The organism is Neisseria sp. P0019.S002 (genome assembly GCF_051957155.1).
GTDB lineage: Bacteria > Pseudomonadota > Gammaproteobacteria > Burkholderiales > Neisseriaceae > Neisseria > Neisseria perflava.
In genome coordinates, this window is sequence record NZ_JBQCWS010000002.1 from 175,394 (window position 1) to 230,355 (window position 54,962).

Here is a 54,962-nt window from a genome sequence, read left to right on the forward strand (position 1 = left end):
GCAAATTCCGGGTCTGATTGCGCGTGAAAAGAGCTTGCGTAAAGAAATCTCGCAACAAATGAAAGCGATTTCCGGCGGTGGCGAGGGTTCGTTGTCCAATCAGGCGGCGGAATATCAGCGCGTGTATTTGGAAAACGAATTGGCTGAGAAACAATTGGCTGCGGCGATGACTTCTTTGGAAAGTGCAAAAGCGGAAGCAGATCGTCAGCAATTGTATTTGGAAGTGATTTCCCAGCCGAACAAACCTGACTTGGCGCATGAGCCAAACCGTCTGTACAACATTGTGGCAACGTTTGTCATCGGTTTGATTGTCTATGGCATTGCTGTGTTGCTGTCTGCAAGTATCCGTGAGCATAAAAACTGATGAAAGAGCTACATAAAACATCGTTTTTGGAGTCGCTGCTTATCCAAAAAAGGGTAATCGGCGCACTCTTAATGCGTGAAATTATTACTCGCTACGGTCGTAATAACATTGGTTTTTTGTGGTTATTTGTCGAACCTTTGCTGCTGACTTTGGTTATGGTGTTGATGTGGAAGTTTTTCCGCATGCACAACGTGTCGGCTTTGAATATCGTGGCTTTCACGCTGACAGGCTATCCGATGATGATGATGTGGCGTAATGCCTCCAATCGCGCCATCGGTTCTATTGCGGCCAACACAAGCCTGCTGTATCACCGAAATGTACGTGTTTTAGATACCATTTTTGCGCGTATGTTGTTGGAGATTGCCGGTGCTACGATTGCGCAGGTCGTGATTATGTTCGCATTGGTCGTCATCGGTTGGATTGATGTACCGGCAGATATTTTCTATATGTTGTTGGCTTGGCTTTTGATGGCTATGTTTGCCGTTGGATTGGGGCTGGTCATCTGTTCGGTGGCATTTCACTTTGAGCCGTTTGGCAAGGTTTGGAGTACCATCAGTTTTGTGATGATGCCTTTGTCCGGCGTGTTTTTCTTCGTACACAACCTACCTCAGCAGTTGCAACACTATGTGCTGATGCTTCCGATGGTGCATGGTACAGAAATGTTCCGTGCCGGATATTTTGGTAACAGCGTTACGACTTACGAAAATCCTTGGTATATTTTGTTGTGTAACTTGGTTTTGCTGCTGCTTGGTTTGGCGATGGTGGCGAGATTCAGCAAAGGGGTTGAGCCGCAATGATTTCAGTTGAACACGTTTCCAAGCGCTATCTGACCCGCCAAGGTTGGCGGACAGTCTTGCACGATATCAACTTCAAAATGGAGAAGGGCGAGAAAATCGGTATTCTCGGCCGCAACGGTGCAGGTAAATCGACGCTTATCCGTTTGATCAGCGGCGTTGAGCCGCCGACCACGGGCGAAATCAAGCGGACGATGAGTATTTCTTGGCCTTTGGCATTCTCCGGAGCGTTTCAAGGCAGTCTGACCGGTATGGACAATTTGCGTTTCATCTGTCGGATTTACAATGTCGATATAGATTATGTGAAGAACTTTACCGAAGAGTTTTCCGAGCTGGGTCAATATCTTTACGAGCCAGTTAAGCGTTATTCTTCAGGTATGAAGGCGCGTTTGGCATTTGCTTTGTCGTTGGCGGTAGAGTTTGACTGCTATCTGATTGACGAAGTGATTGCGGTTGGCGACTCGCGCTTTGCCGATAAATGTAAGTACGAGTTGTTTGAAAAGCGCAAAGACCGTTCCATCATTTTGGTGTCGCACAGCCACAGTGCCATGAAGCAATATTGCGATAATGCGATGGTGCTGGAAAAAGGGCATATGCACCAGTTTGAAGACATGGACAAAGCCTACGAATATTATAATTCGCTGCCTTAAAGCGATTGTTTTTTAAATCAGGCCGTCTGAAATTTCAGACGGCCTGTCCGTTGGAATTCTATTGATGAACATTACTCAAATTCTTTCCCAAGAGCTTTCCGCTACCACCGCGCAAATCAATGCCGCCGTCGAACTGCTAGATGGCGGTGCAACCGTGCCGTTTATCGCGCGTTACCGTAAAGAAGCCACAGGCGGGCTGGATGATACTCAGCTACGCCAGCTTGCCGAGCGGCTGCAATACCTGCGCGAGTTGGAAGAGCGCAAAGCCGTTGTTTTAAAAAGCATTGAAGAGCAAGGCAAGCTTTCAGACGAACTCAAAGCGCAAATCGAAGCCGCCGACAACAAAACCGCGCTGGAAGACCTGTATCTACCCTACAAACCCAAACGCCGCACCAAAGCGCAAATCGCGCGCGAACACGGTTTGCAGCCGCTGGCGGACGTATTGCTTGCCGAGCAGCCGCAGGACGTGGAAGCCGCCGCACAGGGCTACCTGAACGAAAACGTCCCCGACGCCAAAGCCGCGCTGGACGGCGCGCGCGCGATTCTGATGGAGCAGTTTGCCGAAGACGCGGAACTCATCGGCACGCTGCGCGACAAGCTGTGGAACGAAGCCGAAATCCACGCGCAAGTCGTTGAAGGCAAAGAAACCGAAGGCGAAAAATTCAGCGATTATTTCGACCACCGCGAACCCGTGCGCGCCATGCCCAGCCACCGCGCGCTGGCGGTTTTGCGCGGCCGCAACGAAGGCATTTTGAACATTGCGCTCAAATACCAGCCCGACGACACGCCGATTACGCAGCAAAGTGAATACGAACAAATCATCGCCCGCCGCTTCAAGGTTTCAGACGGCCACAAATGGCTGCGCGACACTGTGCGCCTGACTTGGCGCGCAAAAATCTTTTTGTCGTTAGAACTTGAAGCCCTAAATCGTTTGAAAGAAGCCGCCGATACCGATGCGATTACCGTGTTTGCCCGCAATCTCAAAGACTTGCTGCTCGCCGCGCCCGCCGGACGGCTGACCACGCTGGGTCTCGACCCCGGCTACCGCAACGGCGTGAAATGCGCCGTGGTGGATGATACGGGCAAGCTGCTGGATACGGTCATCGTCTATTTGCATCAAGAAAACAATATGTTGGCAACGCTGTCGCGCCTGATTAAACAACACGGTGTGAAGCTCATCGCCATCGGCAACGGCACCGCCAGCCGCGAAACCGACAAAATCGCGGGCGAACTGGTGCGCGGAATGCCGGAAATGGGGCTGCACAAAATCGTCGTTTCCGAAGCCGGCGCGTCGATTTATTCCGCGTCCGAACTGGCGGCGCGCGAGTTCCCCGACTTGGACGTTTCCCTGCGCGGCGCGGTGTCCATCGCCCGCAGGCTGCAAGACCCGCTCGCCGAATTGGTCAAAATCGACCCCAAATCCATCGGCGTGGGCCAGTATCAGCATGATGTCAACCAAAGCCAGCTCGCCAAATCGCTGGACGCGGTGGTCGAAGACTGCGTGAACGCCGTCGGCGTGGACGTAAACACCGCCTCTGCCCCGCTCTTGGCGCGGATTTCCGGTTTGAATCAAACCCTTGCCCAAAACATTGTTACCTACCGCGATGAAAACGGCGCGTTCGACAGCCGCAAAAAATTGCTGAAAGTACCGCGGTTGGGCGAAAAAACCTTCGAGCAGGCGGCGGGCTTTTTGCGGATTAACGGCGGTAAAGAGCCGCTGGACGCGAGCGCCGTCCACCCCGAAGCCTATCCCGTCGTCGCTAAAATGCTGGCGCAACAAGGCATTAGCGCCGCCGAACTTATCGGCAACCGCGAGCGCGTGAAGCAAATCAAAGCGTCCGACTTCATCGACGAACGCTTTGGCCTGCCGACTATTCTGGATATTTTGTCCGAGCTGGAAAAACCTGGCCGCGACCCGCGCGGCGAGTTTCAAACGGCCTCATTCGCCGAAGGCATCCACGAAATTAGCGACTTGCAAGTCGGCATGATACTCGAAGGCGTGGTTTCTAATGTCGCCAACTTCGGCGCGTTCGTGGACATCGGCGTCCATCAGGACGGCTTGGTGCACATCTCCGCCCTGTCCAATAAGTTCGTCCAAGACCCGCGCGAAGTGGTGAAAGCCGGCGACGTAGTGAAAGTGAAAGTGCTGGAAGTCGATGCTGCGCGTAAACGCATCGCGCTGACCATGCGTTTGGATGACGGACCGGGCGGCACAGCCAAAGGTAACAGGCCGTCTGAAACCCGACATCAAGAACGCCGCGACCGCAAACCCCAACGCAACGAGCGAGCCCCGACCAATTCGGCAATGGCAGATGCGTTTGCGAAGCTGAAGCGGTAAGGTAGAAAATCAATTAAAGGCCGTCTGAAAAATGATGTTCAGACGGCCTTTATCGTATGGGGCGAATGAGATAATTAGTGGAGTGGATATAGTGATGCATCTATTGAATCTTACCGATACATTTTGTAGTAGGCACATGCAAACAAGCGTATAGTTCCAAATATTACAAACCCATCATCACAACTTTAGGAGTTCAAACCATGAAACCTGTTTTGTTTGCTGCGCTGATTTCCTGTTTCTCCGTTGCTGCGTATGCGGCCTGTACCGACAGCCAGCAGCAGTGCGTGATTTATAAAAACGGCAACGTCGCGACAGAAGGCGGCTGTACGGTCAGCAAATGCCAGAATGCCGATGCGCAAGTGTTGAAATGGAAGCTGAAAAACGGCAAAGGCGTAACCGTTGAAATCGGAAAAAACGGTAAGGTTTTGGTGAACAAGAAACCGGGTGCGAAAGCGAACAACAGCAATGCGTCAGGCATGGGTTTGACATGCTATGCCGCCGATGCGGACAAACGCGAACAGTTCTGCTCGACCAATTATTGATTGGATTGTTGCTTTGATTAAAGGCCGTCTGAAAAGTGTTTCAGACGGCCTTGATGTTTATCCTTCCGATATTTTTTCATTGAGAAAGTCGATAAAGCTGCGCACTTTCGCGCTGAGAAATGCCCTGTCGACATAGGTGGCGTTCAGTTGGTCTGTCCAGATGGTGTAATCGGGCAGGAGTTGGACCAATGTGCCGTCCTTCAATTCCTGCTGAACTGCCCAAAGGGGCTGATAGCCTATGCCTGCTCCTGCTTTAATCAGCTCGCGGATCATCAGTGTGTTGTCGCTGCGGATAACCGGGGAGAGGTGGAGAATGGCTTTTTCTCCGGTGTGGCAGTGGGTAATTTCCCAGTTTTGTTGACTGGTATAGGAAGGCAGGATGGCTTGGTGCTGCATGACGGCTTCAGGTGTATCGGGTATGCCGTGTCGGGCCAGATAGTCGGGAGCGGCAAGCAGGACGAACTCGATTTTGGCCAGCGGTTTGACGATCAGCGAAGGGGAGGGGGTTTTGGAAACGCGCAAGGCGAGGTCGAAACCTTCGGCGATGAGGTCGATATGGCGGTTGTCGAGGACGAGGTCAAGCGTGACTTTGGGATAACGCTGGCGGTATTCGGCCAACCATGTGCTCATATTACCGCCTGCAAACCACAGGGGCATGGTAACGCGCAACATACCTTGCGGCGTGTCGGCGCCGCCTGCCGCTTTTTGGGCAGCGGTGTCCAAGGTATCCAGCGCGTAGCTGCATTGACGGTAGTATTCTTCGCCTGCTTCGGTCAGGTGGAGGTTGCGGCTGTTGCGGTGTAAGAGCTTGGCTTGAATGGTGTTTTCCAGATGGCTGACGTGTTTGCTGGCCATTGCGGTGGAGATGTCGAGTTGATCGGCAGCACGGGTAAAACTGCCGCTTTGAACAACTTGGCGGAAAACTTTTAGGCTGAATAGGGTATCCATAATTTCTTATTAGGAAACGTTGTATCAATAATTCGAGTATATATCTCTTACTGTGAATTATCTATACTGCACTTATTGAAATTGCTCCCTACCTCTTTCAGGTAGCCATTAAAATAAGGATTATTAAGATGTCAGCCCTCAAATCATTTCAACCTGTTGTATTGTCTGTCTTGCGTATTGTTACGGCGTATTTGTTTTTGCTGCATGGTACGGCCAAGTTTTTCAGTTTTCCGATGTCTATGGGCGGTGCGCCCGAAGGCTTGATGCTGGTGGCCGGTGTTTTGGAAATTGTCGGTGGTATCTTATTGATATTGGGCCTGTTTACGCGTCCGGCCGCGTTTGTTTTGTCCGGTCAGATGGCAGCCGCCTACTTTATGGCCCACGCGTCTTCTGGTAATGTTTTGTTCCCATTGGCCAACCATGGCGAATCTGCCGTTTTGTTCTGCTTCGTGTTCCTGTATCTGGCAGTAGTCGGTGGCGGAGCGTGGGCTTTGGATAACGCTTTTGGTAAAGATAAAGATTAATTTAAGGAAAAGATCATGACTTATTCTGTTTTGCAACAAGCTGCTGAAACCCGTCGTTCTATCTATGCATTGAGCAACACCCTGCCTCTGTCCAATGAGGAAGTAACCAAAATCATCGAACACGCCGTTTTACATACGCCGTCTTCTTTTAATTCGCAATCTGCCCGAGTGGTCGTATTGTTTGGCGAAGAACATGCCAAAGTGTGGCATTTTGTCGAAGAAGCTTTGCGTGCAATTGTTCCTGCCGAGCAGTTTGAAGCCACTGCACAAAAACTGAACTTGTTTAAAGCAGGCGCAGCGACCGTTTTGTTCTTTGAAGATCAAGATGTTGTCAAAGGCTTGCAAGAGCAGTTCCCATCTTATGCGGCCAACTTCCCTATCTGGGCAGATCAGGCAAATGCCATGGTTCAATATGCTGTTTGGACAACATTGGCGGCTGCCGGTATCGGCGCCAATCTGCAACACTACAATCCGCTGCCTGATGCGGCCATTGCCAAAGAATGGAACTTGCCGGAAAGCTGGTTGTTGCGTGCGCAAATGGTGATCGGCGGTATCGCGGCTCCAGCCGGAGAAAAAGCCTTCCAACCAATAGAAGGCCGTCTGAAAGTATTCGGCGCATAAATGAAATGATGTTTTAAACAAAGGGCGTGATGTTTGCGCCCTTTTTGAAATAGCAAAATTAAAAAGGCCGTCTGAAAACAGTTTCAGACGGCCTTTTATCTATGCCATGAAATCAACCGCGGCGCCAAGTCGTACCGCCGGCGTTGTCTTCCAGAATGATTTTGTGTTCGTTCAGAAGGTCGCGGATACGGTCGGATTCCGCCCAGTTTTTATCCGCGCGTGCCTGTTTGCGGCGGGCGATTAAGTCTTCGATTTCTTCGTTGGAGAGGCCGTCTGAAACAGCACCGCCTTGCAGGAACTCAATCGGATCGCGTTGCAACAGGCCGATGATACCGCCCAAAGCTTTCAGGCAGCCGGCAAGGTGTGCATCATTGGTTTTGTTCACTTCGCCTGCCAGTTCAAACAACACGGCAACCGCTTCGACCGTACCGAAATCGTCGTTCATGGCGGCGTAGAAACGGCGGGTGTAGTCGTTGGCGTTTTCAGATAAGTCAAACTCAGCCGCTGGTGTGTTTTTCAACGTGGTGTACAGACGGGTCAGCGCACCTTTTGCGTCGTCCAAATGCGCGTCGGAGTAGTTCAACGGGCTGCGGTAGTGGGCGCGCAGGATGAAGAAACGTACGACTTCAGGGTCGTATCGTTTCAACACTTCGCGGATGGTGAAGAAGTTACCCAACGATTTGGACATTTTTTCGCCGTCCACACGGATGAAGCCGTTGTGCAGCCAGTATTTGACGTGGCTGGCGATGCTTTGGCCGTGGTGAGTTTGCGCGTGGTCATGGCCGCAGGTATGTCCTGTCGCGCCGACGCTTTGGGCAATTTCGTTTTCATGGTGCGGGAACTGCAAATCCGCGCCGCCGCCATGAATGTCGAAAGTATCGCCGAACAGGTTTTCACTCATAGCGGAGCATTCGATGTGCCAACCCGGACGGCCGTTGCCCCAAGGGCTTTCCCATGCCGGCTCGCCTGCTTTGGCCGCTTTCCACAACACAAAATCAAGCGGATCGCGTTTGAAACCGTCCACTTCCACACGCTCGCCTGCGCGCAGGTCATCCAGCGATTTGCCCGACAATTGACCGTAAGCGGAAAATTCGCGCACGGCGTAATAAACGTCGCCGTTTGCGGCAGGATAGGCTTTGCCGTTTTGAATTAGGGTTTCAATCATGGCAATCATTTGCGGAATGTTTTCCGTCGCCTTTGGCTCAATATCCGGACGAAACACACCCAAAGCATCGGCATCTTCGTGCATAGCCTGAATGAAACGCGCGGTCAGTTCGCCGATGGTTTCGCCGTTTTCAGCTGCGCGGGCAATGATTTTGTCGTCAATGTCGGTAATGTTGCGCACATAAGTGAGCGGATAGCCGCACTCGCGCAACCAACGGGCAATCATATCGAACACAACCATCACGCGTGCATGGCCTAAGTGGCAATAGTCGTAAACAGTCATACCGCAAACGTACATACGCACGTTTTTAGGATCGATGGGGGAGAAGGGTTCTTTTTGGCGGGTAAGGGTGTTGTAGATGGTGGTCATGAGGTTTCGCTAAAGGTTGTCGTTTTGGTGTAGAGGCCGTCTTAATCATGCTTTAACGGCGTTTATAAATTGAATACGGTTATAGAATTCTAAAACAAATTTATGGCTGTGTCCGTTGTTACTTTATCGTTTGATTTTTGAAAAAAGGAGAATACTGCTTACCGAAAGGGCAGGTATAAAACCCGCCCTATGTTTTGTATTTTCAGACGGCCTGTGGATAAAAAAGGTCGTCTGAAATTTTTTACTCCGGCTTAAATACGCCAGTATCTGTTTTAGGCTGCTGCTCGGCAATTTCGGCTTTTGCCTCAGCCTGCTCCGCTTCGGCTTTTTCAGCTTCGATGCGTTTTTTCTCGGTCAGGTATTGGTTGATTTGGTGTACCAATTCCTGTGTGCCTTGGTGGGTCAGGGCGCTGATTTGGAAGAGGCGCGGGGTTTCCATGTCAAATTGGAAGCGGTCGTCTGGTTTCGGATAGTCCCAGCCGATGGCTTCGAGGAAGGCGGTGGTGCGTTCTTGGGCTTCTTCTTCATCGAGCATGTCGAGTTTGTTCAGCACCAGCCAGCGCGGTTTGTCGTAGAGCTCTTCGTCGTATTTGCGTAATTCGTTGATGATGGCGAGTGCTTCTTCGGCGGGGTTGACGGCTTCGTCAAAGGGTGCCAAATCGACGACGTGCAACAGCAGGCCGGTGCGCGATAGGTGTTTGAGGAAGCGGTGGCCGAGGCCTGCGCCTTCTGCTGCGCCTTCAATCAGTCCGGGGATGTCTGCCATGACGAAGCTGTGGTTTTCGTCGATGCGCACAACGCCTAAATTCGGATGCAGGGTGGTGAAGGGGTAGTTGGCGATTTTGGGGCGTGCGGCGGATACGGCGGTAATCAGGGTGGATTTACCGGCGTTGGGCATACCTAACAAGCCGACGTCGGCGAGGACTTTAAGCTCGAGTTGCAGGGAACGGGTTTCGCCTTCTTCGCCGGGCGTGGATTGTTTGGGCGCGCGGTTGACGGAAGATTTGAAGTGGATGTTGCCCAAGCCACCTTTGCCACCTTTGGCAAGGCAGACGCGCTGGCCGTGGTAAGTCAGGTCGGCGACGATTTCGTCAGTGTCGAGGTCGCGGATAAGGGTGCCGACGGGCATTTTGAGGACGATGTCGTCTGCACCTGCGCCGTAGCGGTCGGAGCCGTGGCCTTTTTCGCCGTTTTTGGCTTGGTAGCGTTTGACGAAGCGGTATTCGACGAGGGTGTTGGTGTTTTCGTCGGCTTCTGCCCAAACGCTGCCGCCTTTGCCACCGTCGCCGCCGTCAGGGCCGCCGCGGGGCACGAATTTTTCGCGGCGGAAACTGGTTGCGCCATTACCGCCTTTGCCTGCGGCGACTTCGATTTTTGCTTCGTCGATAAATTTCATGATGTTCTCTTATGGGTATTCTGTTGTTTCAGACGGCCTTTGTTAATAGAGGAGCTTGGTGTCTGAACGGATAAAATGTTGCTTATTATAAAGGATATTTCGGTTTTAGGCCGTCTGAAATGTGGTCTCAGACGGCCTTGGATTTATTGGGTGAGGGCTTGGTCGATTTCTTGGTAGAGTTGGGTGAAATTGGGTTCGCCAACGTAGGTTTTGAGGATGTTACCGTTTTTGTCGATCAGGACAGAAGTCGGGTAAACCTGTGTACCAAAGGCTTTTGCGGCAGTTTTGTCGGCATCGTACATGACGGTGAAAGGAAGGCCATATTCTTTGACGTACTGATGGACGCTTTCGATAGGGTCGATGGGTTGGGCAATGCCGAGGACTTGGAAATTTTTGCCTTGGTAATCTTGGGCGGTTTTGATGATTTTAGGCATCTCGCTCACGCAGCCGGGGCAGGAGGGAAACCAGAAGTTGATGAGGGTAACTTTGTCTTTCAAATCGGCGTTGGTAATGGTTTTGCCTTGCAGGTCGGGCAGGGCGAAATTAGGGGCGGCTTTGTTGCTGGGGATAAGGACAAAGGCAAGAAGCGCGCCAATCGTGGCAACGACAAGGAGTGTGAGTATTTTTTTCATGATGTAAGGTTTTGGATTGCGTGTGCTAAGGTTTGGGGAACGCTGATGCTGCGGCCGCTTTCGCTGCTGACGGGCATAAGAGTCACTTCGGCTTCGATGGCGGCTTTGCCGTTGGGTAGAGTCGCGGTTTGGCTAAGGATGATGTGGCGTGTGCCGATATCTTTCAGACGGCCTGTAAAGGTTAAAACATCGCCTTCAAGCGATGGGCGGCGATAGCGGATATCAACGCGTGCAACAACGAGCATGATGCCTTTGAGTTCGGACAGAAGGTCATGCTCTTGAAAAAACGTCCAGCGCGCTTCTTCGAGAAATTCAAGATAGCGCGCATTGTTGACATGGCCGTAGCCGTCGAGATGGTAGTTGCGGATGGTCAGTTTCATCAGTTGAGATTGATGGGTTGGAACTCTTCGCGTGCGATTGGTTCGTGTTCGAGGTCAGTAATCACGGTGGAGAGTTGGATGTCGAACCATTCGTTGAAAATGTCGGCGTCCAAATCAGGCCATTCGCTTTCGTCTTCGCACCAGTCGGCCAATTCGGCAGCAAAAATGTCTTCGAAACGCGCTTCGATTTCATCCCATACTTCGTCGGCGGTTTCGCACGGGCGAACGAGGTAGGAATTGGCATCGGCTTGGATATCTTCAAGCGTCAGGCCGTCTAGGTGATTGCCAGGCAGGGATTTCAGCCAGTTCCAAAAAGGATCGAGGGGGATAAGCAGGAAGACGCTGCGGTTGACTTCGTACATGGTGTTTTCCTTGGTTTCTGTATAGTTGAATGATATAGCAAAGGTGGTGGACTGGCTATCTTTTGGGGGATAAAGGCCGTCTGAATTTCAGACGGCCTTTATTTTTGGGAACAATCAGGGGTTTTCTGATGGTGTTTGATACAGGATTTTGGGATTGGCTGTATCGGGGATTTCTGCCGGAGCGGTTTGGGGTGCTGCTACCGGCTCGGAAGTGGCGTTGCTGTCCACTAAGTCATCAATGTCGATGTTGTCGTCTTCGCTTTGAGGGAGCGTGCCGCCGGTTTGTTGGGTGCGGACTTTCATGTAAAGGTCGCGTGTGTAGCTGTATTTGTCGATGGCTGCGCCTTCGAGGCTGTCGGTCAGGTCGAGCAGTTCTTCACGGGTGTTGATGGCCTGCAGGCCGATTGTGCCCCAGCGTCCTGCTCTGGTGTGGAAGACGGCGTTTTTAACTGGGTAGACGGTGGTAACGGCGTTGCCAATGGTATCGCGTACGGTAGATGGGCCGAACAGGGGGACAACGAAGTAGTTGCTGTTTTTCCAGCCCCATGAGGCGAAGGTGTCGCCGAGGGTGTTTTTATTGCTGGGTACGCCGCCTGCACCGGCTACGTCGATTAAACCGCCAAGGCCGAAGGTGGTGTTGATGCCGACGCGGACGAGGTCTTCGCTGGCGCGTTTGACGTCAAGGCGCAGAACATTGCTGCCGAAGCTGACGACATCGCGCAGGTTGTTGAAGAAGTTGATCACGCCGGTACGCACTGGTTTGGGCGTTACTTTGCGATAACCGCGTGCGACAGGGGAAAGGACGTATTTGTCTGCTTTGTCGTTGAACTTGGAAACGGTGCGGTTGTAGCCTTCATAAGGGTCGGCCGGATTGCGTTCGGCCAGTGCGGGCGCGGAGGCAAGGCTGATGAGAAGGCAGAGGGAAGCGGTGGTTTTTTTCATGATTGCAACCAGTCTTTGATTTCGTAAAGTTCGGCCAGTGCGCGGACGGAATCGGGAATATTTTGAATGGTCGGTTTTTTGTCTGTCCGGCGCAGAGCGTTGAGCAGTAGGGAAACGCAGGCTGAATCTGCTTTGCCTACTTGGCTGAAGTCTATGCTGTCTGTTTCTTTCAGACGGCATTGTTGTTCGTAGCGCGCAAAGGCGGAGGCAGTCAGGGTTTTGACGGTAACGTCGCCGCTGATGTAGAGCGTGCCGTTGCGGATTTCTGTTTGCATGGTGTCTTTATGATGTAAGGCACCATGCCGTCTGAACATCAGGTGGCATGGTGCGGGGGTGGATTATTTACCGCCGTTTTTGGCTTTCAAGTCGGCAATCAGGCCGTCGATGCCTTTGGCTTTGATGGTTTCGCCGAATTGGTTGCGGTATACGGTAACCAAGCTTGCGCCTTCTACTGCGACATTGTATGCGCGGTATTTGCTGCCGCTTTGGTAGGTGGTGAAGTCCATGTTGACCGGTTTTTGGCCGGAAACGTTGATTTCGGCGCGGACAACGATTTCTTTACCGCCTTTGTTTACGACCGGGTTGTCTTTGATGTTGACCTTGGCGTTTTTGAATTTCAGCATGGTGCCGGAGTAGGTGCGGATCAGCAGGGTTTGGAACTCTTTGGTCAACGCTTGTTTTTGTGCGTCAGTCGCAGTGCGCCATGGGTTGCCGACGGCTAAAGCGGTCATGCGTTGGAAGTCGAAGTAAGGGATGGCGTAGGCTTCAGCTTTTTGGCGTGCAGTGTTGGCATCGCCGCTGTTGAGGATTTTCAGCACTTGAACGGAGTTTTCACGGACTTGGTTGACTGCGTCGGCAGGAGAGGCAAATGCCATGCTGATGCTCAATACGCCGATGCTCAATGCGCTGATGAAGGAAGTTTTTTTCATGGGAGTGTCCTGAATATTGGGTTGATATGTTTTTATTGTTTGTTTTGACCGGCAGATTCACCATCTGCGTTTTTCTCGGCAAAGCTGGTCATGAATTTGCCGATAAGGTTTTCCAAAACCATGGCGGAGCTGGTGACGGTAATGGTGTCGCCTGCCGCCAAAGAATCGGTATCGCCGCCTTGTTGCAGGCCGATGTATTGTTCGCCCAACAGGCCTGAAGTCAGGATTTGTGCAGAAACGTCGCTGCTGAACTGATATTGGCTGTCCAGATTGAGGGCGACTTTTGCCTGATAGGATTTAGGGTCGAGCTGAATAGAGGCAACGCGACCCACCAGTACGCCTGCGGATTTGACCGGAGCGTTGGTTTTCAAGCCGCCGATGTCGCTGAAATCGGCATAGACGGTGTAGGTTTGAGAGGATTTGCCGAACGATTGTCCGCCGGCGGCGCGGAAGGCGAGAAAGCCGATAGCGGCTGCGCCCAGTAAGACAAACAGTCCTACCCAAAATTCCAAAGCATTTTTTTTCATGTGCTATTGTCCTTGTTTCATTCTTTTTAAGTGTCGTTTCAGACGGCCTTTAGTCGGTAAACATCCACGCGGTCAAAATGAAGTCGACGGCGAGGATGGTCAGGGCGGAAGACACTACGGTGCGTGTACTGGCGCGCAAAATACCTTCGGAGGTCGGTACGCAGTGGAAACCCTGATGTACGGCGATCAGCGTAACAGCTACGCCGAAAGCGGCGGATTTGATTAAACCGTTGAGTACGTCGTAATGGAAGGTAATGTTGTTTTGCATTTGCGACCAGAAAATACCGCCGTCCAAACCCAGCCATTCGACGCCGACCAAATACGCGCCGTAAATACCGGCAACGTTGAAAATCGAAGCCAGCAAAGGCATGGAAAACACGCCCGCCCAAAAGCGCGGCGCAACCACGCGTGCCACGGGGTCTACCGCCATCACGTTCATTGCTTCAAGCTGCTCGGTGGTTTTCATCAAGCCGATTTCGCTGGTCATGGCACCGCCCGCGCTGCTGGCAAACAGAATGGCAGCTAATACAGGACCCAATTCGCGCAACAGGGAAGCGGCAACCATATAACCCAAAATATCGGCGGATTTGAATTTTGCCAGCTGCGTATAGCCTTGCAAGCCCAATACCATGCCGACAAACAGGCCGGACACGGCAACAATCAGGACAGACAACACGCCTGCAAAGTAAACCTGGCGGATGCTCAGGCGCGGACGGGCAAATGCCGTACCTGATTTAGCCAGGATGTGCAGGAAAAACAGCGTAATGCTGCCCAGCGATTGGATGAAGCTGAGGGTTTTTGCCCCGACGGAACGGATAAAATTCATAGGTTTCAGTTGATTGGTTAAATGGTTTTCAGACGGCCTTGTTTAAGTTTCGGGCCGTCTGAACATCAGCCCAGCAAGTCTTGTTTTAAAGTCGTTTGCGCCGGATAGCGGTAGGCGACAGGGCCGTCTGCCAAACCGCCGACAAACTGGCGTACCCAAGGCGAGTCGAGTTCGCGCATTTCTTCGGGCGAGCCGGAGAACATGATTTCGCCGTGTGCCAGGAAAATGACTTGATCGACGATTTCCAGCGATTTTTCGATGTCGTGCGTTACCATCACGCTGGTTGAGCGCAGGGCTTTGTTGGCACGGCTGATGAGGTGGGCGATGACGCCCAGCGAAATCGGGTCGAGGCCGGTAAAAGGCTCGTCGTACAACATGATTTCAGGGTCGAGCGCAATCGTACGCGCGAGGGCAACGCGGCGCGACATACCGCCGGAAAGCTCGGAAGGCATCAGGTTTTCAATGCCGCGTAAACCGACTGCATTCAGTTTCAGCAATACTAAATCGCGAATGACCGCCTCGGGCAAATCCGTCAGCTCGCGCATGGGGAAGGCGATGTTGTCGAAGACGGATAAGTCGGTGAACAATGCGCCGTGTTGGAACAAAACGCCCATGCGGCGGCGGTGTTCATACAGCTCCTGCGCCGAAAATGCGGCCAAATCTCGCCCTTCAATCAGCACTTTGCCCGATTGCGGGCGGATTTGACCCGTAATCAGGCGCATCAGCGTGGTTTTACCGCTGCCCGAACCACCCATTACGGCGGCGAAATTGCCTTGTGGAATGCTGAAGTTGATGTTGTTCAGAATAGGACGGTCGCCATATGCGAAGGCAACGTCTTTCATTTCGATGAAGGGTGTGGAACTCATGCAGGAGGGGAGTGTCGAAAAATGTATTTTAATTACGGGTATTGTAAAGGGTATTGGATATTCGGGCAATTTTCAGACGGCCTGAGCTTAGGAATAACGGGTAAAAACGTGTGAAAGAATGCAGAAGCGTTGATGGTACGGTCGTTTTGTCGCGTGTTGTGTCAAACATACAGACAGCTGTGTAGGTATATAAAGAGGCGGGCAAACATACCCGCCTTGTTTTTAATATTTCTGCAAACCTTCTACCTTGATTTCTTTTGCATTGGCATTGATGAAGGCTTGAGTTGCTTTCATCGTGGCTTGAATGCGCGGATCGTTCCAACGCACGATTTGGTTGTTTTCATCGCGCTTGTCCGACCAGATAATTACGCCGTCGGTGTATTTTTTGCTGATTTCGAGCATTTTGCGCCAGCGGACGGGGTCGATGAACTGCTTGAAATAAGGGCTGTTGGTGGCCGAATAATATTGCGGCCAGATGTAGCCGATGATTTTTTTGTTGGGAAAGCGTTGATGAATGTCGTCAACGGCGGTTTTCACGTCTTTTTCCCATTGCACCAAATCGGGGGAAGTGATGTAGAACACAGGATTGGCATAGTCGCTGATGGCGGCGGTGGGCGCACGGCGTTTGCTGACTTGCCGCCATTTGGCCAAGATGGCTTCGTTGTCAACGTTGGGGCGGTAGTGGCGGATGCCGTGCAGGTGTTCGGAAGGCATGCCGTAGTTGCTGATGAAGGCGCGCGGGTTTTCTTCTCTGAAGATTTGGTACATCCGCGCGAAGTCGGTTCTCAATTCGTCGGGGGTCAGCAGCTGGCCGTCTTTTTCGGCAAACCAGCTTTCGATGTCGGTGGAAATGGTGCGGTAGCCTTCGCGGCGCGATTGTTTGGCCAATTCACGGATGCGCGCTTCGTTGAGTACGCCGTGTTTGCGTTTGCCCGTCGGATCGGGTTTGACCAGCTCGCTTTCGTAAACCAAGAACACTTTGGAGAGTTTGTCGGCAGTAAGGTCGGGTTTGCCGACGTAGTCCATGCGGTCGTAGATGATGAAATCTTTGGCATGGGCGGAGAGGGCGGTCAATAAGAGGACGAGGGGCAAAAGGCGGTTGGGTTTCATATTTTTAGGTAGATTAAGGGAAAAGGGCCATTGTACGGGAAGCAGCGTTAAAGTAAGTCAAAGGCCGTCTGAGAGGATAAAAGTTCTTTCAGACGGCCTTTAAGATGAGAGGAAGAAGGGGTTTTGATTGAAACCAATACCTAAATCGTTACGTAGGGTAGGAAAAGATAGGTTTGGTTATATTTTATTAGAAACCCTTAGCAAGTAAAAAACTATTTTCATCTTCAGCATTCAGCAGTAGCGGTCGCTCCCAAATAATATTTTCTCTGATTACTTTTGCTGGAACGCCTGCAGCAATACAATTATTAGGAATTGGTTTTTTCAGCAATGAGAAAGCGCCAATAACCGAACCATCACCAATACAGCTTCCTCCTAATATAGTTGCTCCATATGCAACCCAAACATGGTTACCAATTACAATATCTTTAGAAAAATTAATACGTTTACCAGTATTGGCGTTATAAATCGCATGGGCATCATCTGTCCGAATCTGGTTATTAGTAGCGAACATGCAGTCATCGCCAATAGTTATACTTGTACTTTCGGCACAGGTTACATAAACACTATTGGTACTTGTTGTTCCATTTCCTATTTCAATTTTACAACCAAATCCTAACCGAAACGTACCAAAAATACCTGCTCTTTCTCCTATTACGATAATAGCATTACTTCCTTTAAATTCAATAAAAGTATTTTTGAGGTCTGAGTTTTCATGCAGGATTACACGATTGTTTTTGCCAAAAAAACGAACATGTACATTATTTAAGTTAGACGGAGCTTGAATAAAATTGTTATATTCGTCTTGATAACATCCCATAATTTTTAATTTATCATCACTATATTGGCAATAGACAATATCACCTTTTAAATTTTCTTTTATAATAAATTCATTACCAGTATTGTTGGCTTTAAAAGAAAATAGGGAGTTATCAATATTTATTTCAGTTTCTGTTTGTAAGTTAATAATTTTTTCTATGCTATTTACTATTATTTTTAGGAAAAGTTCATAATTACCTACAGGAATGTCGGAAATGTCAACACCTTCATAATTTAACGTAGCAAACCAACACGTATCATAAGAAATATTTGGATCTTTAGAATATTGTACTGTGAGTTCCTCATGAAGAGCTTTAGCTAATGGCTTTACATAGCTGTTAGTTGCATTTTTAATGATTAATTGGTAGTTAATGTCACTATATTCTTTAGCACTTTGACCTAAGACTATCCCAATGCCTTCTATATAAAGAACACTTCCAAGTAACTTAAACTTTTTTAAGTCTACGATAAATTCTTTGTATTGATTCATTTTATTGTTTCCATAGTTACATAATGTGAATAAATTAAGTATAAGATTATCTGCATAATTATATAGTTATTCTGTTTAATCAGGATAGAGAAATAAAAATATTAAGATAATCCCTATGTTTTTACTGGTGATAATTACTGTTTCTTTAGAAATAATATTAACTTAAAGTTTCGCGATTGTCTATAATAGTTTATTGAGTTTTTCAATTAATTCAACGAATTGTAAATATTCAGCTTGTAGTGGGTGTGATTTACTGCGCTGCAGTTTTTTCCAGCAATAGGAAAGTCTCGGCTTTGTTGCGCGGTCTTGCGCCTTGCCACAAGGTTTGCCAGCCCGAAGGTGCGCCGATGTTGGCAGCTTGGCGGATGAGGCGGTAGCGGCAGGAAGGGTTGTCGGTCGTGGTTTTAATATGGCTGTATTGTGTCCACGCGATTCGTGTGCGCTGGTCTTGGCTGTCGATGCTAATACATTCGAGGCCGTCTGAAAGCTGCTGTTTCAATTCGGAAGAAAGCGCGGCTTCCATTTGGTGTACTACCGGCGCATGGCTTTTGGCGGCGTTGAGCCACGGTAAAAACAGGGTCATCAGCAAAGCCCAGGCCAAGGTAACGCCGGCCGCCCAGTTGGTCACGGCTTGGCGGCCGCGGATGTTTTTACGCGTAATCGCCCAGAGCCATAACGGGGTAAACAGCAGGGCGACGGCCATCGGAATCGGGTCGATGTCGGGGACGTAGTACGGGCTGAAATAGGCGGCGCGTTCGGCCAGTTTGGCAGGCCAGCCGTAGTTCATGGCGAAGAAGCCCAGCCATAGGAATACGGCAATCAGACCGAATGCCATGATGCCGAACCAGTTGATAAATGCCGCTGCGCCGCGACGCAGGCCGTCCAGTTGTGCCGCGCCGAGCAGGGCGAGCGGGGTTAACAGCCAAACGAGGTTGTCTTGAAGGCGTTGTGGGTTGATGGCAAGTAGGGCTGTCATGATAACCAGCCACGACAGGCTCAGAATACCCCAGTTTTTATCGTGGATACGCGTGCGGCTGAGCGTCCATGCCGCCAGCGGCCAAGCAGGCAGGGCAAACCACAGCAGGTTTTTCAGATAATAGGGCAGGTTGAAGGCCGTCTGAATTTGATGGAAACCGCCGAATACGCCTAAGGAATAATGGTTGAACCAAATATCAAACCATTCGGGATGGGTTCTGGATAAAACCAGCGGATACAGAATCAGCAGGGGCAGGGAAACGACGATGGCGCCAATCAGGGTCAGCAAATAGCGTTTGCTTTGCCAAGTGGAATGGAACGACAGGGCAAGTGCCAAAAACATCATGGCCGCGGTCAGCAGATAGCCTGAGGTAAGGGAGAGTAAAACCCAGCCGCCGCACAACAACAAAATGGCGATAATGACGCGGCGGCGTGCCAGTGAAAAGCCACACAGAATCAATCCAAATGCGGCAAAAGCGGCCGACATGGGATTGAGGAAGTGGGCGATGGGCAGCAAACCGATGCTGCCGATAAGGATTAAGACAACGCTGCGGCCGTGGTGTCTGCCGAGGAAGTTGAAACCGGCAAATCCGCAGGCCGTCAGTCCGATGGCGGTGAATACCACGCCGGCAAAGCGCGCAGCATCATAGGTATCGGCCGCCCAAGGTGAAAACAGGGTTTGGAATGCGGTTGCCGCCCACAAAAAAGCAGGGGAGATGGTGAAGTCGGGTTGGCCGAAGATTTGTGCAACCAACAGGCTGCCGCCGTTTTTCATGGATTCGGAGGCGGTAAAGAGGGAGGGTTCGGCAGGGTTCCACAAGTCATGCGAGAACACGCCCGGCCACAGCCAGGCAAAGGCCATCAGCAGCAGTAACCATGGTTTTTCATAGGTTTTTTGGGGGCGGCGCGGATCGGGCGGTGTGTAAGTCAGCATGGAAGGTCAAAAAACGGTTGGTTTGAATAGCAATGGTACAGGGTTTGACGGGTTTGCGCGATATGCCGGACCGGAGGGCTTTGTAAAATAATGCTTACGGCTCGTTTTTATCGGGTGTTTGGAATGATATGGCATTCGGTTGACGACAAAAAGCTCAGGCCGTCTGAAAGAAAGGTTTCAGACGGCCTAAATGCAAAAAAGACTGCACGAAGCAGTCTTTTTGACAAAGCGGCAATTAGCGTTTGAACAGGTTGCCGAATTTGTTGTTGAATTTGTCCACGCGACCGGTAGTGTCGACGATTTTTTGAGTACCGGTGTAGAAAGGGTGGCACAGAGAGCAAACCTCAACGTTGAAGCTGTCTTTTTCCATTGCGGATTTGGTCACGAATTTGTTGCCGCAAGAGCAGGTAACGTTGATTTCGTGGTAGTTCGGGTGAATACCTTGTTTCATTTGATTTCCTTTCGATTAAGCGGGCACAGGGGTTTTGCCTGTACTTCAGTTAAGCGTGGGATTTTCGCTATTTTTGGCTGTTTCGTCAAGCGGATATTTTGCGTAGCGGGCAGTTTCGCAACAGGCGAGAACAGTTTAGAATAGAGTTTCAAACTAAATGTTGTGTAATCGGGCTGTAATCTAACTGAAAAGAGGATGTAAAACCTCTTCTAGATGTGAAACTTTAAGAAGAATAATAGTCTGAATAATATTTACGCTTGTACGAACAGGAGACGGAATCAATGTGGAAAAGGATATTGACGTGCATTTTGCGTGTTTTGGGAGGAATGTTGCCTCCGTCTTATTGCAAACCATTCGGCAGAATTGCGCAAAAATTCCGCGCCGCTTTGGCTGCATGCATTTCCCCAAACATCGGCAAAAACGTCAATATTGAAAAAGGCGGATATGTTTTTCCGGATACGGTAATCGGCGACAATTCGGGTATCGGCGTAAATTGCGAAATCTGCCGCGGTTTGACCCTCGGCAAGAACGTGATGATGGGGCCGGAATGCCTGTTTTATTCGACCAACCACAAATTCAACCCTGAAACCCGCCGCTTCGAAGGTTATACAGATATCAGCCCGATTGTGATTGAAGATGATGTTTGGATTGGTCGGCGTGCGATTATCATGGGCGGCGTTACCATCGGTAAGGGCGCGGTAATCGGCGCAGGTTCGGTGGTTACCAAAGATGTGCCGCCTTATTGCGTGGCTGCGGGTAATCCTGCGATTGTTCGGAAAAAACTGCTCGATGAGCAAGAGCTTGCAGCCGAATAGCGTGAATAAAATAGCAAAATAAAAGGCCGTCTGAAATTCAGACGGCCTTTTTTCATTAGTGCTTAAGCGGCAATTTTTTCGCATTCTTTAATGCAAGCCAAGCAAGATTCGTAGCAGGCTTTGCATTCAGCGTGGTGGCTGGCGTGTTCTTTGCAGGCGGCAGCACATTGTTTGCAGGCTTCGATGCACACTTTTGCCAAAGACGGGGTCAGGCGTGAATTTTGGGCGGCGAGGTTTTGCAATGTGCCGCACAGTGCCAACATTTGGTTAACGCCGGCTGCGCAGTCTTTCATGGAGGTATCGCCTTCGCTCAACAGGGCAATGCAGTGTGCCAAACAGATTTGACCGGCTTCAACGCAATGTGCGGCCGCTTTGCGCGCAGCTTCGTAGGCGCGTGGTGCAGAATGCGCGTGACCAGCATGACCGGCGTGGTGTGCATGGTCGTGAGCACGGGCAAAAGAAGCGGCGGCGGTGAGGGAAACAGCAGCAGCGCTGCCGATAAATTGACGACGGTTCATAAGATAGAGTCCTTTTTGCTTTGTAGAAATATTGGACGAATTATTTCATCCGTTATTAAAAGGTTATCATGTTATTCGTTTTTAAACAACAGGCCATCTGAAGGTATCGATAGCACGTTCAGACGGCCTTGAAATGTCAAGGTTTTCGCGTCAGTCGGCAGCCGCTTTCCGTTCATGAATCAGTAAATTCAACAGGGCGGCTGCGCCTGCCAAGACTGCGTCGGCGTACCACATCCAGCCGTAATCGTTGAAGCGTGTGATGACGATGCCGCCGATGTATGAACCTAAAAAGCCGCCGATTTGGTGGCTCAACATGGTCAACCCGAAGAGGGTGGCCAAGTAGCGCGTGCCGAAAAGTTTGCCGGTAATGGCGGCGGTGGGGGCGACGGTTGCCAGCCAAGTGAAACCGAGTCCGGCGGCGAAAAGATAGAAGTTCAAATCGGTTTTAGGTGCGGCCAGATAAATCAATATCATGGCGACACGCGAAGCATATAAACCGAAGAGGACGTATTTGCCCAAAAATCTGCCGGTACACCAGCCTGAAAAAATACAGCCGGCGATGTTTGCCAAACCAATAATGGCAATAGAGGTTGAAGCGACCGTAGCGGGGAGGCCGCAAAGTGAAATTTCGGTTGGCAGGTGGGTAACCAAAAAGGCGATGTGGAAACCGCAGGTAAAGAAACCCAAATGTAGCAAGATATAGCTGCGGTTGGCGAAAGCCTTGCAGACGGCCTGCTTCAGGGTTTGGCCGCCGTCGTCGGTATGGACGGTATGAGAAGCATGTTTGCCGCCGGCCAGCCACCAAGAAATTGGCAAAATCAAGATGGCAATGACTGCCCAAACATAAAATGTCCCCGTCCAGCCGATGCGGTGCAGGGCAATCAAACCTTGAACCAGCGGCGCGAACAAAAATTGCCCTGCGGACCCGCCTGCATTGACCAGGCCGGAAGCCAAGCCGCGCCGATGAGGCGGCGTTTTGGCGGCGACCTGTCCCATAATGATGGAAAATCCGCCCGAACCCGTACCGAATGCCAACAATAAACCGATACCAAGCATCAGCCCCCAATAAGTCGGCATTTGCGGAACCATTAGACAGGCGGCAATCAATAGAACCGTACCGCCGGCTAAAACCTTAAACGCGCCGAAACGGTCGGCCAACGCGCCGGATAAGGGTTGCGATATGCCCCACATCAATTGGAACACGGCAATAATCAGGCTGAACTGGGTCATGTTCAATTCGGTCGAGTTGACGACGGGCAGGACAAAAAGCCCTAAAGTCATCCTCATGCCGATGGTAATCAGCAGGATGGAGGCGGCAGCGGCAATCAGCAGCCACAAATTGGGTAATTTGGCAGAAGAATCGGTCATGATGTTTGTGTGTGTAAGGGGCAGAGAATAAAAGCTATTCCTGCCACTATATTATTTATTTGATTTCTCGGCGAGCCGATATATAAACGCGCGATTCTAGCATTGGGCGAGAAACGGCATAAATAACCGTTGGTTCTTTGGATATGGTAAAAAGTGATATGGTTTTGAGGATGAATTGAGGATGAAGCGGTCAAATATTCTTCGTTTGGTACTGACAGAGCAAGCAAATTGCCGTTGAATTTTCGTTTGAGAAGAAAGGCCGTCTGAAAAGTTTCAGACGGCCTTTGTTTGACTGACTTACATCAGATGATTTCCAGAATGAAATACTGACGCAGTTTTTCGTACACATTATTTTGTACGTTGATACAACCATTGGTTATGATGCGGTCGGCCACATGAGGAGAAGCGATGCGTTCCATGCGTCTTTCCTGCGGCTTGAGCGTCCATACCCTGTGTAACGCAAACAGAAAGTCATTTTCTTCTTTGAAGCCGATAACCTCGCCACCGTAACCCGGTTTGCTGGTCATCATCGGCGTCATATTGAATTTTCCTTTCGGAGTGGTCTTGCCAATCAATACCGGATGGCACTGACCGTCATCGGCAAAGCAAAGCTCCGCCTTAGCTGTATTGACCACAACTTTTTTGCGTTGGATATAGTCGCTGACAGCATCGGCAGCGGCCAAAGAATTCAGACCTGCTGCCAAGGCTATACCCAATAGGATCCGTTTCAAATTTGTCCTTATTGACGGATGCGTTTAGGAGCTTCTTTAATGATCTCGCGGATGATCACTTGAGGCTCTTGTTTAGGTGTAGGTGCTGGAGGAGGACATACAGCATCTTTAGGGAATACTGGATTCCAGAAGAAGCTGCGTGCAAATTTGTCTTTGTCGAAGATCACTTTGTATTGGCAAGTAGTGATGCCTTCAACGCCGGAAGTGTTTTCAGGGTCAACACCTACGCCTGGGGTGTAGAAGTGGAACAAGTAGTCCCATTCACGCACGCCAACCATGCCTTCGTCGTAGTGAGGACGGCCGAGGATTTTGTAGATGTCGTCTTTGGTCAGACCAGGACGCATTTGATCCAACTCGTCAAAAGTCGGGAATGTACCACGGTCTTTGTTGAAGGTCAGGGAGTAAGGTTTAGGGAAGCGTGGCTCGTCGGTAGTGCCTTCAGGAGTGATTTTGCTCTTAGTAGCACAGGCGGCCAGCAGGCCGGTAGCCAGCAGGACGAAGCCCACTTTTGCGATTTTTTTCATGTGATAATCCTTTTATTGATTTTACCAGCCGAACTTTTCAGACGGCCTGTTAGTGCCGGCAGCGAGTTTGCCGGTTTACCCAAATAATGTTGTGCTTCTTAAAGATGTACCCGACGGTTTGACAAACAGAACATCGGCACATTCCGGCAGGGCATTGCGCCTCATCTCCGTTGTATCCGCCTGAATCGGCAGAACCGTTCAGACGGCCTGACTGACATTTATTGTCACTTTGTAACAATTTCACTGCGAGTAAGGCTTGGGGTTTAGAGATGTCCGGTTTTCGATAAATCAGGTTGTATTGCGTAATACCTTGTTATCTTTGTGCTTTAGTTCATTTTGGCATTTGCCGGAGATTAGGTACTTAATCTTTCGGGTGTTATCCCTGCAAATTGTATGCCAGTTTTCCTTTATACGCATAATCTGTGTATGCCAGAATGTTGGCTTTATACAACATTCATATTAACGAACCAGAAACGGATTGTACCTTTTCTCATGCCCAATACTGGTCATGCGGCCGTGTCCGGCTATAACTTGCGTGGTTTCAGGCAGGGTTAATAGTTTAGCGCAGATATTGTTTATGAGGTCATCATGATTGCCGCGCGGAAAATCTGTGCGACCAACGGTCTCATAAAATAAAACATCGCCTGCGACTAAAAGACCGTTTTCAGCGTTGTAAAAAACGACTTGGCCAGGGGTGTGGCCGGGAATGTGAAGGACTTGGAAACTGTGATTGCCGACCTTGAGCGTTTCCCCTTCTTCCAGCCAGCGCGTCGGCGTGAATGACGGAGAAACGGGGAAGCCGTATTGCGCCGTCGTTTGCGGAAGGGCTTGGAGCAGGAATTCGTCGTCTTTGTGTGGGCCGAGAACGGGTACGTCGCAGGTTTTTAAAAGTTCAACCACGCCGCCTGCGTGGTCAAGATGGCCGTGGGTCAGCCAAATGGCGGTCAGCTTGAGGCCTTTGTTTTGGACTTGTTGCAATAAATAGGGTACGTCGCCGCCGACATCGGTCAACACGGCTTCTTTGGTTTCATCGTCCCAAATCAGCGTGCAGTTTTGACGGAAGGGGGTAACGGCGTTGATTTCAAATTGGAGTGCCATGGGTGTTCCTAGGAAAGGCTTATTTAATGTTGTTTACGTTTCAGACGGCCTTTTGTCTATTTAGAATTTAGGCAATGAACAGCCCTCGTTTGCAAAAATAGAGCATTGAGAGCTGCCAGACTCTTGACATTTCCTTAAGGCATCAGCCTCCGCAAGACCAGGGCCTGGTTGTGTACTTGGAAAGGCTTTCCATTTTTTACCAGACTTACCTTGGGCAACAGCAATACAACCATTTCGAACCCAAACGTATACTTTACATGGCGCATTACGCCCTCCTCGTTCACATGTCTTAATAGCTTGTGCTTTAGCAGCTTCAAGCGATTCCATGTCAATTGCACCACCTGAATCACTGGTCTTTGGGTTGGTTGCCCAGGCACCGTATCTTGAAGGTACATCAATATTGATAATTTCCGTAGTCCGTCTCTGTTGGTGATGACCAGACGAACCACAATTGGGATTGTAGCCATACCCACACAATGCCGAATTGTTTTGCAATGCACCTCTGGTTACGTCATATCCATAAGTATTAATGCTTGCTAGTCCTAGCAGTATAAAAAGCATTTTTTTCATTTCAAGTCCAATTTGTTAGTTATCTAAATCTTTGTCAGTTGACGCACGCTGTCATTTATAAGGTTTCCAATACGTCAGGCAATTCGGCCAAGCTGTTGAGCATGGCGACATGGGGCATGGAGGAAAGCTGTTTTGCAGTATGTGCGCCGGTGGTGACTGCGATGGCGCGGATTTTGGCGTTGGCGGCCATTTCTAGGTCATGGGTGGTGTCGCCGATGACGACGGCCTCTTCCGGTTCAACCCCCAGTCGGTCGCAGAGGGCAAGTACCATGTCGGGCGCGGGTTTGGACGGATATTCGCTAGCACAGGCGGTTTCGAGCCAGAAGGCTTGGGTGCCGGTTTGCTCGATGGACCTATTCAGTCCGCTGCGGCCTTTGCCGGTCGCTACGGCAAGCCAATAGCCTTGTTGCTTCAAGCGTTGCAGGCAGGGCAGGGCCTCGGGGAACAGGGTCATGTTGTGATTGTTGGGATTGAGGTAGTGCGCGGCATAGGTCTCAATCAGGGTTTCCTGAACGTGTTCGCTGACGTTGTGGGCAAGGCGGCGAATGATGCCGGAGAGGCTGTATCCGATGAGCGGGCGGATTTGGTCGGCTTCGGGAACGGGTAGGCCGCAATCGGCAAAGCTTTGCTGGAAGGTGTGGATGATGGGGTTGGTGGTGTCGGCAAGCGTGCCGTCCCAGTCGAAAATGATGAGTTTGGGTTTCATGGATTTCCTTTCAGACGGCCTTTTCCTGATTTTCCAACATTAAAACAAATTGCGCCAATTCTTGCGGCAGGGGGGCTTTCAGAATCAGTTTTTCGCCAGTCAGCGGATGGGTGAGGTGCAGCTCGGAAGCATGCAGGAACATTCTTTTCAAACCGAGTTTCTGCAGGCGTTTGTTGGCTTGATAGTCGCCGTAGCGTTCGTCGCCGGCAATGGGGCAGTCTTGCGATTGCAGGTGGACGCGGATTTGGTGGGTGCGGCCGGTTTTCAGGGTGGCTTCGACAAAGGTCAGGTCGGATAGGCCGACTTGGTGCAAAAGGCCGTCTGAAAAACGGTTTAACACGCGGAAGATGGTGTGGGCGGATTGGCCGTCTTCGCTGACGCGCACCATTTTTTCGCCTTGTGCGCCGGTGTATTTGAACAAGGGGAGCTTGACGTGGAAGCGGTCGTTCGGCAGCCTGCCGACACCCAGCGCGAGATAGATTTTTTTCGGATGGTCGTTGCGGATGGCTTCGTGCAGCTTCACCAAGGCGCTGCGTTTTTTGGCTATCATCAAGAGGCCGCTGGTGTCTTTGTCGAGGCGGTGGACGAGTTCGAGATAACGCGCTTCGGGACGGGCGCGGCGGATTTGTTCGATGACGCCGAAGCTCACGCCGCTGCCGCCGTGGACGGCAACGCCGGAAGGTTTGTTGATGACCAACAGCGCATCGTCTTCGTAAACGATGTCAAACTCGCGCGCAGGCGCGACCTGGCTTTCAGACAGCCTTTGTTTTTCAGCGATGCGTATCGGCGGAATGCGGACGGTATCGCCTGCCTGAATGCGGTTGTCGGGTTTGCAGCGTTTTCTGTTCAGCCGCACTTCGCCGGCGCGGATAATGCGGTGGATATGGCTTTTCGGGACGCCTTTGAGGATTTTTATCAGATAGTTATCAAGGCGTTGGCCTTCCTCGTGTTCGGCAACGGCAATCAGGCTGACTGAATCTTTGCGTATTGCGTGCATTTTCTCTATAATCCCAAACGTCCGTTTCAGGACTCGAACCTGCCATCGCAGGCCGTCTGAAACGGATTTATTGTTAAAACGAGATTTTATATTAAAAACGCACTCCGCAAAGCATTTCCTTGTGTTTGTTCAAAGCCGGCAAACGCAATCCCGTAATTAAGTTTGAATTGAACCTGCCGTCCGGCCGGGCGTAAGACGCAGTCCGCGCAGCACCGTCCGAAATTACCGGCGCTACGATAATAAGAAGATGTAGGCTGCCTTATTTTGTCCGAAGCATCAGCATTCGGACGGCAGCGGAACCATCAACCTTTCCGCCGCATTGTTCTTTATTTCCTTCTTTATCCGAATCCGTCCGCACATGGCTTGAGTTCAAGCATGCAACCTTGCGGATTTCAAATCAAATACTGGTTACACGGGGATTTTCCCATCTTGCCTTTGAAGAGTGCCAACCGGACAGACAGGCCGTCTGAAAAAGATATTCACAAATCAAACGGCCGCTGTTCACGAGGTGACTATGAAAAGAATGTTATTCAACGCAACGCAGGCCGAAGAGCTGCGCGTTGCCATTGTCGATGGCCAAAACCTTTTGGACTTGGACATCGAAACGCTGGGTAAAGAACAGCGTAAAGGCAATATCTACAAAGGTATCATTACCCGCATCGAGCCGTCGCTGGAAGCGTGTTTCGTCGATTACGGAACCGACCGCCACGGCTTTTTGCCGTTTAAGGAAGTATCGCGTTCATATTTCCGCGACTACGAAGGCGGCAGGGCGCGTATTCAGGACGTGCTCAAAGAGGGCATGGAAGTTATCGTCCAAGTCGAAAAAGACGAGCGCGGCAACAAAGGCGCGGCACTGACCACTTTCATCAGCCTGGCCGGCCGCTATTTGGTATTGATGCCGAACAATCCGCGCGGCGGCGGCGTATCCCGCCGTATCGAAGGCGAAGAGCGTCAAGAGTTGAAAGCTGCCATGGCCGAACTCGACATTCCAAACGGCATGAGCATTATTGCCCGTACTGCCGGTATCGGCCGCAGCGCGGAAGAGTTGGAATGGGACTTGAACTACCTCAAACAGCTCTGGCAAGCCATTGAAGAAGCAGGCAAAGCACACCATGACCCTTACCTGCTCTTTATGGAAAGCTCGCTGCTGATTCGTGCGATTCGCGATTATTTCCGTCCCGATATCGGCGAAATTCTGGTGGACAATCAAGAAGTTTACGACCAAGTTGCCGAGTTCATGAGCTACGTCATGCCGAGCAATGTAGGCCGTCTGAAACTCTATCAAGACCATACGCCGCTATTCTCCCGTTTCCAAATCGAACACCAAATCGAAAGTGCATTCTCACGCAGCGTCAGCCTGCCTTCCGGTGGCGCGATTGTGATCGACCACACCGAAGCCCTAGTTTCCATCGACGTCAACTCTGCGCGTGCCACACGCGGCTCGGATATTGAAGACACCGCGTTTAAAACCAATATGGAAGCCGCCGAAGAGGTCGCACGTCAAATGCGCCTGCGCGACTTGGGCGGTTTGGTCGTGATCGACTTCATCGACATGGAAAATCTGAAACACCAACGCGATGTTGAAAACGTCCTGCGCGACGCGCTCAAAAAAGACCGCGCACGCGTGCAAATGGGCAAACTTTCGCGTTTTGGCCTTTTGGAATTGAGCCGTCAACGTTTGAAACCGGCTTTGGGCGAAAGCAGCCATGTTGCGTGTCCGCGCTGTGCCGGTACCGGCGTCATCCGCGGCATCGAATCCACCGCTCTGCACGTTTTGCGCATCATTCAAGAAGAAGCAATGAAAGACAACACCGGCGAAGTGCATGCACAAGTTCCTGTCGATGTTGCCACCTTCCTGTTGAACGAAAAACGCGCCGAGCTGTTTGCGATGGAGGAGCGCTTGGATGTGAACGTCGTCCTGATTCCAAACATCCATTTGGAAAATCCGCACTACGAAATCAACCGCATCCGCATTGATGACGTAGAAGAAGATGGCGAACCGAGCTACAAACGCGTTGCCGAGCCGGAAGAAGACGAATCCGCCAAACCTTTCGGCAGCGAAAAAGCCAAAGCTTCCCGTCCTGAGCCAGCTGTCAAAGGCGTACGCCATACCCAGCCTGCACCGACTGTTGCCCCTGAGAAAAAAGCCTCTTGGTGGGACAGCTTCAAAGCTTGGTTGAAACGCATTTTCGGCGGCGAGCCTGCACCTGCTGCAGTTGCTCAAGAGCCTGCCGAAAAACGCACTACAACCAACCGCAGCCAAAACAGCAACCGCCGTTCAAACAGCCGCCGTCAAAATCCACGCCGCAACAACAAAAACGACGGCAGCAAAGTCGAAGTGCGCGAAGTGAATGCCGAAGCTGCCGACAGCAAGTTTGAAGAAAGCAAATCAAGCGAAAGCCGTAACGACGAGCGTAAAGACACCCGCCGCAACCGCAACCGTAACAACAACCGCCGCGATGATCGCAACAACGAGCGCAACCGTGTTGAGGAAGTAGTTGAAGATGTAAACGTTCAAGAAGTGGCTGCACTGGCTGAGATGCCGTCTGAAAACCAAGCGGAACAAAACGGCAATAAACGCCGTCGCAACAACGGCCGTAACGAGCGCAACCGCCATCAATCTACGGAAAACCGTGTTGAAGACGTGAACGTTCAAGCCGATGGCGAACAGGCGCGAGTTGAAACGGACGACAATGCTCGCAGCGAAGAGGGTGTGAAAAACAACGGCCGTCAAGGACGCGACCGCAACAATCGTCAGCGCAACAATCGCAACGACCGCCGTTCTAACAGCAAAAAACGCAATATTCCGTCTTCAGCAAAAATCGAGCAATACCTGAACATTACCGATACCGCCGACAAAGTTCTCTTTGCTGTGGCGCATGTTTTGGGTTTGAACGAAACGGTTGAAGCTGCAAATGCGACATTGTCTTCTGAAAGCGATCAAGCCGAGCCGCTGGTGATTGTAGTATCCGAGCCTGAAGTGACCAGCGCAGAGCCATTCGTATTTGCGATTGAAAGCGAAGACGAGCCTGCCGTAGCGCAAACTGAAGGCGCTGATGCCGAACAAGCCCTGCTTGCTTCTGCAGTCAGCAATGTCAAAGAAGCCATTGCTGCGGTATTGTCTCCGAATGCAACGGCTACTGTTGCACCGGTTGAAGCACCAGCCGGAACTGTTGCCACACAAACTGAAGCCGTAGCTGAAGCAGCGCCTGTCGCAATCGTTGTACCTGAGAGCTTGGGCGATTTGATCTTCGTTGAAACCGATCCGCAAGCCGTTGCCGCTTTTGCTGCGCAGCCACAACCTGAACCGGTTGCCAAAACACGCCGTTCGGATGTGCCTAAAGTAGAAGTGGAAGACGTAGCAGTCGAAATGATTTTGGTGGAAACACGCAAAGATTAAGATTGGTTTTCCAGTTAAAAGCCCGATGTTGAACGCATCGGGCTTTTTTATTGGTAAGGAGATGCACTGCTCATTTGCTTTGTGTTTGCCACGAGGGTTGCTTCATGCTTGAAAAAGCAGGATAGCTTGCTGAGAAAGGGAGGGGTGTGATTCTTTCAATGGGAAGGGCTTGACGATAAATAGATCGGTATGAAAAAAGGCCGTCTGAAATGGTTTCAGACGGCCTTGGTTTGTGTGTGTATGTTTGGGTATTGTGATTATTTTTTGTTCAGAGAGTCACGGATTTCGCGCAACAACAGAACTTCTTCGCTAGGCTCTGCTGGTGCTTCTTCAGCAGGAGCGTCGGCTTTTTTCAAGGAGTTGATGGCTTTAACCACGCAGAAGATGGCAGCGGCAACGATCAGGAAGCTGATTACAGTGTTGATGAACAGACCGATGTTCAGGGTAACGGCACCGGCTGCTTGAGCGGCTGCCAGGTTGGCGTAACCTTCTGCAGGAGCGGCTTGTGCGCCGTCTTTCAGGGTAATGAACAGGTTGGAGAAATCAACGCCGCCGATCAGCAGACCGATAGGAGGCATGATTACATCGTCAACCAATGATTTGACGATGCCGCTGAATGCTGTACCGACAACCATACCGACTGCGAGGTCGACAACGTTGCCACGCATAATAAATTCTTTAAATTCTGAAGCGATTGACATAATTAATCTCCTGTATGTGTTTGAGTCAAAATCAGATGTGATTCAGTTAATCGGCAGGCATCTTAACGCTTTATTAGTTAAGAAGAATTCAATAATGTTAAATTTTGTATTTCATGCTAAAAATGCCCTGCTTCTATGCCTTCTGTATGAAAAACAGGCCGTCTGAATTTTTTCTGTTACTTTTTTACACCACTTTTTATCAGCGGCTAAGTATCAGATAACATGAATGTTATCTTTAGAATCAATGCTCTATCGGAATTTCAGATTAGGGTGGAATGATAATATAATAATGTTGAAAACATAATCATTGAAAGCCTGTAAAGGTAATGTTTCGTATCCGTATTTGACTTTCAGACGGCCTTTTTTGTCATGCAGTTATTCAAACCATAATGTAATGGCCATAAAAAACGCACTTTCATGATGAAAGTGCGTTTGGAGTGAAAACTATTTAGTTCTCTTCGTCATTCAGCGCATTGATGCTGTAACCGCCGTCAACGTAGGTAATCTCGCCGGTGATGCCGGAAGCGAGGTCGGACAGTAGGAAGGCGGCTGTGTTGCCAACTTCTTCGGTGGTAACGTTACGACCCAATGGGTTGTGGGAAGCGACGTGACCCAAGAGTTTGCTGAGATCGGCGATGCCGGAAGCGGCCAGGGTTTTGATCGGGCCTGCGGAGATGCCGTTGCAGCGGATGCCTTCTTTGCCCAGGCAGGCGGCAGTGAAGCGGATGCCGGCTTCGAGGCTGGCTTTGGCCATGCCCATAACATTGTAGTTAGGAATGGCACGAACGGCGCCCAAGTAGCTCAGGGCAACGATTGCGGCGTTGCGGCCCTGCATCATCGGACGGGCGGCTTTTGCCAGTGCAGGCAGGCTGTATGCGGAGATTTCGTGAGCGGTGTTGAACGCTTCGCGGCTGATGCTGTCGAGGAAGTCGCCGCTCAAAGCTTCTTTAGGGGCGAAGCCGATGGAGTGAACGAGGCCGTCCAAGCCGTCCCAGTGTTTGCCCAAGTCAACGAAAACTTGGTTGATTTCGTCGTCGCTGGCAACGTCGCAGCGGAACACGAGTTCGGAGCCGAGTTCGGCCGCCATTTTACGGACGCGCTCTTCCAGTTTGTCGACAACATAAGTAAATGCCAATTCCGCGCCTTGTTCGCGGCAGGCTTTGGCGATGCCGTAAGCGATGGAACGCTCGGAGATCATGCCGGTAATCAGAATTTTTTTGCCTTGCAAAAAGCCCATTTTCTTATCCTTTAGCAGTGGTATTGCGGTTGCATTAAACGGCGCATTATAGCAAAAACCGCTGTTTCGGTATAGATAAACAACGGATAACCCTTTGTCTTGCCTCAAATAGGGATAAGGTTTTCTGTCAAGGCCGTCTGAAACCTGACGGAACAGCGGCAAAACGTTATACTTGATAGTCTTAATGACCGATGTTTCAGGAGTGAACCATGCCCGAGCAAAACCGCATTCTCTGCCGAGAACTCAGCCTGTTGGCGTTTAACCGCCGTGTACTGGCTCAGGCGCAGGATACGAAAGTTCCTTTGTTGGAACGTTTGCGTTTCCTGTGCATCGTGTCTTCTAATTTGGACGAATTTTTTGAAGTGCGCATGGCGTGGTTGAAACGCGAAAACAAACTGCGCCCGCATCAGTTGCTCGACAACGGCAAAACCGCGGCCGAAACAATCGAAGCGGTGGCGAAAGAGGCGCAGGCCTTGATCCGCGAGCAGTACGATCTGTTTAACAAAGTATTACAGCCTGCACTCGGCCGTGCCGGCATTCATTTCTATCGCCGCCACAAATGGACGGCCGCGCAGAAAAAATGGATTGAAAATTATTTTGACAACGAGCTGTTGCCCATTCTCACGCCCATCGGCCTTGATCCGTCACACCCGTTCCCACGCCCGTTAAACAAATCGCTTAACTTCGCCGTCGAACTCGAAGGCACGGATGCGTTCGGCCGTCCGTCCGGGATGGCGATTGTGCAGGCACCGCGCATTTTGCCGCGTGTCGTCCCCATGCCGTCTGAAATTTGCGGCGGCGATGCAGGCTTTGTGTTCTTATCGTCTATTTTGCACGCCCATGTCGGTAAACTTTTCCCCGGCATGAAAGTGAAGGGTTGCCATCAATTCCGCCTCACGCGCGACAGCGATTTGACGGTGGATGAGGAAGATTTGAAAAACCTGCGCGCCGCGATTCAAAACGAATTGCACGACCGCGAATACGGCGACGGCGTGCGCTTGGAAGTGGCGGACACTTGCCCGGCATACATTCACGATTTCCTGCTCGCCCAGTTCAAACTGACTTCTACCGAGCTGTATCAGGTCAAAGGGCCGGTCAATTTGGTGCGCCTCAATGCCGTCCCCGATTTGGTGGATAGGCCGGATTTGAAGTTTCCGCCGCGCAACGCAGGCCGTCTGAAAGCCTTGCGCAAAAACGGCTCCGTGTTCAAGCTGGTCAAACAGTCGCCGATTTTGTTGCACCATCCGTATCAGTCTTTCGATCCGGTTGTCCAAATGATACGCGAAGCTGCTGCCGATCCGGATGTGTTGGCCGTCAAAATGACCATCTACCGCACCGGTAGCAATTCCGAGCTTGTACGCGCATTGATGAAGGCTGCGCTGGCGGGCAAACAAGTAACCGTCGTTGTCGAACTGATGGCACGTTTTGACGAAGCCAACAACGTCAACTGGGCGAAACAGCTGGAAGAGGCAGGCGCACACGTCGTGTACGGCGTATTCGGCTACAAAGTCCATGCCAAAATGGCTTTGGTTATCCGTCGCGAAGACGGCGTGCTCAAGCGTTATGCCCACCTCGGTACCGGCAACTACCACCAAGGTACATCGCGCATTTACACCGACTTCGGCATCATTACCGCTGACGAACAAATCACTGCCGATGTGAACACTTTGTTTATGGAAATCACAGGCTTGGGCAAGCCGGGCCGTCTGAACAAGCTCTATCAAAGTCCGTTTACCCTGCACAAAATGGTCATCGACCGCATCAAGCAGGAAACCGAACACGCCAAAGCCGGCAAACCGGCGCGGATTACCGCCAAGATGAACTCCCTCATCGAGCCGAGCGTGATTGATGCGCTGTATCAGGCCAGCGCGGCAGGCGTGCAAATCGACCTGATTGTGCGCGGTATGTGTACTTTGCGTCCGGGTGTCAAAGGCTTGTCCGAAAACATCCGCGTCCGTTCCATTATCGGCCGCCAACTCGAACATTCGCGCGTGTATTGCTTCCATAACAACGGTGCAGACGATACCTTTATCTCCAGCGCCGACTGGATGGGTCGCAACTTCTTCCGCCGCATTGAAGTCGCCACGCCGATTACCACGCCCGAACTCAAAGAACGCGTGATCCGCGAAGGTTTGGAAATGGCTTTGGAAGACAATACCCAGGCTTGGCTGATGCAGCCTGACGGCAGCTATGTCCGCACCCAGCCGCAAGACGGCGAGCCTGCGTTTGGTTTGCAGGAAGGTTTGTGGAAAATATACGGACGTTAAGTTGAATAATGTCTCAGGCCGTCTGAAACGCAGGTTTCAGACGGCCTTTTTTGATTTTGCCGTTATAATTCCGTTTCCCAATCTTTCAGACGGCCTTTTCCTATGAAATCTTACCCCGATTCCTATCTCCATTTTGAAAACCTCGAATCTCCCGAAACGCAAGATTTTGCCGCTGCGGCGCATGCCGAAACGCGCAAGCGTTTTTTAGAAAACGACAAGGCACGCGAATTGTCTGACGGCATTTTGGCGCAGTTGCAGGACACGCGGCAGATTCCGTTTTGTCAGGAACACCGCGCGCGGATGTACCATTTCCATCAGGACGCGGAATATCCGAAGGGCGTGTACCGCGTGTGTACCGCGGCGACTTACCGTTCCGGCTATCCCGAGTGGAAAGTCCTGTTTTCGGTGGCGGATTTCGACGAATTGCTCGGTGACGATGTATATCTAGGCGGCGTGTCGCACTTGGTGGAAAAGCCCAACCGTGCACTGTTGACCTTGAGTAAATCGGGCGGCGATACGGCGTACACGCTGGAAGTGGATTTGGAAGCAGGGGAGTTGGTAGAAGGCGGTTTTCACTTTCCGGCAGGCAAAAACCATGTGTCGTGGCGCGATGAAAACAGCGTGTGGGTGTGTCCGGCTTGGGACGAACGCCAGTTGACCGAATCGGGCTATCCGCGCGAAGTGTGGCTAGTGGAACGCGGCAAAAGTTTCGAGGAAAGCCTGCCGGTGTATCAAATTGCCGAAGACGGCATGATGGTAAACGCGTGGCGTTATCTCGATCCGCAGGGTTCGCCGATTGATTTGATTGAAGCGTCGGACGGTTTTTACACCAAAACTTATTTGCAGGTGTCGGCCGAAGGTGAGGCGAAACCGTTAAACCTGCCCAACGATTGCGACGTAGTCGGCTATTTGGCGGGTCATCTTTTGCTGACGCTGCGCAAAGACTGGAACCGCGCGAACCAAAGCTATCCGAGCGGCGCATTGGTAGCGGTGAAGCTGAATCGGGGCGAACTCGGGGCGGCGCAGCTTTTGTTTGCTCCCGATGAAACGCAGGCATTGGAAAGCGTGGAAACGACCAAGCGTTTTGTCGTGGCGAGCCTGCTGGAAAACGTACAAGGCCGTCTGAAAGCATGGCGCTTTAGCGACGGTAAATGGCAGGAAGTCGAACTGCCGCGCCTGCCTTCGGGTGCGTTGGAAATGACCGACCAACCGTGGGGCGGCGACGTGGTTTACCTTGCCGCCAGCGATTTTACTACGCCGCTGACGCTGTTTGCGCTGGATTTGAACGTGATGGAACTGACCGTCATGCGCCGTCAGCCGCAGCAGTTCGATTCAGACGGCATCAACGTGCAGCAGTTTTGGACGACTTCGGCCGACGGCGAGCGCATTCCTTATTTCCATGTCGGTAAAAACGCCTCCCCCGACACGCCGACCTTAGTCTATGCCTACGGCGGTTTCGGCATTCCCGAATTGCCGCATTATCTGGGCAGCGTCGGCAAATATTGGCTGGAAGAGGGCAGTGCCTTTGTGTTGGCAAACATCCGCGGCGGCGGCGAATTTGGCCCGCGCTGGCATCAAGCAGCGCAGGGAATCAGCAAACACAAAAGCGTTGATGATTTATTGGCAGTCGTGCGCGATTTGTCCGAACGCGGCATGAGTTCGCCCAAACACATCGGCTTGCAGGGCGGCAGCAACGGCGGCCTGGTTACCGCCGCCGCCTTCGTGCGCGAACCGCAAAGCATAGGCGCGTTGGTGTGCGAAGTGCCACTGACCGACATGATCCGTTATCCGCTGCTGTCCGCCGGTTCAAGCTGGACGGACGAATACGGCAATCCGCAAAAATACGAAGTCTGCAAACGCTGGCTGGGTGAATTGTCGCCGTATCACAATCTTTCAGACGGCATCAATTATCCGCCTGCGCTCATTACCACCAGCCTCAGCGACGACCGCGTCCATCCCGCCCACGCGCTCAAGTTCTACGCCAAACTGCGCGAAACTTCGCCGCAATCTTGGCTCTACGCCCCAGACGGCGGCGGCCATACCGGCAACGGCACGCAACGCGAATCCGCCGACGAACTTACCTGCGTGTTGCTGTTTTTGAAAGAGTTTTTGGGGTAGAAGCAAGCAGCAGGACTGACCGTTTTGTAAAGTTGAGAAACAAAATACTTTTGTTTCGGCAAGTGAAAAGAAGGCCGTCTGAAAAACGAATATTAAAGTTTTTCAGACGGCCTTCTGTTCTTTTAACTTTCAACATATCCCGATAAAATGGACACTTTGTAAGTGATCATTGATGGAAGACGCAATTATGGCAACCGAACCGAAAAATTATACACGATTTAGAAAATAATTTCAAACAAAACAATATATTAAAACTCAAACAAATCTTTCACGAAGTCTTTTGCGAAGACCAAATCGACTTTGAGAAACTCAAACTCGTCCTTGGCGCAGAAAACCTTGCCGGTGTGGGCGAACGTTATCAACTCGATGCTGTAGAAACTAGTAGCGTTGTTTACAGTATTTCCAGGAGAATACTGAAACATGAACATGCACAAAAACACCCGTTTCACCCCGTCTCTGGATTTGGATATCCTCAACGGCATCATGCGGCAAGCCGTGTTGCAGCAGCTGCAAACCTACTTGGGCGCGGACACCATCATCGAAACACACATCACCCGCGACATGCTCGAACGCGCAGAAAAAATCCGCCTCTCCAACGCCTTGAGAGGCGTGTTTGAGGCGGATTTGGTGTACTAGGAACAATCAATGATTTCTCGGAAATGGATAAAGCCTGAAGGCGATTATTCGTTAGACGGTTTATCTGTCTGAGACTTGTGCGTTTGCAATATGCTCACTACCTTACCCTCATAACGCTGGCGTAACCACGCCTGTATCCGCTCGTAATCTTTGGCAGGTAGTGGCTGCTCCAATTCGAGAGAGACAACGACGATATCGTCATATGTATCTGTCTTCGGTTCTGCGTTTTTTTGGCTTTCAGACTGTTCGGAAACAGGCGTTGTTTGCGCTTTATCCCAAGCCAAGCCGCGTCCGACAACGATTTTTTCCGCTTCCGGATATTGGGCTTTTAATTCCTTGAGTACCGCTGCATCGTCGATATCGGAGGCTTTGCCTGCCAGTATGGTATCGATATAGGCCTGCTGCTCTTTCAGCTCATTTTGCTGCTGAACCGGGTTGTTTCGGCTTGCCAGCAATTCTTCGATTTTGGCATCGTTCCCTCCCGCATAGACCACGTTGACCTTTGGCGCTTTCACACCTGACGCTTCAAGGCTTTTCACCAGCAAGGCGGAAATTTTCTCGGCATTGCCCGTTCCATTGACAATCAGACTGACTTTATTTTCTTTATGGTTCAACATCTTACGCAGCACGAAAAAACCTTCCTGTTGCTTCGCAGTGGCAATGGCAGCATTGGCTCTGGTGTTGAAGATTTCCTGACGCACCAGTCCTGATGCCATATAGCCGCTCGGAATCATCACAGCCAACACGACGGCAGTAATAATGATGCTGTGCAACCGGCGTTTGGATTCCGTTACCAACCCCCTGCGCGGCAGCTTGAGCAGCTTGGAAAACAACAAGGTCGCAAAAGCGATGAACACGCAGTTGATGGCAAAAAGATATGAAGCACCGAGAAAGTAGTGCCAGTTGCCATGTGCCAGTCCGTAGCCCGCAGTACACAGGGGCGGCATCAATGCGGTAGCAATCGCCACACCCGGTATGGCATTGCCTCCCTCTTTTCGGGTCAGCGCCACAATACCCGCACTACCGCCGAAGAAGGCAATCAACACATCCCAAAGGGTCGGCTGAGTACGCGCCAAAATCTCGCTTTGCGCCTCTTTAAGCGGGGTTAACAGGAAATACAACGTAGCGGTAATCAAGCTGATGACGACGAATATAATAATATTGCGCACGGCTTGACGGATCAGCGCAGTATCCCCTACCGCCAAACCGTAACCCATACCGACTATCGGCCCCATCAACGGCGAAATCAACATCGCTCCGATCACTACTGCCGTGCTGTTTACATTCAGACCGATACTCGACACGGCAATGGCAAACATCAATACCCACATACTGGTTCCGGTCACCCGAGTATTGGCGCGGATGGTGGCATCGATCTTATCGGGATGAGCTTGGTCATGCGCAAGATTGAACACATCTTGCAACTTGGTCATGGCACCATTGTCTTCTTGTTTCTGCTTTTCTTGTATTTCCTGATTTTTACTTTCTTCCTGATCTTGCATATGCGTATCCTAAAGTTTTAATAGTTTATTTTAAACATCTAATTCATAAAGAATTTTTGAGTAATGAAATAATGCCTTGCCATTACGGCTAAATCTGACAGGCACACTTCCCGCAATATACTATATTAGCATACGTCCTCAAACTTCTCCTCCGTTAGATGAAGGAAGGGCAAAGTTGCCGTTACAGCAAGCCGTAACGTGGGCTTTACCCACGAGATGAATGCCAAAATGAAAGTCTATGTGACTGTTGTCGGATTTAGTTGTTGGATGGTGGATTTCGTGGGCAAAGCCCACGCTACTTGGGTTATCCCAAATCTGCCTTGATTGAATAAAAGGTCGTCTGAAAACGGGGAAATCAGTTTTCAGACGACCTTTCCGCTTATTAACTTATTGATACCAAGGAAAAACAAATTCCTGCTTGTAGGTTAAAATCAGCATATGCTAATATGCGCAACAACAGGTTTTTCCAGAATAATCTGTGCTAAAATGCAGGATTAGATGGAAAACTCTATCCGAATTCGGTACAATACCGACGAATTATTTCCCTTAAACAACCTGCCGCAAGGCGAAAAGGAACGACTGACATGTCAAACATCGAACAACAAGTTAAAAAAATTGTTGCTGAACAACTGGGCGTAAACGAAGCCGAAGTGAAAAACGAATCTTCTTTCCAAGACGATTTGGGTGCTGACTCTCTGGACACCGTAGAACTGGTGATGGCTTTGGAAGAAGCTTTCGGCTGCGAAATCCCTGACGAAGACGCTGAAAAAATCACTACCGTACAATTGGCTATCGACTACATCAACGCCCACCAAGGCTAATCGGTCGCACCAAACATCCAGCCTCTGCTGCGCCATCGCAATAGAGGCTTTTACCTTATTATTAAACCCCTGAAATTTCAGACGGCATGAGTTTTGCCCGTTTCCACGAAGAAAAAGAGCAAGGCTGCCGCGAAAATCCCGACAACCAACAGCGAGATTATCATGAGTCAGAGAAGAGTAGTCATCACAGGTCTTGGCCAAGTATCACCGGTCGGCAACGACGTCGCCACCGCATGGAGCAATCTGCTCGCAGGCAAAAGCGGCATCGGACGGATTACCCGCTTTGACGCATCCGACATCAACAGCCAAATCGCCGGCGAAGTGCGCGATTTTGACATCGGCCAATACATCAGCGCGAAAGAAGCGCGCCGTATGGACGTGTTTATCCACTACGGTATCGCCGCCGCCCTGCAAGCCATCAACGATTCAGGCTTGGACGATTTGGAAACCCTCGACAAAGACCGCGTTGGTGTCAACATCGGCTCCGGTATCGGCGGCCTGCCCAGCATCGAAGCGACCGGCAAAGCCGTTATCGAAGGCGGCGCGCGCAAAATCAATCCTTTCTTTATTCCGGGTTCGCTGATTAACCTGATTTCCGGTCACGTGACCATCCTCAAAGGCTACCGCGGCCCGAGCTACGGCATGGTTTCTGCCTGTACGACCGGCGCACACTCTATCGGTGATTCTGCACGACTGATTAAATACGGCGACGCAGACGTGATGATTGCAGGCGGAGCAGAAGGCGCAATCAGCACTTTGGGCGTTGGCGGTTTTGCCGCCATGAAGGCACTTTCCACTCGCAATGACGACCCTGCTACCGCTTCCCGTCCGTGGGACAAAGGCCGTGACGGTTTCGTTATCGGCGAAGGCGCTGGCGTGCTGGTGTTGGAAGAATTGGAACACGCGAAAAAACGCGGTGCGAAAATCTACGCCGAAATCGTCGGCTTCGGCATGAGCTCCGATGCTTACCATATTACCGCGCCTAACGAAGAAGGCCCTGCATTGGCCGTTACCCGCGCCCTGAAAGATGCCGGCCTGAACCCTGAAGACGTCGATTACGTCAACGCACACGGTACATCGACTCCTTTGGGCGATGCCAACGAAACTAAAGCCATCAAACGCGCTTTAGGCGATCATGCGCGCAAAGTCATTGTTAACTCCACCAAATCCATGACCGGACACTTGCTCGGCGCGGCCGGCGGCGTGGAAGCGTTGTATAGCGTGTTGGCGGTACACGAGCAAAAATCCCCACCGACCATCAACATCTTTGAACAAGACGTTGAAGCCGGTTGCGATTTGGACTACTGCGCCAACGAAGCACGCGATGCGAAAATCAACGTTGCCATCTCCAATTCCTTCGGCTTTGGCGGTACCAACGGCACATTGGTATTCAAACGCTTCAAAGACTGATAGAAGGTTTTAAGTAGATTGAAAAGGCCGTCTGAAACTAAGTTTCAGACGGCCTTTTTTATTTTAAAATACAAATATTCTTGATAATCTGTATCATTTATATAAGAATATCGACTCCTATCAATATCGCCCGAATTTTATCGGGTAATCAACCCAATTACATTTTTAAGGAGTCTGCAATGAAAACTATTCGTATTCTAGCATTGGCCGCTGCACTGGCCGCCGTGCCCGCATTTGCGTCTGATTTCGGCCATGAACAGGCATTGACCATAGACGGCAAGCCTGCCCATCTGGCAGAAACTTCAGCCCGTATTTTGGCAAACGAAACCCTGACTGCGCCGCAACTGGTCGAAGATATCACTGATGGATTCGGTTCGAAAAAAATTCCAGGTTATAAATTGATGATTATGGGCCGCACTTATTCGGTGGCGGCAGAAACCAAACCGCCGAAAGAGGGCCAAACTCAGTGGCGGGACAATACGTTCATTCATCGCGGCGTAAAACTGTTTGTCGGTATTCCGGTCAAAAACGGCAAGATGGATTTGGCGTCTGCCAGATTGATTAATATCGGCGTGGTTGACGATAACGGTGGTGCTGCGCCTCATGATGAGGGTGAAAAAATCCGTCCGGTCGGCAAACAGCTGATGTCTCCCGATACCAAAGTGGAAAATGCGAAACTCAATATTGCCAAACTGACGTTGCCAAATATGAAATTGGGCGAAACCAGTGGCGGTGGTGTGAAATTGGAAGCATCGGCAACATTGGACGGTAAGCCGATACAGACCAAAATCGACAGCACGTTCTCCCGCTTCTATTCCGCCAAATCAGCCGCTACACGGCCGTTTATGGCAGATGCACGGTTTGTGAAATAATCGTAAAGGCCGTCTGAAATCCTGCTTCAGACGGCCTTTTATATAACGAAACTGCATAAGTTTAGTTTTTCATAGATTAAAGGTAAGGAGTTAAAAAAGCGTAGAATGGCGATTTTAAAAATTCATCATTGGAGGTCGATCATGACAGTAACGATTTTAGACGGCGGAATGGGGCGTGAACTGCATCGGCGCGGCGCACCGTTTCGTCAGCCGGAATGGTCTGCTTTGGCTTTGATGGAAACGCCGGAGATTGTACGCGAAACGCATTTGGACTTTCTTCGTGCAGGCGCACAGGTGATTACGACCAACAGCTATGCGCTTGTTCCGTTTCATATCGGGCAGGAGCGCTTTGATGCTCAAGCTGCCGAATGGGCAAGGCTTTCCGGCCGTTTGGCGCGTGAAGCGGTGGAACAAAGCGGGACTACTGCAAAAGTGGCCGCAAGCCTGCCGCCGTTATTCGGTTCTTACCGCCCTGACTTGTTTGACAAACAAGTCGCACCTGCTTTGGCTCGCCCTTTAATATCGGGTTTGATGCCGTTTGCTGATATTTGGTTGGCAGAAACCGTATCCAGCTTGGAAGAAGCACGTTTCTGGCGCAGCAGTCTGCCTGATGACGGTAAGCCGTTTTGGGTGTCGTTTACTTTGGAAGATACGATGCCGCATGATGTACCGGTGTTGCGTTCGGGGGAAAACGTGCACGAGGCGGCGGATTTCGCGGTAGAAATAGGTGCGGTGGCAATGTTGTTCAATTGCAGTCAGCCTGAAGTAATGGCAGAAGCTTTGAAAGTGGCACATGAAGCCCAAGGCCGTCTGAAACTGGGTGTTTACGCCAATGCATTTGAACCGGTACAAGGACAGATGAACGAGGCCAACGATGGTTTGGATCCGATTCGCGCTGATGCCACGCCGGAAAATTATTTGGCATGGGCGAGACAATGGGCGGATTTGGGTGCTGAAATCATCGGTGGGTGCTGCGGTATCGCACCTGAACATATCCGTGCGTTGGCGCAAGGATTTAAGGCCGTCTGAAAGTGGCTGCATAATATTTTGATACGGTTAGAACAGGCTAAAAAAGCCGGTAATGCCGTCGCTTCACAAACACATAATTATAAAAATCAGGAATAAACATGTCGCAAAAATCTCAAATCGGCCTGGTTGCGCTGATGGCCTTGGTTATCAGTTCCATGATTGGTTCGGGTATTTTCAGTCTGCCGCAGAATATGGCTGCCGTTGCAGGTTCGCAGGCTTTGCTGTTGGGTTGGCTGATTACCGGTGTGGGCATTATCTTTCTCGGCCTGTCATTTTCGGCCTTGTCCAAACTTAAGCCCGAATTGGATGGCGGTATTTATACGTACGCCCGCGACGGTTTCGGTGATTTGATGGGTTTTTTCTCGGCGTGGGGCTATTGGCTTTGCACCACGGTCGGTATTGTCGGCTATTTGGTGGTTGCGTTTGAAGCAGTAGGCGGATTTGTCGATACGCCGGACAACGTGATTTTCGGTAAAGGCAACACATTTGCTGCTTTTGTTGGAGAATCAGTAATTGTGTGGCTGATTTACTGGTTGGTGGTGCGCGGTATTAAAGAAGCGGCAGGAGTGAACCTGATTGCGACGGCAGTCAAAGTATTTCCGCTGATTTTATTTATCGGTATGGCAGCCTATTTCTTTCAAACCGAAGTGTTTATGTCCGATTGGACAGGGGCGAGCCTTGCTACGCCTGAAAATCCTGATGTCAGCCTGATGACGCAGGTGAAAAACACAATGCTGATTACGCTGTGGGTGTTTACCGGTATTGAGGGTGCGGCGGTTTTGTCCAAGCATGCGCGAAGTCGTGCTGATGTCGGTCGAGCGACCATTATCGGAGTCAGCTTGACGCTGGCCATGTATGTGGCAATTACCGTCTTGGCTCAAGGCATTTTGCCTCGTGCGGATATTGCTGCAATGGCTAATCCGTCTATGGCGGGCGTGTTGGCGCACATGGTTGGCTCTTGGGGTAAAGTGTTGATTTCTTCCTGCCTGATTGTGTCTGTGCTGTCGTCTTATTTAAGCTGGACGCTGTATGCGACCGAGATTCCGCACATGGGTGCGAGAAACGGCGCATTTCCAAAATCGTTTATCCCGTTGAATAAAAACGAAGTGCCGCAGGGTTCGTTGATGTTTACCACCTTGACCGTGCAGTTTTGCCTATTGCTGGTGTGGTTAAAAGGCGAGGATTATTCTGCTTTGCTGATGGTATCGACTTCCATGATTTTGATACCGTATCTGTTAATTGGTGCATATCTGCTCAAATTATCGCTGATACAAAAGGCTGCGGCAAAATACCGTCTTATCGGTGCGGCAGCAACGCTTTATGCGGCTTGGATTGTCTATGCGGCAGGCACGGAATATTTGCTGCTTTCAGTCTTGCTCTATTTGCCAGGCGTATTGCTGTTTCTCTATTCGCAAAAGAAACACTACGGAAGTTGTCAGTTCAACCGTATGGAAAAAGCCGTATTGGTATTGCTGTTGATTTTGGCCGTGCCGGCCGTACAGCAGTTTGTCGCTAGCTTGCAAGCGTAAGCAGAAAGGTTTGAAAAAGGCCGTCTGAAACCCAGTTTCAGACGGCCTTTTATTGATAAAACCGATTCAATACCGCATCATTTTGCTGTCCACCTGCATTGCCCAAGCATCAATACCGCCTTGCAGGTTGTAAAGGTTTTCAAATCCGGCATCTTCTAGATACATTGCCGTGTGCAGGCTGCGGATGCCGTGGTGGCAGTAAACGACGATGGGTAAATCGTCGTCGGGCAGCTCGTTTTGGCGCAGGGGGATGAGGTTCATCGGGATGTGAATGGCAGCGGGCAGGGTGCAGATGGCGCGTTCTTCATCGGTGCGGACATCGAGCAGATGAAATGCGCGGCCTTCGTCCTGCCATTGTTTCAATTCGGTGGGCGAGAGTTGGATAATGTCGGTCATAGGGTCGGGTAGGAAAGTATGAGGCCGTCTGAACTTTCAGACGGCCTGTTGTTTAAAAATCGAAATCTCCGAACGGATTGGCCGATTTGTCTTCCAAGTGTGCCACGACGGTGTCGAACAATACCTTTTCGGAAAACTCATTGCCGTTGCGCGTCAGCAAAAGCGAGCGTTGTACCGGTTTGCGGCCGACGATGACCACCATACGGCCGCCGTCTTTCAGTTGCTCTTTCAGAATTTCAGGTACGCTGTCTACTGCTCCGCCTACATAAATCGCATCAAAAGGCGCGCCTTGCGATGCTTCGGTCAGGCCGTTGTTTTGCACATAATCGACGTTGGTAAAGCCCAATTCGTCCAAAACTTTTTTGGCGCGTTGCTGCTGCTCGGCATCGATGTCGTCGGTGACGACTTTGCCAGCTAGTTTGGACAGTAGGGCGGTTGCATAGCCTGAGCCTGTACCGATTTCTAAGACGGTTTCGTCTTTTTTCAGTTTCAAACCTTGAGCCAGGCGGGCAACGACTTTGGGTTCCAACATCTTATGACCGTTCGTCAGCGGCAGCTCCATATCCGCATAGGCCAAACCTTGAAAAGCCTCGCCGACAAAATGTTCGCGCTCGATCTCCTCCAAAGCATCCAAAATGTCGAAGTCCAAGACATCCCACGGACGAATCTGCTGTTCAACCATATTGAAACGCGCTTTTTCAAAGTCCATATTTGTGCTCCGTTCAATTCTTAATTTTATCGAAGCATACATTATAAATCCTTGTCGGAGAGTGTGCCATCTTTCAGACGGCCCCGGAGGCTCGTTAATAATTGCCAAGCGCACATATATCCACTAAACTTTCACATTACACGACGCTACAACAAGCAACAACCAACACACGGAGCAATAAAGATGTATCACCAAATCGGAATGTGGGACCAAAAATGGGTTATCGGCAACTGGAAAATGAACGGCCGACTCCAAAACAACAATGCGCTTATGCACCGCTTCCGTGTCATGCCAACCGCAGAACGCGTGTTAATCGGCCTGGCCGCTCCGACCGTTTATCTGTTGCAACTGCACAACGCCATGCAGATTGTTTTGAACAACCGCATCTTGACCTGTGCGCAAGACGTGAGCCGTTTCCCCAATAATGGCGCATACACCGGCGAAGTGTCCGCCGAAATGCTTGCCGACATCGGTACAGACATCGTCCTCATCGGCCACTCCGAGCGCAGCCTTTATTTCGGCGAGAAAAACGAAATTCAACGCCGCAAAATGGAAAACGTCCTCAACGTCGGCCTGATTCCATTGTTGTGCGTCGGCGAAAGCTTGGAAGAACGCGAAGCCGGTAAAGAACACGAAGTTATTGCCCACCAGCTTTCCATCCTGCAAGGTTTGAACACCAAAAACATCGCCGTTGCCTACGAGCCAGTTTGGGCGATCGGTACAGGCAAAGTCGCCACCGTCGAACAAATCGCCGACATGCACGCATTTATCTACAAAGAAATCTTGTCTTTGTGCGGAAGCGATGTTAAAATCCGCGTTCTTTACGGCGGAAGTGTGAAAGCGGATAACGCAGCCGACATCTTCGCAGTACCTCATGTAGACGGCGCATTGGTTGGTGGCGCGTCATTATCATATGACTCCTTTACCGCCATCATCAATGCAGCACAAGCCTCGTAGAAAACATATGGAAGCCTTTAAAACCCTTATCTGGATCATTAATATTATTTCCGCTTTATTTGTAATCGTGTTAGTATTGCTGCAACACGGTAAAGGTGCGGATGCCGGCGCGACGTTCGGTTCCGGCAGCGGTAGCGCGCAAGGCGTATTCGGTTCTGCCGGTAATGCCAACTTCCTCAGCCGCTCGACTGCCGTTGCTGCAACATTTTTCTTTGCGACCTGCATGGCAATGGTGTATATTCACACCCACTCCAATAAGCACGGTTTAGACTTCAGCGATGTGAAGCAGACCCAACAGGCTCCTAAGCCTGCAACGCCTGCACAAAACAATACAACTCCTGTTGCTCCGAATCCTCAACAGCAGTAAGACAATTTGATTTATGCCGACATGGTGGAATTGGTAGACACGCTATCTTGAGGGGGTAGTGGCCGTAGGCTGTGCGAGTTCAAATCTCGCTGTCGGCACCACATTAGAAAATCTAACCGCTTTTTAGCGGTTATTTTTTCGTCTTGAGAATCTGCCTTTCATTTATCTTTAGACCGAGACAGGGAAATACAATGAAGCGTTTGGTTGTCGGCATCAGCGGTGCCAGCGGTTTTCAGTATGGCGTGAAAGCTTTGCAGCTTTTGCGTGAGCATCAGGTAGAAACGCATTTGGTGGTTTCGCAAGGGGCGGAGATGACCCGCGCTCTGGAAACGGATTACACTAAAGAAGACGTTTATGCTTTGGCGGATGTCGTGCATTCCGTCCGTAATGTCGGGGCAAGTATTGCCAGCGGATCGTTTTTGACGGATGGAATGTTGATTGCGCCGTGTTCAATGAAAACCTTAGCTTCGGTTGCTCATGGATTTGCCGATAATTTGCTCAGCCGTGCGGCGGATGTAACGTTGAAAGAGCGGCGCAAATTGGTATTGATGGTGCGTGAAGCACCGTTAAACTTGGCGCACATTGAAAATATGCGCCGTGTGACAGAGATGGGCGGTATCGTGTTTCCTCCCGTTCCGGCTTTATATCAGAAGCCTGAATCCATCGAAGATATGATTACACACAGCGTCTCTCACGCTTTGGACTTGTTCGGTATTATTCAAAACGATGTGCCGCGCTGGCAGGGCTGATGTTTCAGACGGCCTGAAAATAAATTTAATACACTGAGAAAGAGGATAAAAATCATGCAAGCGATTCCTACCAATATCGTTAAATTTTTGAGCAATCATCATGTCATCAGTATTGCCGCTGCGGCAGACGGCGAAGTTTGGGCGGCTTGTTGTTTTTATGTGTTTGATGAAGCCAATGCCCGTATAATTGTGCTGACTTCTTTGAAAACAAAGCATGGCGGACTGATGAGCCGTTCTGCCAAAGTAGCCGGCACCATCGCCGGTCAGCCTGACAGTATCACGAAAATCAGCGGTGTTCAGTTTGCGGCGACTGCCGCTTTGATTGAAGATGAAGCGGATTTGAAAGCGGCGCAGTCTTTATTTTACAAAGCACATCCTGCTGCTCGAGTGATGAAAAGTGATGTCTGGGCGTTGAATTTGGATAATGTAAAATTCACTGACAATAAATTGGTATTCGCACAAAAAACGTATTGGAATCGTGAGGATTAAGAAAAGGCCGTCTGAAAGATGAAATTTCAGACGGCCTTTGATGCTTTAAGAATTAATCGTGTCCGATGTCTACAGTTTTTTCTTTGTAACGTGTGTCGGGAATCAAAACAATTTTATCGTCCACTTTGCCGATGGCTTTCACGTCTTTGCCCGGATAGTCCAGCTGGTGCAGGAAGTAGCGGATACAGTTCAAACGTGCACGTTTTTTATCGTCGGAGCGGATGATGACCCAAGGCGCGTCACCGGTGTGGGTGTGGAAGAACATGGCGTTTTTGGCTTCGGTGTAGTCGTCCCAGCGGTCGAGCGACTGGATGTCCACAGGGGACAGTTTCCAGTGTTTCAGTGGGTCGTCACGACGGGAGATGAAGCGGCGGAGTTGTTCTTCACGGGATACGGAGAACCAGAATTTGAACAGATGGATGCCGCTGGCAACAAGCATACGTTCCAATTCAGGGGTTTGACGCATGAAGAGCAGATATTCGTTAGGTTCGCAGAAGCCCATTACGCGTTCTACGCCGGCACGGTTGTACCATGAGCGGTCGAAGAATACCATTTCGCCTGCGGTCGGCAGGTTTTGGATGTAGCGTTGGAAATACCATTGGCCGCGTTCGGTAGTGGTTGGTTTCTCCAAAGCAACCACGCGCGCGCCACGCGGATTCAGGTGTTCCATAAAGCGTTTGATGGTACCGCCTTTACCGGCTGCGTCTCGGCCTTCAAACAGGCTGACGATACGCTGACCGGAATCTTTAACCCAGCTTTGTACTTTCAACAATTCAATTTGCAGCTTCTGTTTTTCTTTTTCGTAAACAGAGCGGCGCATACGTTGTTTGTACGGGTAATTGGCAGGAAGCGGTGCGCTGCTGGAATCTTCGTCAGTGCCGCGTCCTTCGTGTTCCAAAACAGCCTTTTCGAATACTTGCAGCTGGTCTTGTTTCTCGCCCAGTTCAACATTCTCGAACGGTTCTAATTGGTGGTCTGCCATAAAGTCTCCTTATCGATTAAGTTTTAAATGATATGGTGTAGTATGACTTAATTTTACCTCTTTATGCTGTGTTAGCCTACATAAAGTTACACATAAGCGATTTTTTCCGGCTTGTTTGATAATTTTTGTAAAAACAGCGTATAATCAGCCTATTTGTATCATACATCATGCCTTATTTCGCCCTGTTCGACGATGCGTTAAGCGGTCGTGCAAAACTCTATCAAAATCATGTGGAAAGCCGCCTTTTTCATCATAACGAACTGGCGTCGTTGGATGATGTTTTGCAGGCAGGTTGGAAAAAAGGCCTGCATGCAGTGTTGTTTGCAGACTACGAATTCGGATTGCCACTAATGGATATTTCATCCGCGCGCAGTGGCAATTTGCGTTTGCACTGGTTTGCCGATTACGCAGAAATCGATGCCGAAAACTGGCTGGCCAATCATTCAGACGGCCTTGAGGCAGGTATTTCCACTCCCCGATTCTCCGTATCCGAAGCCGATTATCTCGAGCATATCAACCAAATCCACGAAGTCATCCGCCGCGGCGATACCTATCAAATCAATTACACCGCACGCCTGCACCTGCAAACTTACGGCAATCCGATTCAGCTTTACCGCCGCTTGCGCCAGCCTGTGCCGTATGCCGTTTTGTCTTGTCTGCCCGACGGGGCAGGGCAGGAAGCGTGGACTTTGTGTTTTTCTCCTGAACTTTTCCTCAAAATTGATTCAGACGGCCTGATCACAACCGAGCCGATGAAAGGTACTGCGCCGATTCTTCACGATGGGAAAGATGAACGCCGCGCCGTTGAATTGCAAAACGATCCGAAAAACCGCGCCGAAAATGTGATGATTGTCGATTTGTTGCGTAACGACCTCGGCAAAATCGCGCAAACGGGCAAAGTCCGCGTGCCTGAACCGTTTAAAGTTTCCCGTTTCGGCAGTGTTTGGCAGATGACCAGTGCCATCGAGGCGCAGGCGATGCCTGATGTTTCGGTTGCCGATATTCTTCATGCAGCCTTTCCGTGCGGCAGTATTACCGGCGCGCCAAAACGCATGAGTATGCAGATTATTGAGTCTCTTGAATCCGAACCGCGCGGTTTGTACACAGGCAGCATCGGCTTTTTGCATCCGTGTGATACGGGTTTGGGATTTGAAGGCGTATTTAATGTTGTGATTCGTACCTTATCTCTGAAACCGGTTTCAGACGGCCTTTATCAAGGTGTTTATGGTGTGGGTTCGGGGATTGTGATTGATAGCGATCCTGAAGCCGAATATCGTGAGTGCGGTTGGAAGGCGCATTTCCTCAATGACTTGCGGCCTGATTTCGGTATTTTTGAAACCATGCGCGTGGAAGATAGACAATGCCGTTTGCTCAATTTGCATTTAGGCCGTCTGAACAGCTCGACACAAGCGCTCAACCTGACTTGGCCTCAAAATGCGGCAGAGCAAATCCAACACTATATAGATGTGTTGCCAAGCGGGTTATTTAGAGTCAAAGCCGCTTTGTTTTCAGACGGCCTTGCATTGAGTCATGCGGCTGTTTCTGAATTGGATGGACAACAATACGTCATCCTGAGTGAGCACACATTAAGTCAACGTGATTATCTACGCCGCTTCAAAACCACACGCCGTGAAATTTTTGACCAGGCGTGGAAAACGGCAGAAGGGCAGGGCGCATTTGACAGCCTGTTTTTCAATTTAGACGGCCTGTTGTTGGAGGGTGGAAGAAGCAATGTGTTCGTCAAATATCAAGGGCAATGGCTCACGCCGTCTTTAGATTTGGATATTTTGAACGGATTGATGCGCCAAGCGGTATTGAAGCAGCCACAGCTTTTAGGTGCGGACACAATCAAGGAAACCCATATCACGCGCACCATGTTGGAAAATGCGGAAGAAATCCGCTTGAGTAACGCTTTAAGGGGCGTGTTTGCGGTTTCGCTCCGTAAATAAATGGCAATAGTCAAATCATCGTGATTCAAATTGTCGTAAAGCAGCAATATCCGATAGAATACGTCATTTCAACAATGAGGCCGTCTGAAAGGGAAAACAATATGGCAAAAGCAAAAGGTGGATTGGGACGCGGTTTGGATTCGCTGATTTCCAATGCAGTGGACAGCAGCAGTAGCGACCGCCTGACAACGGTTGCCATCGCCGATATTCAGCCCGGCCGTTATCAGGCGCGTGTGCAAATTGATGACGAAGCTTTGCAGGAATTGGCCGATTCCATTAAAGCACAAGGCATTATCCAGCCGGTTATCGTACGCGAAAGAGGTCTGTCTCAATATGAATTGATTGCCGGCGAACGCCGTTGGCGCGCTTCTCAGTTGGCCGGTTTGACCGAAATTCCCGTCGTCATTAAAACCATCAGCGACGAAACTGCGTTGGCCATGGGTTTGATTGAAAACCTGCAACGTGAAAATCTCAATCCGATTGAAGAAGCACAAGGTTTGAAACGCCTTGCCGACGAATTCGGCCTGACTCACGAAACCATCGCAAAAGCCGTCGGTAAAAGCCGTAGCGCCATTTCCAATAGCCTGCGCCTGTTGAGTCTGCCTGAGCCGGTTCAGGAAATGCTTTATCAACGCCGTCTGGAAATGGGTCATGCCCGCGCGTTGCTGACCTTGCATGTGGTTGACCAATTGGAGTTGGCGCAAAAAGCCGTCAAAAACGGTTGGTCGGTGCGCGAAGTAGAACGCCGCAGCCAATTGGCGCATCAAAAAGCCAAGCCCGAAGCAGCCAAAACCATCAGCCCGGATATCCGCCGCATCAATGATGCATTGACCGAGCGTTTGGGTGTTAATGCCGAAGTCAAAACCAGTAATCAGAAAAAAGGCAAAATCGTACTGCATTTTGATACGCCGGAAACATTCGAATATTTGTTGAAGCAGTTGGGCATCAATCAAGCGTTCTAATGGCTTTATAAACAGAACGGGCCGTCTGAAAAAAGCTTTTCAGACGGCCTCAATTTTTGAAAAAGCGTAGAGTGTATAAATGTTTACAATACAAATCAAAATCTTCTGTAAAATCTATGTAACAACATGTAATTTGTGTTAAACTCCATTCCAGCAAAGATTTGTTTTATATGTGTTAATCATTTATTTATGAAAGGTTCACAAAGATTAACATATTGCTTGACGTTAACAAACTTCTTGATTATATTAGCCTGCCTTGCTTTTTGGGGTGCAAAGTACAATGAATCAGATAGTCCCATTGCAAGTAATTGTATTATTAATAATTTCAGTTGTTTGTGCGTTATTTTCCGGATTGCCCGGCTTCCTCTCTGCTTTGGCGGGAGGATTTTCGTACATTTTGCCTACCCTAGTTGCAGTTTTACTTTTAAAGTTTTCCCGACGAAATCCCGATCTGCAAAGTTCGATGTTTATCGGCGGAGAGGTTTTAAAAGTAGTGCTGTCGCTGGTATCTATGTTGGTCGTTTTTGCGATATGGCATCGATCACTGGTATTTTACCCATTCTTATTGGCGTTTCTTGGCGTCAGTCATTTGGTTTTTTTAGTATTGTTGAGAGTGAAACACTATGGCAGGTGAAACTATGACCGCTGCCGACTACATCAAGCACCACTTGCAAAGCTTGACCAGTATGTCGGATGTTACTCAGGGTCAAGGACTGAAAAACATTGCTGATTTTTCGTTCATTAACCTTGATGCAATCTTTTTTGCCGTTCTGTTGGGCGTAATCGGCAGCTTCCTTTTGTGGCGCGGTGCCAAAAAAGCGACGGCCGGTGTTCCCGGTCGTTTCCAAGCGGCTGTTGAAATTCTGTTCGAATTCGTGGATGACATGTGTAAGAGCATTATCCATAACGAACAATCGCGTAAAGCCGTTGCCCCGTTGGGTCTAACCTTGTTTGTCTGGATTCTCTTGATGAACGCCATGGATATGCTGCCGGTTGATTTGCTGCCGATGGCATGGCAAGGCATTACCGGTAATCATCATGCCCTGTTGCGCGTCGTGCCGACAGCTGACTTGAATACGACTTTGGCTCTGGCGATTGGCGTATTGCTGATCTGTATTTACTACAATGTCAAAATCAAAGGCCTTGGCGGTTGGATTCACGAGCTGTTCTGCGCACCTTTCGGTCCGTGGCTTGCTCCGGCCAACTTCCTGCTGAACTTGGTAGAGTTTTTGTCCAAAACCGTATCCCACGGTATGCGGTTGTTTGGTAATATGTATGCCGGCGAGCTGGTGTTCCTGTTGATCGCTCTGTTGGGCGGTGCATGGGCGTCAACCGGTAGTGTCGAAACTTTGGATCCGATTTTATTTGTGTTCCACCTGATTGCCGGTTTGGCTTGGGCGATTTTCCACATTTTGGTCATCACCTTGCAGGCATTTATTTTCATGGCGTTGGCGTTCGTATATATCGGACAGGCGCATGATGCACACTAATCAAGTAGTTTTTTTGTAGTTTGTTTTTTGTAGTTTAACCTTTACTATTTTAAGGAGTTTAAAAATGGGTTTGATTGCTATCGCATGTGGTTTGATCGTTGCCTTGGGTGCATTGGGTGCCTCTATCGGTATCGCAATGGTTGGTTCTAAATACTTGGAGTCTTCTGCTCGCCAACCTGAGCTGATCGGTCCTCTGCAAACCAAACTGTTCTTGATCGCTGGTCTGATCGACGCGGCCTTCTTGATCGGTGTGGCTATTGCCCTGTTGTTCGCCTTCGTTAATCCGTTTGGTACTGGTGCTGCGTAATCAAAACGGAGCGATCCGTTCAGATACAGGCTTACGGTCTGTTTGATTAACCCAGATACGAAGGTTAAGTAACGTGAATATTAATGCAACCTTATTTGCGCAAATCCTAGTTTTCTTTGGCTTGGTTTGGTTTACGATGAAATTCGTATGGCCTCCGATTGCCAAAGCATTGGACGAGCGTGCCGCAAAAATCGCCGAGGGCTTGGCTGCCGCCGAGCGCGGTAAGAGCGATTTTGAGCAGGCAGAGAAAAAAGTTGCAGAACTTATGGCCGAAGGGCGTAATCAGGTAACCGAAATGGTTGCCAACGCCGAAAAACGTGCTGCAAAAATTGTAGAAGAAGCCAAAGAGCAAGCTTCTCATGAAGCAGCACGCATTGCAGCCCAAGCAAAAGCTGATGTAGAGCAAGAAGTTAACCGCGCGCGCGAAGTATTGCGCGAACAGGTCGCTTCATTGGCTGTTAAAGGTGCGGAATCTATCCTGCGTAAAGAAGTCGATGCTTCCAAACATGCAGATCTGCTCAGTGCCTTAAAACAGGAGCTGTAATCTTATGGCAGAGTTCGCAACGATTGCCAGACCTTATGCGAAAGCATTGTTTAGTCTGGCTCAGGAAAAAAACCAAATCGAGTCTTGGTTGGGCGAACTGAAAGAACTCGCAGCGGTTGTTCAAGATGAGAAAGTCATTGCTTTCATCGAGCAACCGGAAACGGGAGCTTCCGAAAAAGCAGAAACGCTCAAAGGTCTTGTCGGTATCAAAAATGTCGAATTGGCAAATTTCATTACCGTTTTGGCCGAGCAAAAGCGTTT

59 protein-coding genes, 1 tRNA gene and 1 pseudogene (2 of these 61 running past the window's edge) are annotated in these 54,962 nt (G+C 50.2%); 30 read left to right on the forward strand and 31 right to left on the reverse strand.

The genetic code is table 11. The features are described from left to right. The 5 genes from ACTHTY_RS04160 to ACTHTY_RS04180 form a co-directional block, all read left to right on the forward strand. Positions 1 to 364, forward strand: the 3' portion of a protein-coding gene (locus ACTHTY_RS04160) for a capsule biosynthesis protein (RefSeq protein ID WP_036492193.1). The gene continues 806 nt to the left of window position 1, outside the view; 364 of the gene's 1,170 nt are visible here — the last part of the coding sequence; its start codon lies beyond the left edge, outside the window; it ends in the stop codon at positions 362 to 364. Continuing rightward, positions 364 to 1,161: an ABC transporter permease gene (locus ACTHTY_RS04165; RefSeq protein WP_063068518.1), complete on the forward strand. Its 798-nt coding sequence runs from the start codon at positions 364 to 366 to the stop codon at positions 1,159 to 1,161. The genes ACTHTY_RS04160 and ACTHTY_RS04165 overlap by 1 nt, the downstream gene beginning before the upstream one ends. Continuing rightward, positions 1,158 to 1,808, forward strand: a complete 651-nt coding sequence (locus ACTHTY_RS04170; RefSeq protein WP_036492188.1) for an ABC transporter ATP-binding protein — start codon at positions 1,158 to 1,160, stop codon at positions 1,806 to 1,808. The genes ACTHTY_RS04165 and ACTHTY_RS04170 overlap by 4 nt, the downstream gene beginning before the upstream one ends. Before the next feature lie 64 nt (positions 1,809 to 1,872). Further along, on the forward strand, positions 1,873 to 4,146 hold the full coding sequence (locus ACTHTY_RS04175) for a Tex family protein (protein ID WP_440366557.1): 2,274 nt from the start codon (positions 1,873 to 1,875) through the stop codon (positions 4,144 to 4,146). A gap of 200 nt (positions 4,147 to 4,346) precedes the next feature. Continuing rightward, positions 4,347 to 4,688, forward strand: a complete 342-nt coding sequence (locus ACTHTY_RS04180; protein WP_070504164.1) for a hypothetical protein — start codon at positions 4,347 to 4,349, stop codon at positions 4,686 to 4,688. 57 nt (positions 4,689 to 4,745) lie between these two features. On the opposite strand, the gene ACTHTY_RS04185 is transcribed toward ACTHTY_RS04180, so the two are convergent. Continuing rightward, on the reverse strand, positions 4,746 to 5,636 hold the full coding sequence (locus ACTHTY_RS04185; protein ID WP_440366558.1) for a LysR family transcriptional regulator: 891 nt from the start codon (positions 5,634 to 5,636) through the stop codon (positions 4,746 to 4,748). A 128-nt stretch (positions 5,637 to 5,764) separates the two neighbouring features. Here ACTHTY_RS04185 and ACTHTY_RS04190 point away from each other — a divergent pair, with 128 nt between their 5' ends. Both ACTHTY_RS04190 and ACTHTY_RS04195 read left to right on the forward strand, forming a co-directional pair. Further along, the gene (locus ACTHTY_RS04190; RefSeq protein WP_440366559.1) at positions 5,765 to 6,160 is read left to right on the forward strand and encodes a DoxX family protein; all 396 of its coding nucleotides are present in this window, start codon (positions 5,765 to 5,767) and stop codon (positions 6,158 to 6,160) included. A gap of 15 nt (positions 6,161 to 6,175) precedes the next feature. Then, positions 6,176 to 6,781, forward strand: a complete 606-nt coding sequence (locus ACTHTY_RS04195) for a nitroreductase family protein (RefSeq protein ID WP_440366560.1) — start codon at positions 6,176 to 6,178, stop codon at positions 6,779 to 6,781. A 112-nt stretch (positions 6,782 to 6,893) separates the two neighbouring features. On the opposite strand, the gene cysS is transcribed toward ACTHTY_RS04195, so the two are convergent. The 15 genes from cysS to rpmE all read right to left on the reverse strand — a co-directional run bounded on the left by cysS (position 6,894) and on the right by rpmE (position 19,951). Then, a complete protein-coding gene (gene cysS / locus ACTHTY_RS04200; RefSeq protein ID WP_440366561.1) occupies positions 6,894 to 8,315 on the reverse strand; it encodes a cysteine--tRNA ligase in 1,422 nt (473 codons plus the stop codon). A gap of 241 nt (positions 8,316 to 8,556) precedes the next feature. Continuing rightward, positions 8,557 to 9,711, reverse strand: a complete 1,155-nt coding sequence (obgE, locus tag ACTHTY_RS04205; RefSeq protein WP_440366562.1) for a GTPase ObgE — start codon at positions 9,709 to 9,711, stop codon at positions 8,557 to 8,559. Positions 9,712 to 9,854: 143 nt separating this feature from the next. After that, positions 9,855 to 10,343: a peroxiredoxin family protein gene (locus ACTHTY_RS04210; RefSeq protein ID WP_440366563.1), complete on the reverse strand. Its 489-nt coding sequence runs from the start codon at positions 10,341 to 10,343 to the stop codon at positions 9,855 to 9,857. Then, a complete protein-coding gene (locus tag ACTHTY_RS04215; RefSeq protein WP_440366564.1) occupies positions 10,340 to 10,723 on the reverse strand; it encodes an acyl-CoA thioesterase in 384 nt (127 codons plus the stop codon). The genes ACTHTY_RS04210 and ACTHTY_RS04215 overlap by 4 nt, the downstream gene beginning before the upstream one ends. Beyond that, complete coding sequence (locus ACTHTY_RS04220; protein ID WP_003681812.1) at positions 10,723 to 11,085, reverse strand: hypothetical protein; 363 nt, start codon at positions 11,083 to 11,085, stop codon at positions 10,723 to 10,725. The genes ACTHTY_RS04215 and ACTHTY_RS04220 overlap by 1 nt, the downstream gene beginning before the upstream one ends. 114 nt (positions 11,086 to 11,199) lie before the next feature. Continuing rightward, the gene (locus ACTHTY_RS04225) at positions 11,200 to 12,027 is read right to left on the reverse strand and encodes an MlaA family lipoprotein (RefSeq protein WP_440366565.1); all 828 of its coding nucleotides are present in this window, start codon (positions 12,025 to 12,027) and stop codon (positions 11,200 to 11,202) included. Next, positions 12,024 to 12,302, reverse strand: coding sequence for an STAS domain-containing protein (locus ACTHTY_RS04230; RefSeq protein WP_036493932.1), 279 nt, complete (start codon positions 12,300 to 12,302; stop codon positions 12,024 to 12,026). Before ACTHTY_RS04230 ends, ACTHTY_RS04225 begins: the two co-directional genes overlap by 4 nt. Positions 12,303 to 12,365: 63 nt before the next feature. Further along, positions 12,366 to 12,956 (reverse strand): MlaC/ttg2D family ABC transporter substrate-binding protein, encoded by a 591-nt coding sequence (locus ACTHTY_RS04235; protein ID WP_003681817.1) that lies wholly within the window; start codon positions 12,954 to 12,956, stop codon positions 12,366 to 12,368. Between the two features lie 32 nt (positions 12,957 to 12,988). Further along, the gene (gene mlaD, locus ACTHTY_RS04240) at positions 12,989 to 13,483 is read right to left on the reverse strand and encodes an outer membrane lipid asymmetry maintenance protein MlaD (protein WP_003748012.1); all 495 of its coding nucleotides are present in this window, start codon (positions 13,481 to 13,483) and stop codon (positions 12,989 to 12,991) included. 49 nt (positions 13,484 to 13,532) lie between these two features. Continuing rightward, positions 13,533 to 14,309 (reverse strand): lipid asymmetry maintenance ABC transporter permease subunit MlaE, encoded by a 777-nt coding sequence (gene mlaE / locus ACTHTY_RS04245; protein ID WP_440366566.1) that lies wholly within the window; start codon positions 14,307 to 14,309, stop codon positions 13,533 to 13,535. A 65-nt stretch (positions 14,310 to 14,374) separates the two neighbouring features. Continuing rightward, entirely contained in the window at positions 14,375 to 15,175 is an 801-nt protein-coding gene (locus tag ACTHTY_RS04250) for an ABC transporter ATP-binding protein (RefSeq protein WP_036492152.1), read from the reverse strand. A 222-nt stretch (positions 15,176 to 15,397) separates the two neighbouring features. After that, a complete protein-coding gene (locus ACTHTY_RS04255) occupies positions 15,398 to 16,285 on the reverse strand; it encodes a hypothetical protein (RefSeq protein WP_234398647.1) in 888 nt (295 codons plus the stop codon). 187 nt (positions 16,286 to 16,472) lie between these two features. Next, the gene (locus ACTHTY_RS04260) at positions 16,473 to 17,591 is read right to left on the reverse strand and encodes an acyltransferase (protein ID WP_440366567.1); all 1,119 of its coding nucleotides are present in this window, start codon (positions 17,589 to 17,591) and stop codon (positions 16,473 to 16,475) included. Between the two features lie 250 nt (positions 17,592 to 17,841). After that, positions 17,842 to 19,500 carry an ArnT family glycosyltransferase gene (locus ACTHTY_RS04265; RefSeq protein WP_440366568.1) on the reverse strand — a complete coding sequence of 553 codons (1,659 nt, stop codon included), beginning with the start codon at positions 19,498 to 19,500 and terminating at the stop codon, positions 17,842 to 17,844. A 235-nt stretch (positions 19,501 to 19,735) separates the two neighbouring features. Then, positions 19,736 to 19,951, reverse strand: coding sequence for a 50S ribosomal protein L31 (gene rpmE / locus ACTHTY_RS04270; protein WP_003681847.1), 216 nt, complete (start codon positions 19,949 to 19,951; stop codon positions 19,736 to 19,738). A 281-nt stretch (positions 19,952 to 20,232) separates the two neighbouring features. Between rpmE and ACTHTY_RS04275 the strand changes: the two genes are divergently transcribed. After that, positions 20,233 to 20,766 (forward strand): acyltransferase, encoded by a 534-nt coding sequence (locus ACTHTY_RS04275; protein ID WP_440366569.1) that lies wholly within the window; start codon positions 20,233 to 20,235, stop codon positions 20,764 to 20,766. Between the two features lie 62 nt (positions 20,767 to 20,828). On the opposite strand, the gene ACTHTY_RS04280 is transcribed toward ACTHTY_RS04275, so the two are convergent. From ACTHTY_RS04280 to ACTHTY_RS04315, 8 genes are all read right to left on the reverse strand, one after another. Continuing rightward, complete coding sequence (locus ACTHTY_RS04280) at positions 20,829 to 21,284, reverse strand: four-helix bundle copper-binding protein (RefSeq protein WP_440366570.1); 456 nt, start codon at positions 21,282 to 21,284, stop codon at positions 20,829 to 20,831. A gap of 150 nt (positions 21,285 to 21,434) precedes the next feature. Then, on the reverse strand, positions 21,435 to 22,652 hold the full coding sequence (locus ACTHTY_RS04285) for an MFS transporter (protein ID WP_440366571.1): 1,218 nt from the start codon (positions 22,650 to 22,652) through the stop codon (positions 21,435 to 21,437). A 302-nt stretch (positions 22,653 to 22,954) separates the two neighbouring features. Continuing rightward, positions 22,955 to 23,383 (reverse strand): hypothetical protein, encoded by a 429-nt coding sequence (locus ACTHTY_RS04290; protein ID WP_049332858.1) that lies wholly within the window; start codon positions 23,381 to 23,383, stop codon positions 22,955 to 22,957. A gap of 8 nt (positions 23,384 to 23,391) precedes the next feature. Beyond that, positions 23,392 to 23,907, reverse strand: a complete 516-nt coding sequence (locus tag ACTHTY_RS04295; protein ID WP_049332857.1) for an outer membrane protein assembly factor BamE — start codon at positions 23,905 to 23,907, stop codon at positions 23,392 to 23,394. Between the two features lie 459 nt (positions 23,908 to 24,366). Then, entirely contained in the window at positions 24,367 to 25,005 is a 639-nt protein-coding gene (locus ACTHTY_RS04300) for an MBL fold metallo-hydrolase (protein WP_004519037.1), read from the reverse strand. 60 nt (positions 25,006 to 25,065) lie between these two features. Further along, on the reverse strand, positions 25,066 to 25,575 hold the full coding sequence (locus tag ACTHTY_RS04305) for a DUF4189 domain-containing protein (RefSeq protein WP_440366572.1): 510 nt from the start codon (positions 25,573 to 25,575) through the stop codon (positions 25,066 to 25,068). Between the two features lie 55 nt (positions 25,576 to 25,630). Then, positions 25,631 to 26,281: an HAD-IA family hydrolase gene (locus ACTHTY_RS04310; RefSeq protein ID WP_440366573.1), complete on the reverse strand. Its 651-nt coding sequence runs from the start codon at positions 26,279 to 26,281 to the stop codon at positions 25,631 to 25,633. Positions 26,282 to 26,291: 10 nt separating this feature from the next. After that, the gene (locus tag ACTHTY_RS04315) at positions 26,292 to 27,278 is read right to left on the reverse strand and encodes an RluA family pseudouridine synthase (protein ID WP_440366574.1); all 987 of its coding nucleotides are present in this window, start codon (positions 27,276 to 27,278) and stop codon (positions 26,292 to 26,294) included. A 514-nt stretch (positions 27,279 to 27,792) separates the two neighbouring features. Here ACTHTY_RS04315 and ACTHTY_RS04320 point away from each other — a divergent pair. Then, positions 27,793 to 30,678, forward strand: coding sequence for an Rne/Rng family ribonuclease (locus ACTHTY_RS04320; RefSeq protein ID WP_440366575.1), 2,886 nt, complete (start codon positions 27,793 to 27,795; stop codon positions 30,676 to 30,678). 257 nt (positions 30,679 to 30,935) lie between these two features. On the opposite strand, the gene mscL is transcribed toward ACTHTY_RS04320, so the two are convergent. Next, positions 30,936 to 31,379, reverse strand: a complete 444-nt coding sequence (gene mscL, locus ACTHTY_RS04325; RefSeq protein WP_440366576.1) for a large conductance mechanosensitive channel protein MscL — start codon at positions 31,377 to 31,379, stop codon at positions 30,936 to 30,938. A gap of 448 nt (positions 31,380 to 31,827) precedes the next feature. After that, entirely contained in the window at positions 31,828 to 32,616 is a 789-nt protein-coding gene (fabI, locus tag ACTHTY_RS04330; RefSeq protein WP_003748060.1) for an enoyl-ACP reductase FabI, read from the reverse strand. A gap of 209 nt (positions 32,617 to 32,825) precedes the next feature. Between fabI and ppk1 the strand changes: the two genes are divergently transcribed. Both ppk1 and ACTHTY_RS04340 read left to right on the forward strand, forming a co-directional pair. Further along, positions 32,826 to 34,883, forward strand: coding sequence for a polyphosphate kinase 1 (gene ppk1 / locus ACTHTY_RS04335; protein WP_440366577.1), 2,058 nt, complete (start codon positions 32,826 to 32,828; stop codon positions 34,881 to 34,883). A 102-nt stretch (positions 34,884 to 34,985) separates the two neighbouring features. After that, positions 34,986 to 37,001, forward strand: coding sequence for a prolyl oligopeptidase family serine peptidase (locus ACTHTY_RS04340; RefSeq protein WP_070646249.1), 2,016 nt, complete (start codon positions 34,986 to 34,988; stop codon positions 36,999 to 37,001). 248 nt (positions 37,002 to 37,249) lie between these two features. Here ACTHTY_RS04340 and ACTHTY_RS04345 read toward each other — a convergent pair whose 3' ends face one another. After that, complete coding sequence (locus ACTHTY_RS04345) at positions 37,250 to 37,423, reverse strand: DNA topoisomerase (protein ID WP_192830382.1); 174 nt, start codon at positions 37,421 to 37,423, stop codon at positions 37,250 to 37,252. A 25-nt stretch (positions 37,424 to 37,448) separates the two neighbouring features. Here ACTHTY_RS04345 and ACTHTY_RS04350 point away from each other — a divergent pair. After that, positions 37,449 to 37,637: pseudogene (locus ACTHTY_RS04350) on the forward strand (aminotransferase class IV); the annotation flags it as partial. 44 nt (positions 37,638 to 37,681) lie between these two features. Here ACTHTY_RS04350 and ACTHTY_RS04355 read toward each other — a convergent pair. Further along, positions 37,682 to 39,139, reverse strand: a complete 1,458-nt coding sequence (locus ACTHTY_RS04355) for a DUF389 domain-containing protein (protein ID WP_440366578.1) — start codon at positions 39,137 to 39,139, stop codon at positions 37,682 to 37,684. A gap of 198 nt (positions 39,140 to 39,337) precedes the next feature. On the opposite strand from ACTHTY_RS04355, the gene ACTHTY_RS04360 reads away from it, so the two are divergent. From ACTHTY_RS04360 to ACTHTY_RS04385, 6 genes are all read left to right on the forward strand, one after another. Beyond that, positions 39,338 to 39,463, forward strand: coding sequence for a hypothetical protein (locus ACTHTY_RS04360; RefSeq protein ID WP_265511057.1), 126 nt, complete (start codon positions 39,338 to 39,340; stop codon positions 39,461 to 39,463). Positions 39,464 to 39,723: 260 nt separating this feature from the next. After that, entirely contained in the window at positions 39,724 to 39,960 is a 237-nt protein-coding gene (gene acpP, locus ACTHTY_RS04365; RefSeq protein WP_003679644.1) for an acyl carrier protein, read from the forward strand. 162 nt (positions 39,961 to 40,122) lie between these two features. Then, a complete protein-coding gene (gene fabF, locus ACTHTY_RS04370; RefSeq protein ID WP_440366683.1) occupies positions 40,123 to 41,370 on the forward strand; it encodes a beta-ketoacyl-ACP synthase II in 1,248 nt (415 codons plus the stop codon). A 179-nt stretch (positions 41,371 to 41,549) separates the two neighbouring features. After that, on the forward strand, positions 41,550 to 42,242 hold the full coding sequence (locus ACTHTY_RS04375) for a hypothetical protein (protein WP_440366579.1): 693 nt from the start codon (positions 41,550 to 41,552) through the stop codon (positions 42,240 to 42,242). Between the two features lie 141 nt (positions 42,243 to 42,383). Further along, the gene (locus ACTHTY_RS04380; protein ID WP_440366580.1) at positions 42,384 to 43,271 is read left to right on the forward strand and encodes a homocysteine S-methyltransferase family protein; all 888 of its coding nucleotides are present in this window, start codon (positions 42,384 to 42,386) and stop codon (positions 43,269 to 43,271) included. Positions 43,272 to 43,369: 98 nt separating this feature from the next. Then, positions 43,370 to 44,800 (forward strand): basic amino acid/polyamine antiporter, encoded by a 1,431-nt coding sequence (locus ACTHTY_RS04385; protein ID WP_440366581.1) that lies wholly within the window; start codon positions 43,370 to 43,372, stop codon positions 44,798 to 44,800. A 66-nt stretch (positions 44,801 to 44,866) separates the two neighbouring features. Here ACTHTY_RS04385 and ACTHTY_RS04390 read toward each other — a convergent pair whose 3' ends face one another. Together ACTHTY_RS04390 and ACTHTY_RS04395 are read right to left on the reverse strand one after the other, a co-directional pair. After that, positions 44,867 to 45,196, reverse strand: a complete 330-nt coding sequence (locus ACTHTY_RS04390) for a rhodanese-like domain-containing protein (protein WP_003679997.1) — start codon at positions 45,194 to 45,196, stop codon at positions 44,867 to 44,869. Positions 45,197 to 45,248: 52 nt separating this feature from the next. Next, positions 45,249 to 45,905, reverse strand: coding sequence for a protein-L-isoaspartate O-methyltransferase family protein (locus tag ACTHTY_RS04395; RefSeq protein WP_440366582.1), 657 nt, complete (start codon positions 45,903 to 45,905; stop codon positions 45,249 to 45,251). Positions 45,906 to 46,088: 183 nt separating this feature from the next. Here ACTHTY_RS04395 and tpiA point away from each other — a divergent pair, with 183 nt between their 5' ends. The 5 genes from tpiA (at position 46,089) to ACTHTY_RS04420 (ending at position 48,467) form a co-directional block, all read left to right on the forward strand. Continuing rightward, a complete protein-coding gene (tpiA, locus tag ACTHTY_RS04400) occupies positions 46,089 to 46,862 on the forward strand; it encodes a triose-phosphate isomerase (RefSeq protein WP_004519014.1) in 774 nt (257 codons plus the stop codon). Between the two features lie 7 nt (positions 46,863 to 46,869). Then, the gene (gene secG, locus ACTHTY_RS04405; RefSeq protein ID WP_036492092.1) at positions 46,870 to 47,229 is read left to right on the forward strand and encodes a preprotein translocase subunit SecG; all 360 of its coding nucleotides are present in this window, start codon (positions 46,870 to 46,872) and stop codon (positions 47,227 to 47,229) included. Positions 47,230 to 47,244: 15 nt separating this feature from the next. Further along, a tRNA-Leu gene (locus ACTHTY_RS04410) sits at positions 47,245 to 47,330 on the forward strand. Positions 47,331 to 47,420: 90 nt separating this feature from the next. Then, positions 47,421 to 47,978: a UbiX family flavin prenyltransferase gene (locus ACTHTY_RS04415; RefSeq protein WP_004464450.1), complete on the forward strand. Its 558-nt coding sequence runs from the start codon at positions 47,421 to 47,423 to the stop codon at positions 47,976 to 47,978. 54 nt (positions 47,979 to 48,032) lie between these two features. Further along, positions 48,033 to 48,467, forward strand: coding sequence for a hypothetical protein (locus ACTHTY_RS04420; protein ID WP_440366583.1), 435 nt, complete (start codon positions 48,033 to 48,035; stop codon positions 48,465 to 48,467). Between the two features lie 52 nt (positions 48,468 to 48,519). Here the strand turns inward: ACTHTY_RS04420 and ppk2 are convergent, their stop codons facing one another. Then, entirely contained in the window at positions 48,520 to 49,449 is a 930-nt protein-coding gene (ppk2, locus tag ACTHTY_RS04425) for a polyphosphate kinase 2 (RefSeq protein WP_036492084.1), read from the reverse strand. Between the two features lie 167 nt (positions 49,450 to 49,616). Between ppk2 and ACTHTY_RS04430 the strand changes: the two genes are divergently transcribed. From ACTHTY_RS04430 to ACTHTY_RS04460, 7 genes are all read left to right on the forward strand, one after another. Next, a complete protein-coding gene (locus ACTHTY_RS04430) occupies positions 49,617 to 51,398 on the forward strand; it encodes a chorismate-binding protein (RefSeq protein WP_440366584.1) in 1,782 nt (593 codons plus the stop codon). A gap of 101 nt (positions 51,399 to 51,499) precedes the next feature. Continuing rightward, positions 51,500 to 52,360 (forward strand): ParB/RepB/Spo0J family partition protein, encoded by an 861-nt coding sequence (locus tag ACTHTY_RS04435; RefSeq protein ID WP_263340072.1) that lies wholly within the window; start codon positions 51,500 to 51,502, stop codon positions 52,358 to 52,360. 280 nt (positions 52,361 to 52,640) lie between these two features. After that, on the forward strand, positions 52,641 to 52,994 hold the full coding sequence (locus ACTHTY_RS04440) for an ATP synthase subunit I (RefSeq protein ID WP_049331704.1): 354 nt from the start codon (positions 52,641 to 52,643) through the stop codon (positions 52,992 to 52,994). After that, a complete protein-coding gene (gene atpB / locus ACTHTY_RS04445) occupies positions 52,984 to 53,850 on the forward strand; it encodes a F0F1 ATP synthase subunit A (protein WP_003748099.1) in 867 nt (288 codons plus the stop codon). Before ACTHTY_RS04440 ends, atpB begins: the two co-directional genes overlap by 11 nt. Before the next feature lie 64 nt (positions 53,851 to 53,914). After that, the gene (atpE, locus tag ACTHTY_RS04450) at positions 53,915 to 54,157 is read left to right on the forward strand and encodes a F0F1 ATP synthase subunit C (protein ID WP_003708448.1); all 243 of its coding nucleotides are present in this window, start codon (positions 53,915 to 53,917) and stop codon (positions 54,155 to 54,157) included. A gap of 73 nt (positions 54,158 to 54,230) precedes the next feature. Continuing rightward, entirely contained in the window at positions 54,231 to 54,701 is a 471-nt protein-coding gene (locus ACTHTY_RS04455; protein ID WP_003708446.1) for a F0F1 ATP synthase subunit B, read from the forward strand. Positions 54,702 to 54,705: 4 nt separating this feature from the next. Next, positions 54,706 to 54,962, forward strand: partial view of a F0F1 ATP synthase subunit delta gene (locus ACTHTY_RS04460; protein WP_004519004.1) — the beginning only. It continues 277 nt past the right edge of the window; only the first 257 of its 534 coding nucleotides appear in the window; its start codon is at positions 54,706 to 54,708; its stop codon lies off the right edge, out of view.

What these genes read in the sequence shown, in the direction of transcription:
- ACTHTY_RS04165 (WP_063068518.1), top strand. Translation starts at nt 364, where the DNA reads ATGAAAGAGCTACATAAAACATCGTTTTTGGAGTCGCTGCTTATCCAA.
- ACTHTY_RS04170 (WP_036492188.1), top strand. Translation starts at nt 1,158, where the DNA reads ATGATTTCAGTTGAACACGTTTCCAAGCGCTATCTGACCCGCCAAGGT.
- ACTHTY_RS04175 (WP_440366557.1), top strand. Translation starts at nt 1,873, where the DNA reads ATGAACATTACTCAAATTCTTTCCCAAGAGCTTTCCGCTACCACCGCG.
- ACTHTY_RS04180 (WP_070504164.1), top strand. Translation starts at nt 4,347, where the DNA reads ATGAAACCTGTTTTGTTTGCTGCGCTGATTTCCTGTTTCTCCGTTGCT.
- ACTHTY_RS04185 (WP_440366558.1), bottom strand. Translation starts at nt 5,636, where the DNA reads ATGGATACCCTATTCAGCCTAAAAGTTTTCCGCCAAGTTGTTCAAAGC.
- ACTHTY_RS04190 (WP_440366559.1), top strand. Translation starts at nt 5,765, where the DNA reads ATGTCAGCCCTCAAATCATTTCAACCTGTTGTATTGTCTGTCTTGCGT.
- ACTHTY_RS04195 (WP_440366560.1), top strand. Translation starts at nt 6,176, where the DNA reads ATGACTTATTCTGTTTTGCAACAAGCTGCTGAAACCCGTCGTTCTATC.
- cysS (WP_440366561.1), bottom strand. Translation starts at nt 8,315, where the DNA reads ATGACCACCATCTACAACACCCTTACCCGCCAAAAAGAACCCTTCTCC.
- obgE (WP_440366562.1), bottom strand. Translation starts at nt 9,711, where the DNA reads ATGAAATTTATCGACGAAGCAAAAATCGAAGTCGCCGCAGGCAAAGGC.
- ACTHTY_RS04210 (WP_440366563.1), bottom strand. Translation starts at nt 10,343, where the DNA reads ATGAAAAAAATACTCACACTCCTTGTCGTTGCCACGATTGGCGCGCTT.
- ACTHTY_RS04215 (WP_440366564.1), bottom strand. Translation starts at nt 10,723, where the DNA reads ATGAAACTGACCATCCGCAACTACCATCTCGACGGCTACGGCCATGTC.
- ACTHTY_RS04220 (WP_003681812.1), bottom strand. Translation starts at nt 11,085, where the DNA reads ATGTACGAAGTCAACCGCAGCGTCTTCCTGCTTATCCCCCTCGATCCT.
- ACTHTY_RS04225 (WP_440366565.1), bottom strand. Translation starts at nt 12,027, where the DNA reads ATGAAAAAAACCACCGCTTCCCTCTGCCTTCTCATCAGCCTTGCCTCC.
- ACTHTY_RS04230 (WP_036493932.1), bottom strand. Translation starts at nt 12,302, where the DNA reads ATGCAAACAGAAATCCGCAACGGCACGCTCTACATCAGCGGCGACGTT.
- ACTHTY_RS04235 (WP_003681817.1), bottom strand. Translation starts at nt 12,956, where the DNA reads ATGAAAAAAACTTCCTTCATCAGCGCATTGAGCATCGGCGTATTGAGC.
- mlaD (WP_003748012.1), bottom strand. Translation starts at nt 13,483, where the DNA reads ATGAAAAAAAATGCTTTGGAATTTTGGGTAGGACTGTTTGTCTTACTG.
- mlaE (WP_440366566.1), bottom strand. Translation starts at nt 14,309, where the DNA reads ATGAATTTTATCCGTTCCGTCGGGGCAAAAACCCTCAGCTTCATCCAA.
- ACTHTY_RS04250 (WP_036492152.1), bottom strand. Translation starts at nt 15,175, where the DNA reads ATGAGTTCCACACCCTTCATCGAAATGAAAGACGTTGCCTTCGCATAT.
- ACTHTY_RS04255 (WP_234398647.1), bottom strand. Translation starts at nt 16,285, where the DNA reads ATGAAACCCAACCGCCTTTTGCCCCTCGTCCTCTTATTGACCGCCCTC.
- ACTHTY_RS04260 (WP_440366567.1), bottom strand. Translation starts at nt 17,591, where the DNA reads ATGAATCAATACAAAGAATTTATCGTAGACTTAAAAAAGTTTAAGTTA.
- ACTHTY_RS04265 (WP_440366568.1), bottom strand. Translation starts at nt 19,500, where the DNA reads ATGCTGACTTACACACCGCCCGATCCGCGCCGCCCCCAAAAAACCTAT.
- rpmE (WP_003681847.1), bottom strand. Translation starts at nt 19,951, where the DNA reads ATGAAACAAGGTATTCACCCGAACTACCACGAAATCAACGTTACCTGC.
- ACTHTY_RS04275 (WP_440366569.1), top strand. Translation starts at nt 20,233, where the DNA reads ATGTGGAAAAGGATATTGACGTGCATTTTGCGTGTTTTGGGAGGAATG.
- ACTHTY_RS04280 (WP_440366570.1), bottom strand. Translation starts at nt 21,284, where the DNA reads ATGAACCGTCGTCAATTTATCGGCAGCGCTGCTGCTGTTTCCCTCACC.
- ACTHTY_RS04285 (WP_440366571.1), bottom strand. Translation starts at nt 22,652, where the DNA reads ATGACCGATTCTTCTGCCAAATTACCCAATTTGTGGCTGCTGATTGCC.
- ACTHTY_RS04295 (WP_049332857.1), bottom strand. Translation starts at nt 23,907, where the DNA reads ATGAAAAAAATCGCAAAAGTGGGCTTCGTCCTGCTGGCTACCGGCCTG.
- ACTHTY_RS04300 (WP_004519037.1), bottom strand. Translation starts at nt 25,005, where the DNA reads ATGGCACTCCAATTTGAAATCAACGCCGTTACCCCCTTCCGTCAAAAC.
- ACTHTY_RS04305 (WP_440366572.1), bottom strand. Translation starts at nt 25,575, where the DNA reads ATGAAAAAAATGCTTTTTATACTGCTAGGACTAGCAAGCATTAATACT.
- ACTHTY_RS04310 (WP_440366573.1), bottom strand. Translation starts at nt 26,281, where the DNA reads ATGAAACCCAAACTCATCATTTTCGACTGGGACGGCACGCTTGCCGAC.
- ACTHTY_RS04315 (WP_440366574.1), bottom strand. Translation starts at nt 27,278, where the DNA reads ATGCACGCAATACGCAAAGATTCAGTCAGCCTGATTGCCGTTGCCGAA.
- ACTHTY_RS04320 (WP_440366575.1), top strand. Translation starts at nt 27,793, where the DNA reads ATGAAAAGAATGTTATTCAACGCAACGCAGGCCGAAGAGCTGCGCGTT.
- mscL (WP_440366576.1), bottom strand. Translation starts at nt 31,379, where the DNA reads ATGTCAATCGCTTCAGAATTTAAAGAATTTATTATGCGTGGCAACGTT.
- fabI (WP_003748060.1), bottom strand. Translation starts at nt 32,616, where the DNA reads ATGGGCTTTTTGCAAGGCAAAAAAATTCTGATTACCGGCATGATCTCC.
- ppk1 (WP_440366577.1), top strand. Translation starts at nt 32,826, where the DNA reads ATGCCCGAGCAAAACCGCATTCTCTGCCGAGAACTCAGCCTGTTGGCG.
- ACTHTY_RS04340 (WP_070646249.1), top strand. Translation starts at nt 34,986, where the DNA reads ATGAAATCTTACCCCGATTCCTATCTCCATTTTGAAAACCTCGAATCT.
- ACTHTY_RS04345 (WP_192830382.1), bottom strand. Translation starts at nt 37,423, where the DNA reads ATGTTTCAGTATTCTCCTGGAAATACTGTAAACAACGCTACTAGTTTC.
- ACTHTY_RS04355 (WP_440366578.1), bottom strand. Translation starts at nt 39,139, where the DNA reads ATGCAAGATCAGGAAGAAAGTAAAAATCAGGAAATACAAGAAAAGCAG.
- acpP (WP_003679644.1), top strand. Translation starts at nt 39,724, where the DNA reads ATGTCAAACATCGAACAACAAGTTAAAAAAATTGTTGCTGAACAACTG.
- fabF (WP_440366683.1), top strand. Translation starts at nt 40,123, where the DNA reads ATGAGTCAGAGAAGAGTAGTCATCACAGGTCTTGGCCAAGTATCACCG.
- ACTHTY_RS04375 (WP_440366579.1), top strand. Translation starts at nt 41,550, where the DNA reads ATGAAAACTATTCGTATTCTAGCATTGGCCGCTGCACTGGCCGCCGTG.
- ACTHTY_RS04380 (WP_440366580.1), top strand. Translation starts at nt 42,384, where the DNA reads ATGACAGTAACGATTTTAGACGGCGGAATGGGGCGTGAACTGCATCGG.
- ACTHTY_RS04385 (WP_440366581.1), top strand. Translation starts at nt 43,370, where the DNA reads ATGTCGCAAAAATCTCAAATCGGCCTGGTTGCGCTGATGGCCTTGGTT.
- ACTHTY_RS04390 (WP_003679997.1), bottom strand. Translation starts at nt 45,196, where the DNA reads ATGACCGACATTATCCAACTCTCGCCCACCGAATTGAAACAATGGCAG.
- ACTHTY_RS04395 (WP_440366582.1), bottom strand. Translation starts at nt 45,905, where the DNA reads ATGGACTTTGAAAAAGCGCGTTTCAATATGGTTGAACAGCAGATTCGT.
- tpiA (WP_004519014.1), top strand. Translation starts at nt 46,089, where the DNA reads ATGTATCACCAAATCGGAATGTGGGACCAAAAATGGGTTATCGGCAAC.
- secG (WP_036492092.1), top strand. Translation starts at nt 46,870, where the DNA reads ATGGAAGCCTTTAAAACCCTTATCTGGATCATTAATATTATTTCCGCT.
- ACTHTY_RS04415 (WP_004464450.1), top strand. Translation starts at nt 47,421, where the DNA reads ATGAAGCGTTTGGTTGTCGGCATCAGCGGTGCCAGCGGTTTTCAGTAT.
- ACTHTY_RS04420 (WP_440366583.1), top strand. Translation starts at nt 48,033, where the DNA reads ATGCAAGCGATTCCTACCAATATCGTTAAATTTTTGAGCAATCATCAT.
- ppk2 (WP_036492084.1), bottom strand. Translation starts at nt 49,449, where the DNA reads ATGGCAGACCACCAATTAGAACCGTTCGAGAATGTTGAACTGGGCGAG.
- ACTHTY_RS04430 (WP_440366584.1), top strand. Translation starts at nt 49,617, where the DNA reads ATGCCTTATTTCGCCCTGTTCGACGATGCGTTAAGCGGTCGTGCAAAA.
- ACTHTY_RS04435 (WP_263340072.1), top strand. Translation starts at nt 51,500, where the DNA reads ATGGCAAAAGCAAAAGGTGGATTGGGACGCGGTTTGGATTCGCTGATT.
- ACTHTY_RS04440 (WP_049331704.1), top strand. Translation starts at nt 52,641, where the DNA reads ATGAATCAGATAGTCCCATTGCAAGTAATTGTATTATTAATAATTTCA.
- atpB (WP_003748099.1), top strand. Translation starts at nt 52,984, where the DNA reads ATGGCAGGTGAAACTATGACCGCTGCCGACTACATCAAGCACCACTTG.
- atpE (WP_003708448.1), top strand. Translation starts at nt 53,915, where the DNA reads ATGGGTTTGATTGCTATCGCATGTGGTTTGATCGTTGCCTTGGGTGCA.